56 protein-coding genes and 1 pseudogene (1 of these 57 cut by a window edge) are annotated in these 55,831 nt (G+C 68.3%); 16 read left to right on the top strand and 41 right to left on the bottom strand.

Going from position 1 to position 55,831, the window contains the following annotated elements; genetic code table 11:
• Positions 1 to 796: the 3' portion of a fumarylacetoacetase gene (gene fahA / locus ACH4TV_RS25105; protein WP_398401751.1), read on the top strand. The gene continues 419 nt to the left of window position 1, outside the view; the window shows 796 of its 1,215 coding nt (coding positions 420-1,215); its start codon lies off the left edge, out of view; it ends in the stop codon at positions 794 to 796.
• 120 nt (positions 797 to 916) lie between these two features.
• Here fahA and recQ read toward each other — a convergent pair whose 3' ends face one another.
• Entirely contained in the window at positions 917 to 2,989 is a 2,073-nt protein-coding gene (gene recQ / locus ACH4TV_RS25100) for a DNA helicase RecQ (protein WP_398402324.1), read from the bottom strand.
• Positions 2,990 to 3,303: 314 nt separating this feature from the next.
• Here recQ and ACH4TV_RS25095 point away from each other — a divergent pair, with 314 nt between their 5' ends.
• The gene (locus ACH4TV_RS25095; protein ID WP_398401749.1) at positions 3,304 to 3,765 is read left to right on the top strand and encodes a hypothetical protein; all 462 of its coding nucleotides are present in this window, start codon (positions 3,304 to 3,306) and stop codon (positions 3,763 to 3,765) included.
• Positions 3,744 to 3,935, top strand: coding sequence for a hypothetical protein (locus tag ACH4TV_RS25090; RefSeq protein ID WP_398401747.1), 192 nt, complete (start codon positions 3,744 to 3,746; stop codon positions 3,933 to 3,935). The genes ACH4TV_RS25095 and ACH4TV_RS25090 overlap by 22 nt, the downstream gene beginning before the upstream one ends.
• An 88-nt stretch (positions 3,936 to 4,023) precedes the next feature.
• Here the strand turns inward: ACH4TV_RS25090 and nuoN are convergent, their stop codons facing one another.
• From nuoN to ACH4TV_RS25020, 14 genes are read right to left on the bottom strand one after another with little or no spacing between them, the layout of a single operon-like run.
• A complete protein-coding gene (gene nuoN, locus ACH4TV_RS25085) occupies positions 4,024 to 5,673 on the bottom strand; it encodes an NADH-quinone oxidoreductase subunit NuoN (RefSeq protein WP_398401745.1) in 1,650 nt (549 codons plus the stop codon).
• Entirely contained in the window at positions 5,670 to 7,241 is a 1,572-nt protein-coding gene (locus ACH4TV_RS25080; RefSeq protein ID WP_398401743.1) for an NADH-quinone oxidoreductase subunit M, read from the bottom strand. The genes nuoN and ACH4TV_RS25080 overlap by 4 nt, the downstream gene beginning before the upstream one ends.
• Before the next feature lies 1 nt (position 7,242).
• Positions 7,243 to 9,144: an NADH-quinone oxidoreductase subunit L gene (gene nuoL, locus ACH4TV_RS25075; RefSeq protein ID WP_398401740.1), complete on the bottom strand. Its 1,902-nt coding sequence runs from the start codon at positions 9,142 to 9,144 to the stop codon at positions 7,243 to 7,245.
• Between the two features lie 14 nt (positions 9,145 to 9,158).
• Positions 9,159 to 9,458 (bottom strand): NADH-quinone oxidoreductase subunit NuoK, encoded by a 300-nt coding sequence (gene nuoK, locus ACH4TV_RS25070; protein WP_398401738.1) that lies wholly within the window; start codon positions 9,456 to 9,458, stop codon positions 9,159 to 9,161.
• The gene (locus ACH4TV_RS25065; protein ID WP_398401736.1) at positions 9,455 to 10,288 is read right to left on the bottom strand and encodes an NADH-quinone oxidoreductase subunit J; all 834 of its coding nucleotides are present in this window, start codon (positions 10,286 to 10,288) and stop codon (positions 9,455 to 9,457) included. The genes nuoK and ACH4TV_RS25065 overlap by 4 nt, the downstream gene beginning before the upstream one ends.
• Positions 10,285 to 10,896: an NADH-quinone oxidoreductase subunit NuoI gene (gene nuoI / locus ACH4TV_RS25060; RefSeq protein ID WP_398401734.1), complete on the bottom strand. Its 612-nt coding sequence runs from the start codon at positions 10,894 to 10,896 to the stop codon at positions 10,285 to 10,287. The genes ACH4TV_RS25065 and nuoI overlap by 4 nt, the downstream gene beginning before the upstream one ends.
• Positions 10,889 to 12,253: an NADH-quinone oxidoreductase subunit NuoH gene (gene nuoH, locus ACH4TV_RS25055; protein WP_398401732.1), complete on the bottom strand. Its 1,365-nt coding sequence runs from the start codon at positions 12,251 to 12,253 to the stop codon at positions 10,889 to 10,891. Before nuoH ends, nuoI begins: the two co-directional genes overlap by 8 nt.
• Positions 12,250 to 14,757 carry an NADH-quinone oxidoreductase subunit G gene (locus ACH4TV_RS25050; protein WP_398401730.1) on the bottom strand — a complete coding sequence of 836 codons (2,508 nt, stop codon included), beginning with the start codon at positions 14,755 to 14,757 and terminating at the stop codon, positions 12,250 to 12,252. Before ACH4TV_RS25050 ends, nuoH begins: the two co-directional genes overlap by 4 nt.
• On the bottom strand, positions 14,754 to 16,103 hold the full coding sequence (gene nuoF / locus ACH4TV_RS25045) for an NADH-quinone oxidoreductase subunit NuoF (protein ID WP_398401728.1): 1,350 nt from the start codon (positions 16,101 to 16,103) through the stop codon (positions 14,754 to 14,756). Before nuoF ends, ACH4TV_RS25050 begins: the two co-directional genes overlap by 4 nt.
• On the bottom strand, positions 16,100 to 16,918 hold the full coding sequence (nuoE, locus tag ACH4TV_RS25040; protein WP_398402322.1) for an NADH-quinone oxidoreductase subunit NuoE: 819 nt from the start codon (positions 16,916 to 16,918) through the stop codon (positions 16,100 to 16,102). Before nuoE ends, nuoF begins: the two co-directional genes overlap by 4 nt.
• Before the next feature lie 29 nt (positions 16,919 to 16,947).
• A complete protein-coding gene (locus ACH4TV_RS25035) occupies positions 16,948 to 18,270 on the bottom strand; it encodes an NADH-quinone oxidoreductase subunit D (RefSeq protein WP_398401726.1) in 1,323 nt (440 codons plus the stop codon).
• Positions 18,267 to 19,001 (bottom strand): NADH-quinone oxidoreductase subunit C, encoded by a 735-nt coding sequence (locus ACH4TV_RS25030; RefSeq protein ID WP_398401724.1) that lies wholly within the window; start codon positions 18,999 to 19,001, stop codon positions 18,267 to 18,269. The genes ACH4TV_RS25035 and ACH4TV_RS25030 overlap by 4 nt, the downstream gene beginning before the upstream one ends.
• A complete protein-coding gene (locus ACH4TV_RS25025) occupies positions 18,998 to 19,552 on the bottom strand; it encodes a NuoB/complex I 20 kDa subunit family protein (protein ID WP_398401722.1) in 555 nt (184 codons plus the stop codon). Before ACH4TV_RS25025 ends, ACH4TV_RS25030 begins: the two co-directional genes overlap by 4 nt.
• A gap of 14 nt (positions 19,553 to 19,566) precedes the next feature.
• Complete coding sequence (locus tag ACH4TV_RS25020; protein ID WP_005476348.1) at positions 19,567 to 19,926, bottom strand: NADH-quinone oxidoreductase subunit A; 360 nt, start codon at positions 19,924 to 19,926, stop codon at positions 19,567 to 19,569.
• A 693-nt stretch (positions 19,927 to 20,619) separates the two neighbouring features.
• On the opposite strand from ACH4TV_RS25020, the gene ACH4TV_RS25015 reads away from it, so the two are divergent.
• Together ACH4TV_RS25015 and def are read left to right on the top strand one after the other, a co-directional pair.
• Positions 20,620 to 21,492, top strand: coding sequence for a C40 family peptidase (locus ACH4TV_RS25015; RefSeq protein ID WP_398401720.1), 873 nt, complete (start codon positions 20,620 to 20,622; stop codon positions 21,490 to 21,492).
• A gap of 152 nt (positions 21,493 to 21,644) precedes the next feature.
• Positions 21,645 to 22,271 (top strand): peptide deformylase, encoded by a 627-nt coding sequence (def, locus tag ACH4TV_RS25010; protein ID WP_398401718.1) that lies wholly within the window; start codon positions 21,645 to 21,647, stop codon positions 22,269 to 22,271.
• Between the two features lie 15 nt (positions 22,272 to 22,286).
• Here def and ACH4TV_RS25005 read toward each other — a convergent pair whose 3' ends face one another.
• Positions 22,287 to 23,570 (bottom strand): geranylgeranyl reductase family protein, encoded by a 1,284-nt coding sequence (locus ACH4TV_RS25005; RefSeq protein WP_334594255.1) that lies wholly within the window; start codon positions 23,568 to 23,570, stop codon positions 22,287 to 22,289.
• A gap of 99 nt (positions 23,571 to 23,669) precedes the next feature.
• Here ACH4TV_RS25005 and ACH4TV_RS25000 point away from each other — a divergent pair, with 99 nt between their 5' ends.
• Both ACH4TV_RS25000 and ACH4TV_RS24995 read left to right on the top strand, forming a co-directional pair.
• Complete coding sequence (locus ACH4TV_RS25000; RefSeq protein ID WP_398401716.1) at positions 23,670 to 24,197, top strand: GNAT family N-acetyltransferase; 528 nt, start codon at positions 23,670 to 23,672, stop codon at positions 24,195 to 24,197.
• A 139-nt stretch (positions 24,198 to 24,336) separates the two neighbouring features.
• Positions 24,337 to 24,622 (top strand): annotated as a pseudogene (locus tag ACH4TV_RS24995) (PASTA domain-containing protein).
• Positions 24,623 to 24,626: 4 nt separating this feature from the next.
• On the opposite strand, the gene ACH4TV_RS24990 reads toward ACH4TV_RS24995, so the two are convergent.
• The 4 genes from ACH4TV_RS24990 to ACH4TV_RS24975 form a co-directional block, all read right to left on the bottom strand.
• Entirely contained in the window at positions 24,627 to 25,322 is a 696-nt protein-coding gene (locus ACH4TV_RS24990; protein WP_398401714.1) for a demethylmenaquinone methyltransferase, read from the bottom strand.
• Positions 25,323 to 25,422: 100 nt separating this feature from the next.
• Entirely contained in the window at positions 25,423 to 26,706 is a 1,284-nt protein-coding gene (locus ACH4TV_RS24985; protein ID WP_398401712.1) for an acyltransferase, read from the bottom strand.
• The gene (locus ACH4TV_RS24980) at positions 26,706 to 29,129 is read right to left on the bottom strand and encodes a bifunctional polysaccharide deacetylase/glycosyltransferase family 2 protein (protein WP_398401711.1); all 2,424 of its coding nucleotides are present in this window, start codon (positions 29,127 to 29,129) and stop codon (positions 26,706 to 26,708) included. Before ACH4TV_RS24980 ends, ACH4TV_RS24985 begins: the two co-directional genes overlap by 1 nt.
• Positions 29,130 to 29,147: 18 nt before the next feature.
• Entirely contained in the window at positions 29,148 to 29,594 is a 447-nt protein-coding gene (locus tag ACH4TV_RS24975; protein WP_398401709.1) for a hypothetical protein, read from the bottom strand.
• 319 nt (positions 29,595 to 29,913) lie between these two features.
• On the opposite strand from ACH4TV_RS24975, the gene ACH4TV_RS24970 reads away from it, so the two are divergent.
• Positions 29,914 to 30,963 carry a chitinase gene (locus ACH4TV_RS24970; RefSeq protein WP_398401707.1) on the top strand — a complete coding sequence of 350 codons (1,050 nt, stop codon included), beginning with the start codon at positions 29,914 to 29,916 and terminating at the stop codon, positions 30,961 to 30,963.
• A gap of 105 nt (positions 30,964 to 31,068) precedes the next feature.
• On the opposite strand, the gene ACH4TV_RS24965 is transcribed toward ACH4TV_RS24970, so the two are convergent.
• The 4 genes from ACH4TV_RS24965 to ACH4TV_RS24950 form a co-directional block, all read right to left on the bottom strand.
• The gene (locus ACH4TV_RS24965) at positions 31,069 to 31,515 is read right to left on the bottom strand and encodes an imidazolonepropionase-like domain-containing protein (RefSeq protein WP_398401705.1); all 447 of its coding nucleotides are present in this window, start codon (positions 31,513 to 31,515) and stop codon (positions 31,069 to 31,071) included.
• Between the two features lie 7 nt (positions 31,516 to 31,522).
• Positions 31,523 to 32,722 carry a cyclic dehypoxanthinyl futalosine synthase gene (gene mqnC / locus ACH4TV_RS24960; RefSeq protein WP_398401703.1) on the bottom strand — a complete coding sequence of 400 codons (1,200 nt, stop codon included), beginning with the start codon at positions 32,720 to 32,722 and terminating at the stop codon, positions 31,523 to 31,525.
• 79 nt (positions 32,723 to 32,801) lie between these two features.
• Positions 32,802 to 33,608, bottom strand: coding sequence for a prepilin peptidase (locus ACH4TV_RS24955; RefSeq protein WP_398401701.1), 807 nt, complete (start codon positions 33,606 to 33,608; stop codon positions 32,802 to 32,804).
• The gene (locus ACH4TV_RS24950; protein ID WP_398401699.1) at positions 33,605 to 36,661 is read right to left on the bottom strand and encodes a BTAD domain-containing putative transcriptional regulator; all 3,057 of its coding nucleotides are present in this window, start codon (positions 36,659 to 36,661) and stop codon (positions 33,605 to 33,607) included. The genes ACH4TV_RS24955 and ACH4TV_RS24950 overlap by 4 nt, the downstream gene beginning before the upstream one ends.
• Before the next feature lie 370 nt (positions 36,662 to 37,031).
• On the opposite strand from ACH4TV_RS24950, the gene ACH4TV_RS24945 reads away from it, so the two are divergent.
• Complete coding sequence (locus tag ACH4TV_RS24945) at positions 37,032 to 37,688, top strand: hypothetical protein (protein WP_398401697.1); 657 nt, start codon at positions 37,032 to 37,034, stop codon at positions 37,686 to 37,688.
• Positions 37,689 to 38,142: 454 nt separating this feature from the next.
• On the opposite strand, the gene ACH4TV_RS24940 is transcribed toward ACH4TV_RS24945, so the two are convergent.
• A complete protein-coding gene (locus ACH4TV_RS24940) occupies positions 38,143 to 39,027 on the bottom strand; it encodes a hypothetical protein (RefSeq protein ID WP_398401695.1) in 885 nt (294 codons plus the stop codon).
• A gap of 40 nt (positions 39,028 to 39,067) precedes the next feature.
• The gene (locus ACH4TV_RS24935; protein ID WP_398401693.1) at positions 39,068 to 39,508 is read right to left on the bottom strand and encodes an ATP-binding protein; all 441 of its coding nucleotides are present in this window, start codon (positions 39,506 to 39,508) and stop codon (positions 39,068 to 39,070) included.
• A gap of 236 nt (positions 39,509 to 39,744) precedes the next feature.
• On the opposite strand from ACH4TV_RS24935, the gene ACH4TV_RS24930 reads away from it, so the two are divergent.
• Both ACH4TV_RS24930 and ACH4TV_RS24925 read left to right on the top strand, forming a co-directional pair.
• Entirely contained in the window at positions 39,745 to 40,596 is an 852-nt protein-coding gene (locus ACH4TV_RS24930) for a helix-turn-helix domain-containing protein (protein ID WP_398401691.1), read from the top strand.
• A 10-nt stretch (positions 40,597 to 40,606) separates the two neighbouring features.
• Positions 40,607 to 40,810, top strand: a complete 204-nt coding sequence (locus tag ACH4TV_RS24925; RefSeq protein WP_398401689.1) for a DUF397 domain-containing protein — start codon at positions 40,607 to 40,609, stop codon at positions 40,808 to 40,810.
• 124 nt (positions 40,811 to 40,934) lie between these two features.
• Here the strand turns inward: ACH4TV_RS24925 and ACH4TV_RS24920 are convergent, their stop codons facing one another.
• The 10 genes from ACH4TV_RS24920 to ACH4TV_RS24875 all read right to left on the bottom strand — a co-directional run bounded on the left by ACH4TV_RS24920 (position 40,935) and on the right by ACH4TV_RS24875 (position 48,098).
• A complete protein-coding gene (locus ACH4TV_RS24920; protein WP_398401688.1) occupies positions 40,935 to 41,321 on the bottom strand; it encodes a hypothetical protein in 387 nt (128 codons plus the stop codon).
• Between the two features lie 98 nt (positions 41,322 to 41,419).
• On the bottom strand, positions 41,420 to 41,881 hold the full coding sequence (locus ACH4TV_RS24915; RefSeq protein ID WP_398402320.1) for a pilus assembly protein TadG-related protein: 462 nt from the start codon (positions 41,879 to 41,881) through the stop codon (positions 41,420 to 41,422).
• 14 nt (positions 41,882 to 41,895) lie between these two features.
• On the bottom strand, positions 41,896 to 42,330 hold the full coding sequence (locus ACH4TV_RS24910) for a TadE/TadG family type IV pilus assembly protein (RefSeq protein WP_398401686.1): 435 nt from the start codon (positions 42,328 to 42,330) through the stop codon (positions 41,896 to 41,898).
• Positions 42,330 to 42,803 (bottom strand): TadE family protein, encoded by a 474-nt coding sequence (locus tag ACH4TV_RS24905; protein ID WP_398401684.1) that lies wholly within the window; start codon positions 42,801 to 42,803, stop codon positions 42,330 to 42,332. The genes ACH4TV_RS24910 and ACH4TV_RS24905 overlap by 1 nt, the downstream gene beginning before the upstream one ends.
• 49 nt (positions 42,804 to 42,852) lie before the next feature.
• The gene (locus ACH4TV_RS24900) at positions 42,853 to 43,104 is read right to left on the bottom strand and encodes a hypothetical protein (RefSeq protein ID WP_398401682.1); all 252 of its coding nucleotides are present in this window, start codon (positions 43,102 to 43,104) and stop codon (positions 42,853 to 42,855) included.
• A gap of 64 nt (positions 43,105 to 43,168) precedes the next feature.
• Entirely contained in the window at positions 43,169 to 44,092 is a 924-nt protein-coding gene (locus ACH4TV_RS24895) for a type II secretion system F family protein (RefSeq protein ID WP_398401680.1), read from the bottom strand.
• Positions 44,089 to 45,129 (bottom strand): type II secretion system F family protein, encoded by a 1,041-nt coding sequence (locus tag ACH4TV_RS24890; RefSeq protein ID WP_398402318.1) that lies wholly within the window; start codon positions 45,127 to 45,129, stop codon positions 44,089 to 44,091. Before ACH4TV_RS24890 ends, ACH4TV_RS24895 begins: the two co-directional genes overlap by 4 nt.
• Positions 45,130 to 45,131: 2 nt before the next feature.
• On the bottom strand, positions 45,132 to 46,442 hold the full coding sequence (locus ACH4TV_RS24885) for a CpaF family protein (RefSeq protein WP_398401678.1): 1,311 nt from the start codon (positions 46,440 to 46,442) through the stop codon (positions 45,132 to 45,134).
• The gene (locus ACH4TV_RS24880) at positions 46,439 to 47,353 is read right to left on the bottom strand and encodes a hypothetical protein (RefSeq protein WP_398401677.1); all 915 of its coding nucleotides are present in this window, start codon (positions 47,351 to 47,353) and stop codon (positions 46,439 to 46,441) included. The genes ACH4TV_RS24885 and ACH4TV_RS24880 overlap by 4 nt, the downstream gene beginning before the upstream one ends.
• 16 nt (positions 47,354 to 47,369) lie before the next feature.
• The gene (locus ACH4TV_RS24875) at positions 47,370 to 48,098 is read right to left on the bottom strand and encodes a hypothetical protein (RefSeq protein ID WP_398401675.1); all 729 of its coding nucleotides are present in this window, start codon (positions 48,096 to 48,098) and stop codon (positions 47,370 to 47,372) included.
• 544 nt (positions 48,099 to 48,642) lie between these two features.
• Here ACH4TV_RS24875 and ACH4TV_RS24870 point away from each other — a divergent pair.
• Positions 48,643 to 49,362, top strand: coding sequence for a hypothetical protein (locus ACH4TV_RS24870; RefSeq protein WP_398401673.1), 720 nt, complete (start codon positions 48,643 to 48,645; stop codon positions 49,360 to 49,362).
• 52 nt (positions 49,363 to 49,414) lie between these two features.
• Here ACH4TV_RS24870 and ACH4TV_RS24865 read toward each other — a convergent pair whose 3' ends face one another.
• From ACH4TV_RS24865 to ACH4TV_RS24845, 5 genes are all read right to left on the bottom strand, one after another.
• Positions 49,415 to 49,906 (bottom strand): hypothetical protein, encoded by a 492-nt coding sequence (locus tag ACH4TV_RS24865; protein ID WP_398401671.1) that lies wholly within the window; start codon positions 49,904 to 49,906, stop codon positions 49,415 to 49,417.
• Between the two features lie 148 nt (positions 49,907 to 50,054).
• Positions 50,055 to 51,314: a mucin-2 gene (locus tag ACH4TV_RS24860; protein WP_398401669.1), complete on the bottom strand. Its 1,260-nt coding sequence runs from the start codon at positions 51,312 to 51,314 to the stop codon at positions 50,055 to 50,057.
• A 100-nt stretch (positions 51,315 to 51,414) separates the two neighbouring features.
• Positions 51,415 to 52,164 carry a hypothetical protein gene (locus ACH4TV_RS24855; protein WP_398401667.1) on the bottom strand — a complete coding sequence of 250 codons (750 nt, stop codon included), beginning with the start codon at positions 52,162 to 52,164 and terminating at the stop codon, positions 51,415 to 51,417.
• Between the two features lie 107 nt (positions 52,165 to 52,271).
• The gene (locus ACH4TV_RS24850) at positions 52,272 to 52,850 is read right to left on the bottom strand and encodes a hypothetical protein (RefSeq protein WP_398401665.1); all 579 of its coding nucleotides are present in this window, start codon (positions 52,848 to 52,850) and stop codon (positions 52,272 to 52,274) included.
• A gap of 191 nt (positions 52,851 to 53,041) precedes the next feature.
• Complete coding sequence (locus tag ACH4TV_RS24845; protein WP_398401663.1) at positions 53,042 to 53,686, bottom strand: hypothetical protein; 645 nt, start codon at positions 53,684 to 53,686, stop codon at positions 53,042 to 53,044.
• 124 nt (positions 53,687 to 53,810) lie between these two features.
• Between ACH4TV_RS24845 and ACH4TV_RS24840 the strand changes: the two genes are divergently transcribed.
• From ACH4TV_RS24840 to ACH4TV_RS24825, 4 genes are all read left to right on the top strand, one after another.
• Positions 53,811 to 54,200: a hypothetical protein gene (locus ACH4TV_RS24840; protein ID WP_398401661.1), complete on the top strand. Its 390-nt coding sequence runs from the start codon at positions 53,811 to 53,813 to the stop codon at positions 54,198 to 54,200.
• Between the two features lie 195 nt (positions 54,201 to 54,395).
• Entirely contained in the window at positions 54,396 to 54,728 is a 333-nt protein-coding gene (locus ACH4TV_RS24835) for a hypothetical protein (protein WP_398401659.1), read from the top strand.
• A gap of 113 nt (positions 54,729 to 54,841) precedes the next feature.
• Complete coding sequence (locus ACH4TV_RS24830) at positions 54,842 to 55,051, top strand: hypothetical protein (protein ID WP_398401657.1); 210 nt, start codon at positions 54,842 to 54,844, stop codon at positions 55,049 to 55,051.
• Between the two features lie 65 nt (positions 55,052 to 55,116).
• Positions 55,117 to 55,761 (top strand): hypothetical protein, encoded by a 645-nt coding sequence (locus tag ACH4TV_RS24825; RefSeq protein ID WP_398401655.1) that lies wholly within the window; start codon positions 55,117 to 55,119, stop codon positions 55,759 to 55,761.
• Positions 55,762 to 55,831: the final 70 nt, after the last annotated feature.

Here is a 55,831-nt window from a genome sequence, read left to right as displayed (position 1 = left end):
GACCCCCAACTGGAAGCACCTGCCGATCGGTTACCACGGTCGCTCGGGCACGGTCGTGGTCTCCGGCACGGAGGTCGTCCGCCCGTCCGGCCAGCGCAAGGCCCCCACCGACCCGGCCCCGCTCTTCGGCCCGTCGGTCCGCCTGGACATCGAGGCGGAGGTCGGCTTCGTGGTGGGCGCGCCGTCCCCGATGGGCAGCCCCGTGGCCCTGTCCGCCTTCCGGGACCACGTCTTCGGCGTCTGCCTCCTGAACGACTGGTCCGCCCGCGACATCCAGGCCTGGGAGTACGTCCCGCTGGGCCCGTTCCTGGGCAAGTCGTTCGCCACGTCCGTCTCGGCGTGGATCACCCCACTGGACGCCCTGGAAGAGGCCCGGGTCCCACCGCCCGCCCGCACCCACCCGCTGCTTCCCTACCTCGACGACGCCGAGGAAGAGCCGGGCGGCTACGACCTGCGTATCTCCGTCGCCGTGAACGGCCACACCATCTCCGAGCCCCCCTTCTCCACCATGTACTGGACGGCCGCCCAGCAACTCGCCCAGATGACCGCCAACGGCGCGTCCCTGCGCACCGGCGACCTCTACGGCTCAGGCACGGTGAGCGGCCCCACCGAACGAGAACGCGGTTCCCTCCTCGAACTCACCTGGAACGGCACGACCCCCCTGGACCTCCCCACCGGCAAACGAACCTTCCTGGAGGACAACGACGAGGTGACCCTCACCGCCTGGGCCCCCGGCCCCGACGGCACCCGCGTGGGTCTGGGCGAGGTGACGGGCAGAATCGCCCCGCAGAGCTGAGCGCAGCGCCCGAGGAACAGCGGGCCGGGCCACGCGCCCGGCCGCCGGCCCCGGCGGAGAGGAAGCCGACGCGCCGCAGCCCTGCCCGCCCGCTCCACGCCCTCTCCTATATCCAGTCCTCTATATCCAGTCCTCCGGCTCGGGCTCCATCTCCATCTCGGGCCAGTCGTCCGGCCCCATCGGGTCCGTGCTCATCGGGTCCGGCCCCCGCCCGGACGCGGCGCCCTCGCCGCCCGCGGAGCCGGTGCCGGTCCCGGACGCTGACCCGGGCCCCGAAGCCGGCGCCTCGCCCAGCGTCGCAAGCGCCGCCAGCACACCTTCGCCGTACGTCGCCAGCTTCTTCTCGCCCACCCCGCTGATCCCGCCCAGCTCGGCCACCGATCCGGGGCGGATGCTGACGATCTCCCGGAGTGTGGCGTCGTGGAAGATGACGTACGCCGGAACTCCCTGCTCACGGGCCTGTTCGGCGCGCCAGGCCCGCAGGGCCTCGAACGCCGGCAGCAGCTCCGGAGGCAACTCGACCGCCGGCGCCTTCGCCTTCCGCTCACCTCGGCCGCCGCCTGCCGACTTCGAGGTCGCCGCCTTCTTCGGTTCCTTCCGCATCGGCACGTCCCGCTCGCGCCGCAGCACCGACCCGCTCGTCTCGGTCAGCACCAGCGTCCCGTACTCCCCCTCGACCGTGAGGAGTCCCTGCGCCAGCATCTGCCGTACGACACCGCGCCATTCGCCCTCGGTCAGCTCCTCTCCGATGCCGAACACCGAGAGCTGGTCGTGGTCGAACTGGATCACCTTGGCCGTCCGCCGCCCCAGCAGAATGTCCACGATCTGCACGGCACCGAACTTCTGCCGCCGCTCACGCTCCAGCCGCCACACCGTGGACAGCACCTTCTGTGCGGCGACCGTGCCGTCCCAGGTGTCCGGCGGCACCAGGCAGGTGTCGCAGTTGCCGCAGCCGCCCGGCTCCGGGTCCTGCCCGAAGTAGGCGAGGAGCTGACTGCGTCGGCACTGGACCGTCTCGCACAGTGCCAGCATCGCGTCCAGGTGCGCGGCGGACCGGCGCCGGTGCGCCTCGTCGCCCTCCCCGCCCTGAATCAGTTTCCGCTGCTGTATGACGTCGTTCAGCCCGTACGCCATCCAGGCCGTGGACGGCAGTCCGTCGCGCCCCGCGCGGCCCGTCTCCTGGTAGTAGCCCTCAACCGACTTGGGCAGGTCGAAGTGGGCGACGAACCGGACGTCGGGCTTGTCGATGCCCATCCCGAAGGCGATGGTCGCCACGACCACGAGACCGTCCTCCCGCAGGAAGCGCGACTGGTGCGCCGCACGTGTGCCTGCGTCCAGCCCCGCATGGTAGGGCACCGCCTCCACTCCGTTCGCGGACAGGAACTCCGCCGTGCGCTCCACGGAGTTGCGCGACAGGCAGTAGACGATGCCGGCGTCGCCCGCGTGCTCCTCCTTCAGGAAGGACAGCAGCTGCTTCTTGGGGTCGGCCTTGGGCACGATCCGGTACTGGATGTTGGGCCGGTCGAAGCTCGCCACGAAGTGGCGGGCGTCCGGCATGCCCAGCCGCTGGGTGATCTCCTGGTGCGTCGCATGCGTGGCCGTCGCCGTGAGCGCGATCCGCGGGACGTCCGGCCAGCGCTCGCCCAGCAGCGACAGCGCCAGGTAGTCGGGGCGGAAGTCGTGCCCCCACGACGAGACGCAGTGCGCTTCGTCGATGGCGAAGACAGCGATCTTCCCCCGGGAGAGGAACTCCAGGGTCGATTCCAGACGCAGCCGCTCGGGGGCGAGGTAGAGGAGGTCCAGCTCACCTGCCAGGTACTCGGCCTCCACCACCCGCCGCTCGTCGAAGTCCTGCGTGGAGTTCATGAACCCGGCCCGCACACCGAGCGCCCGCAGGGCGTCCACCTGGTCCTGCATCAGGGCGATGAGCGGCGAGACCACGATCCCCGTACCAGGTCTGACCAGGGACGGAATCTGGTAGCAGAGCGATTTTCCACCGCCGGTCGGCATCAGGACGACGGCGTCACCGCCCGCCACCACATGCTCGATGACCGACGCCTGTTCCCCGCGGAAGGAGTCGTACCCGAAGACCCGGTGCAGCGTGGCCAGCGCCTCACTGTCCTCCGCCCCGGCCCATCCGGCCACCGCGCCCGGCCCCGCGCCCGCTTCCGTCATCACTCCTGACCCGCCCATCACGCTCATCGCGCTCATCGTCGTGTCCCCCGTACGTCGCGCCTCGACCACTGCGTCCACCATAGGGGCCCGCACCGACAGCCCCGGAGTTATCCACAGGCCGCCGTCACCGCACCGCCGAACCCCACCGGCGGACCCCCCACTGCCGGTCGGGGGCGTTCAACCCAATGGCCCCTTCACGTGGCGCCCCCGAATGCCCCGGGACATGCTGCTCGGGCGGGACGAGGGGAGGCCCGCCAACGGACCGGCGCCCCCCGCGTGCCTCTCGGCCGGCGTCCCTTCCCGCGCGCCTCTCCCGCTCAAGGAGTTCCCCCATGCCCCGCCACCAGCTCAAGGTCACCGTCGCCCTCGCCACGGCTGGCGCCGCGTCCCTCTCCCTGGCCGTCGCCCCCGCGCGCTCCGCCGCGAGCGACCCCGTGGACCCCAAGGTCTGGACAGAGCTGGCCAAGACACTCGAAGGCACGGCGAAGTACCAGTACGCCCCGTTCGCCGTCACGGACGGCTACCAGCCCGCCTGGTGCTCGGCCGACGCGACACTCGGCGGGACGGACCACCACTACGTCAACAAGAAGCTCTACGGTTCACTCGATCCGGCGAAACCGGCCGCTCTGCTGTACGAGGACCGGGCCCACGAGGACTGGATGGACGAGGTCTCCGATGCGAGCTGGGTCGACGATCTGGACGCGCTCGACGGGGACGCCCCGCCTGTCGCTCCTCCGCGTCACGCAGACTCGTCGCCGCGCAGTGGATCGTGGTGGACAAGGACCAGGACCTGACTACCGACGACGACCGCCCCAGCCTGTTCGGTGTCCCCTTCGAGGGCCCGATGGCCGGCCACGAACCCGGCATGCCGATCCACTACGACCTGCACGCCTGGGTCTGGAAGAAGAACCCCAGCGGCATGTTCTCCGGCGGGAACCCCGCGGTGAAGTGCCCGGCGACCTGACCTTCCCGAACATCCGAAACACGCACCGGGCCCCGGTCTCGCAAGGAGACCGGGGCCCAGCGCAGTCCACGAATACCGATCCTGCCGCTCAGCGCACGAAGACGCCCGCCTGGTTCGCCAGATCGAGGAAGTACTGCGGCGCCACACCCAGCACCACGGTGACGGCCACCCCCACCCCGATCGCCGTCATGGTGAACGGCGACGGCACGGCGACGGTGGGTCCGTCGGGCCGGGGCTCGCTGAAGAACATCAGCACGATCACTCGGATGTAGAAGAACGCGGCGATCGCCGACGAGATCACACCGACCACGACCAGCGACTCCGCACCGCCCTCCGCCGCCGCCTTGAACACGGCGAACTTCCCGGCGAACCCCGAGGTCAGCGGAATGCCGGCGAAGGCCAGCAGGAACACCGCGAACACGGCGGCCACCAGCGGTGAACGGCGCCCCAGTCCCGCCCACTTGGACAGATGGGTCGCCTCGCCGCCGGCGTCCCGCACGAGAGTGACCACGGCGAATGCCCCGATCGTCACGAACGAGTACGCGGCCAGATAGAAGAGGACGGACGAGATCCCGTCCGGTGTCATCGCGATGACACCCGCGAGGATGAACCCGGCGTGCGCGATGGACGAGTACGCCAGCAGTCGCTTGATGTCGGTCTGGGTGATCGCGACGATCGCGCCGCCCAGCATGGTGACGACCGCGACGCCCATCATGACCGGCCGCCAGTCCCAGCGCAGGCCCGGCAGCACGACGTACAGCAGCCGCAGCAGCGCGCCGAACGCCGCCACCTTCGTCGCCGCCGCCATGAAGCCCGTCACCGGAGTGGGCGCGCCCTGGTACACGTCGGGCGTCCACATGTGGAACGGCACGGCGCCCACCTTGAACAGCAGGCCCATGACGATCATCGCGGCGCCGATGAGCAGCAGTACGTCGTTGCCCATGGTCTCGGCGAGCGCCGGGCTGACGTCCTGGATGGTGCCGTCGACGACCTGGGCGATCGTCCCGTACGACATCGAGCCCGCGTAGCCGTACAGCAGTGCGATGCCGAACAGGGTGAACGCGGAGGCGAAGGCGCCGAGCAGGAAGTACTTGACCGCGGCTTCCTGCGAGATGAGCCGCTTGCGGCGGGCCAGGGCACACAGCAGGTACAGCGGCAGCGAGAAGACTTCCAGGGCCACGAAAAGGGTCAGCAGATCGTTGGCCGACGGGAAGATCAGCATGCCGCCGATCGCGAACAGCAGCAGCGGGAACACCTCGGTGGTGGTGAACCCGGCCTTCACCGCGGCTTTTTCGCTGTCACTGCCCGGCACGGACGCGGCCTGCGCCGCGAACGAGTCGACGCGGTTGCCGTGGGCCTCCGGGTCGAGCCGCCGTTCGGCGAAGGTGAACAGTCCAACCAGTCCCGCGAGCAGGATCGTGCCCTGGAGGAACAGTGCGGGCCCGTCGACGGCGATCGCGCCCATCGCCGCGATGCCGGCCTTGGTCGTGCCGTATCCGCTCGCCGCGAGCCCGACGACCGCGGCGAAGGCCGCGATGAGGGCGACGACGGAAACGAACAGCTGTACGTAGTAACGGGACTTGCGCGGTACGAACGCCTCGACCAGGATCCCGATGATCGCCGCGCCGATGATGATGAGGGTGGGCGACAGCTGCCCGTATTCGATCTTCGGCGCGTCGATCTTCGCGATCGGGTCGGCCGCCGTTGTCCACAGGCTGTGGACGGCTACTGCGCTCACTTGGCCGCCTCCACCTCGGGCTGGGGGTCCTTCTTCTGGACGTCGGACATGGTCTGCTTGACTGCCGGGTTGACGATGTCCGTCAGGGGCTTCGGGTAGACGCCCAGGAAGATCAGCAGCACGATCAGGGGCGTCACGACCACGAGTTCACGCACCCTGAGGTCCGGCATCTCGGCGACCTCCGCCTTCACCGGGCCCGTCATCGTCCTCTGATAGAGGACGAGGGTGTAGAGCGCGGCCAGGACGATGCCGAAGGTGGCGATGATGCCGATCACCGGATAGCGCGCGAACGTGCCCACCAGGACCAGGAACTCACTCACGAACGGCGCGAGGCCCGGCAGCGACAGCGTCGCGAGCCCACCGATCAGGAACGTGCCGGCGAGCACCGGGGCGACCTTCTGGACGCCTCCGTAGTCGGCGATGAGCCGCGAGCCGCGCCGCGAGATCAGGAACCCGGCCACCAGCATCAGGGCGGCCGTCGAGATCCCGTGGTTGACCATGTACAGCGTCGCGCCCGACTGGCCCTGGCTCGTCATCGCGAAGATGCCCATGATGATGAACCCGAAGTGCGAGATCGACGCGTACGCGACCAGCCGCTTGATGTCCCGCTGCCCGACCGCGAGCAAGGCCCCGTAGATGATGCTGATCAGCGCCAGTACGAGGATGACGGGCGTCGCCCACTTCGACGCCTCCGGGAACAGCTGGAGGCAGAAGCGGAGCATCGCGAAGGTGCCCACCTTGTCGACGACCGCCGTGATCAGCACGGCGACCGGCGTGGTGGCCTCCCCCATCGCGTTGGGCAGCCAGGTGTGCAGCGGCCACAGGGGCGCCTTCACCGCGAAGGCGAAGAAGAAGCCCAGGAACAGCCAGCGTTCGGTGTTCGTCGCCATGTCCAGCGAACCGTTGGCCCGCGCGGCGGCGATCTCCGTGAGCGAGAAGTTCCCGGCCACCACATAGAGGCCGATCACGGCCGCCAGCATGATCAGGCCGCCGACGAGGTTGTAGAGGAGGAACTTCACTGCCGCGTACGAGCGTTGCGTGGACGCCGTTTCCTCGCCGTGCTCGTGGGCACGGTCGCCGAAGCCGCCGATGAGGAAGTACATCGGGATGAGCATGGCTTCGAAGAAGATGTAGAAGAGGAAGACGTCGGTGGCCTCGAAGGAGATGATCACCATCGCCTCGACGGCCAGGATCAGCGCGAAGAAACCCTGAGTGGGCCGCCAGCGCGTGTTGCCGGTCTCCAGGGGGTCGGCGTCGTGCCAGCCGGCCAGGATCACGAACGGGATCAGCAGCGCGGTCAGCGCGATGAGCGCCACGGCGATGCCGTCCACGCCCAGCTCGTACCGCACCCCGAAGTCCTCGATCCAGGCGCGGGACTCGGTGAGCTGGTAGCGGTCGCCGCCGGGATCGAAGCGCACCAGGACGATCGCGGCGAGCACGAGCGTGGCGAGCGAGACGAGCAGCGCCAGCCACTTGGCGGCGGTGCGCCGCGTGGCCGGTACGGCGGCCGTGGCGATCGCCCCGAGGGCCGGGAGCACCGCCGTCGCCGTGAGTAGGGGAAAGGACATGTCAGACCGCCCTCATCAGCAGGGTCGCGGCGATGAGGATCGCCGCACCGCCGAACATCGAGACCGCGTACGAGCGCGCATAGCCGTTCTGGAGCTTGCGGAGCCGTCCGGAGAGGCCGCCCATCGAGGCCGCCGTTCCGTTGACCACCCCGTCGACCAGGGTGTGGTCGACGTACACCAGGGAGCGCGTGAGGTGCTCTCCGCCGCGTACGAGGACGACGTGGTTGAAGTCGTCCTGGAGCAGGTCGCGCCGGGCCGCCCGGGTGAGCAGCGATCCGCGCGGGGCGACGACCGGGACCGGACGGCGCCCGTACTGGACGTACGCGGTGCCCACGCCGATGACGAGTACGACCATGGTGGCCAGCGTGACCGTGAGGGCGCTGACCGGCGGGTGTCCGTGCGAGTGCCCGGTGACGGGCTCCAGCCAGTGCAGGAAGCGATCGCCGATGCTGAAGAACCCGCCCGCGAAGACCGACCCGAAGGCGAGCACGATCATGGGGATCGTCATCGACCTGGGCGACTCGTGCGGGTGCGGCTCGTTGCCGTTCCCGTCGGGCTGCCAGCGCTTCTCACCGAAGAACGTCATCAGCATCACGCGCGTCATGTAGAAGGCGGTGATGGCCGCGCCGAGCAGGGCCACGCCGCCGAGGATCCAACCCTCGGTGCCGCCCTTGGCGAACGCCGCCTCGATGATCTTGTCCTTGGAGAAGAAGCCGGACAGACCGGGGAAGCCGATGATGGCCAGGTACCCGAGGCCGAAGGTCACGAAGGTGACCGGCATGTACTTCCTGAGGCCGCCGTACTTCCTCATGTCGACCTCGTCGTTCATGCCGTGCATGACCGAGCCGGCGCCGAGGAACAGTCCGGCCTTGAAGAAGCCGTGCGTCACCAGGTGCATGATCGCGAAGACGTAGCCGATGGGGCCGAGGCCGGCCGCGAGGATCATGTAGCCGATCTGCGACATGGTCGAGCCGGCCAGCGCCTTCTTGATGTCGTCCTTCGCGCAACCGACGATCGCACCGAAGAGGAGCGTGACCGCGCCGACCACGGTGACCACCAACTGGGCGTCGGGCGCCCCGTTGAAGATCTCCGCGGAGCGGACGATCAGATATACGCCCGCGGTCACCATCGTCGCCGCGTGGATGAGGGCCGAGACCGGGGTCGGGCCCTCCATCGCGTCCCCGAGCCAGGACTGCAGCGGCACCTGGGCGGACTTGCCGCAGGCCGCGAGCAGCAGCATCAGGGCGATGGCGGTGAGTTTGCCCTCACTCGTCTCACCGGTGGCTTCGAGGACCGGCCCGAAGGCGAAGGTCCCGAAGGTGGTGAACATCAGCATGATGGCGATCGCCAGGCCCATGTCGCCGACGCGGTTGACCAGGAAGGCCTTCTTCGCGGCGGTCGCGGCACTGGGCTTGTGCTGCCAGAAGCCGATCAGGAGGTACGAGGCGAGGCCGACGCCCTCCCAGCCGACGTACAGCAGGAAGTAGTTGTCGGCGAGGACGAGCAGCAGCATCGCCGCGAGGAACAGGTTCAGATAGCCGAAGAAGCGGCGGCGCCGCTCGTCGTGCTCCATGTACCCGATCGAGTACACGTGGATCAGCGTGCCGACGCCGGAGATCAGCAGGACGAACGTCATCGACAGCTGGTCGAGCTGGAAGGCGACGTCGGCCTGGAAGCCCTCGACGGGGACCCAGCTGTACAGGTGCTGCATCAGAGCGCGGTGCTCGGCGTCCTTGCCCAGCATGTCGACGAAGAGGACCACGCCGATCACGAAGGAGCAGGCGGCGAGGGCCGTGCCGATCCAGTGGCCGACGGCGTCCAGCCGTCGTCCGCCGCACAGCAGTACGGCCGCTCCGAGCAGTGGCGCCGCCACCAGCAGCGCAATCAGGTTCTCAGCGTTCACGGTTCAGCGACCCCTTACAGCTTCATCAGGCTGGCGTCGTCGACCGAGGCCGAATGGCGGGAACGGAACAGCGACACGATGATCGCGAGCCCGACGACGACCTCCGCGGCGGCGACGACCATCGTGAAGAAGGCCATGACCTGGCCGTCGAGGTTGCCGTGCATCCGGGAGAAGGCGACGAACGCGAGGTTGCAGGCGTTGAGCATCAGCTCGACGCACATGAAGACCACGATCGCGTTGCGCCTGATCAGGACGCCGGTGGCACCGATCGTGAACAACAGGGCGGCGAGATAGAGGTAGTTGACCGGGTTCACTTCGACGCCTCCCCGCTGTTGGTGCGCTCCAGGCGGTCCTCGGCGCGCTGCTCCAGGGCCTTGAGGTCGCTGATGGCCTCGGTGGACACATCACGGATCTGGCCGCGCTGACGCAGCGTCTGCATGACCGAGAGCTCGGCGGGGGTGCCGTCGGGCAGCAGGCCCGCGATGTCCACCGCGTTGTGCCGGGCGTACACACCGGGGGCCGGGAGCGGCGGCAGGTGCTTGCCGTCCCGTACGCGCTGCTCGGCCAGCTCGCGCTGGGTCTTGGCGCGCTCGGTGCGCTCGCGGTGCGTGAGCACCATGGCGCCGACGGCGGCCGTGATCAGCAGGGCGCCGGTGATCTCGAAGGCGAACACGTACTTCGTGAAGATGAGGGCGGCGAGGCCCTCCACGTTGCCGTTCGCGTTGGCCTGGCCGAGGCCGGTGAACTCCGACAGGGAGGCGTTTCCGACGCCCGCGACCAGGAGGATGCCGAAGCCCAGCCCGCACACCAGGGCCAGCCAGCGCTGGCCCTTGATGGTCTCCTTCAGCGAGTCCGCGGCGGTGACACCGACGAGCATGACCACGAAGAGGAACAGCATCATGATCGCGCCGGTGTAGACGACGATCTGGACGACGCCCAGGAAGTAGGCGCCGTTGGCCAGGTAGAACACCGCCAGGATGATCATGGTTCCGGCGAGACACAGCGCGCTGTGTACGGCCCTCTTCATGAAGACGGTGCACAGGGCTCCGGCCACGGCGACGGTTCCGAGCACCCAGAACTGGAACGCCTCACCCGTGGAGGTGGCGGCGGAAAGAGTGGCTGTGGCGGCGAGCTGCGCGCTCATGCCCCCACCCCCTCTTCTTCGGGCTTCTCGCCCTTGGAGACGGCGACCTGGCGGACCGTGCCGGGCGCGGCCTCGGTGACCAGTCCCCGGTAGTAGTCCTGTTCGTCGGTGCCCGGGAAGATCGAGTGGGGCGAGTCGACCATGCCCTCGTCGAGTCCGGCGAGGAGCTGTTCCTTGGTGTAGATGAGGCTGGCGCGGCTGCTGTCGGCCAGCTCGAACTCGTTCGTCATCGTCAACGCGCGCGTGGGGCATGCCTCGATGCACAGTCCGCACAGGATGCAGCGGGCGTAGTTGATCTGATAAACGGCGCCGTACCGCTCGCCCGGGGAGTAGCGCTCCTCTTCGGTGTTTTCGGCGCCCTCCACATAGATGGCGTCCGCGGGGCAGGCCCAGGCGCACAGTTCGCAGCCGATGCACTTCTCCAGGCCGTCCGGATGGCGGTTGAGCTGGTGCCGTCCGTGGAACCGGGGAGCGGTGGTCTTCTGCTGTTCGGGGTACTGCTCGGTCAGCCGCTTCTTGAACATGGCCTTGAAGGTCACGCCGAAGCCGGCCACGGGGTTCTGGAAGCCAGGCGTCGTCTGCCCGGCCTCCTTGGGCTCCTCAGCCATCGGACGCCTCCTTTCCATCCAGAGATCCGTCACTGCCAGTATCCGGTCCACCACTGACAATCAACTCGCGCTCACGGCGCGGGCGCCTGCGCGGCACCGTCGGCGCCTCCTGTCCCGGCAATGGCGGTACGGGGAATCCGCCCGCCATCGGGTCGAAGGCGACGGGTTCGGCGGTGGCCGTCTGCTGCGCCCTGCCCCGGTCGCGGAAGATGTCGACCACGAAGGAGAGCAGGAGCAGGGCGAGAACACCGCCGCCGATGTAGAGGGCGATGTCGGCGAAGTCGTAGTTCTCGTTGCGCAGGGTCCGTACGGTCGCGACGAGCATCAGCCAGACCAGCGAGACCGGGATGAGGACCTTCCAGCCGAGCTTCATCAACTGGTCGTAACGGACGCGCGGAAGCGTGCCGCGCAGCCAGATGAAGAAGAACAGCAGCAACTGCACCTTGATGACGAACCAGAGCATCGGCCACCAGCCGTGGTTGGCGCCCTCCCAGAAGGTGCTGATGGGGTAGGGAGCCCGCCAGCCGCCCAGGAAGAGCGTCACCGACACGGCCGAGACGGTCACCATGTTGACGTACTCGGCGAGCATGAACAGCGCGAACTTGATCGACGAGTACTCGGTGTTGAAGCCGCCGACCAGGTCGCCCTCGGACTCCGGCATGTCGAAGGGGGCGCGGTTGGTCTCACCGATCATCGTCACGATGTAGATGAGGAAGGAGACCGGCAGCAGGACGATGTACCAGCGGTCGTGCTGCTGTTCGACGATGGTCGAGGTCGACATGGACCCGGAGTAGAGGAACACCGAGGCGAAGGCGGCGCCCATGGCGATCTCGTACGAGATCATCTGGGCGCAGGACCGCAGACCGCCCAGCAGGGGGTAGGTGGATCCGGAGCTCCAGCCCGCGAGCACGATGCCGTAGATGCCGACCGAGGCGACCGCGAGGATGTAGAGCATCGCGATCGGCAGGTCGGTGAGCTGCATCGTCGTACGGTGGCCGAAGATCGACACCTCGTTGCCGGCCGGCCCGAAGGGGATCACCGCGATCGCCATGAAGGCCGGGATGGCCGCGATGACCGGCGCGAGGACGTAGACCACCTTGTCCGCGCGCTTGACGATCAGATCTTCCTTGAGCATCAGTTTCACGCCGTCGGCGAGCGACTGGAGCATGCCCCAGGGGCCGTGCCGGTTGGGGCCGACACGCAACTGCATCCAGGCGACGACCTTGCGCTCCCACACGATGGAGAAGAGCACGGTGATCATCAGGAAGGCGAAGCAGAAGACCGCCTTGACGACGACCAGCCACCACGGGTCGGTGCCGAACATGGAGAGGTCTTCAGCGGCGAGGTACGGGCTCATGCCTCCACCTCCTTGGGTGCGTCGGAGGCGAGGGTCGCCGGGCCGATGCGGACGAGTGCGCCGGGCAGCGCCCCGGTGTCGGAGGCGACGCCGCCTCCGGTGGAGTTGAGCGGCAGCCAGACCACGCGGTCGGGCATCTCGGTGACCTGCAACGGCAGTCGCACCACCCCTGAGGGGCCGGTCACGGCGAGCAGGTCGCCTTCCTTGACGCCCGCCTCTGCGGCCGTGGCGGCCGACACGCGCGCGTGTGCGGCGTGCCGCGTCCCGGCGAGCGCGTCGTCGCCCTCCTGGAGACGCCCCTGGTCGAGCAGCAGCCGGTGTCCGGCGAGCACGGCTTCCCCGGCGGCCGGACGCGGCAACTGGGTGGCGATCTCCAGGGGGTTGGTGGCCCGCGCCCCGTCCCAGGCCCCGAGCCGGTCCAGTTCCAGGCGCGCGGTCCGCAGATCCGGCAGGCCCAGGTGTACGTCCATGGCGTCGGCGAGCATCTGCAGTACGCGGGCGTCGGCCGGCGCGAGGCGGCGGGTCATCTGGTCGGGCTTGAGCGCGGCCTCGAAGAGACGGGCCCGGCCTTCCCAGTTGAGGAAGGTGCCCGCCTTCTCGGCGACCGCAGCGACGGGGAGCACGACATCGGCGTGTTCGGTGACCTCGCTGGGCCGCAGTTCCAGCGACACCAGGAAGCCCACTTCGTGGAGGGCCTCACGCGCGCGTGCCGGGTCCGGCAGGTCGGCGACCTCGACGCCGGCGACCACCAGGGCCCGCAACTCGCCCGCGATGGCGGCCTCGACGATCTGGCCGGTGTCGCGGCCGAAGCGGTGCGGAAGCTCGGCCACACCCCAGGCGACGGCGACCTCGTCCCGCGCGCGCGGGTCGGTCGCCGGACGTCCGCCCGGCAGCAGCGAGGGCAGCGCACCCGCCTCGACCGCGCCGCGCTCCCCGGCCCGGCGCGGAATCCACACCAGCTGGGCACCGGTCGTGGCCGCGGCCCGCACGGCTGCGGTGAGTCCGCCCGCCACGGCGGCCAGCCGCTCTCCTACGACGATCACGGCACCCTCGGTGCGCAGCGCCTCGGCGGCCTTCGTCGCACCGCCCTCCTCCAGACCGAACCCGCTGCCGAGCGCGTCCAGCCACTCGGTCTCGGTGCCGGGGGCGGCGGGCAGCAGCGTGCCGCCGGCCTTCTCCAGGCCGCGGGTGGCGTGCGTGGCCAGCGAGTAGACCTTCTGCCCATGTCCCCGCCAGGCCTTGCGCAGCCGCAGGAAGACGCCGGGCGCCTCCTCCTCGGACTCGAACCCGACCAGCAGGACCGCGGGCGCCTTCTCCAACGAGGTGTACGTGACACCCGTACCGTCGAGGTCACGTCCGCGTCCGGCGACCCGGGCGGCCAGGAAGTCGGCCTCCTCGGCGCTGTGCACGCGCGCGCGGAAGTCGATGTCGTTGGTGTCGAGGGCCACGCGCGCGAACTTGCTGTACGCGTAGGCGTCCTCGACGGTAAGCCGACCGCCGGTGAGAACGCCCGTACGACTGCGCGCCGCGAGGAGTCCCTGCGCCGCCGCCTCCAGCGCCTCGGGCCAGGAGGCGGGCTCCAGGACACCGTCGGCGTTGCGAACCAGGGGCGTCCGGAGCCGGTCCGGCTTCTGCGCGTACCGGAAGCCGAAGCGCCCCTTGTCGCAGAGCCACTCCTCGTTGACCTCGACGTCGGGGGCGGCCAGGCGCCGCATGACCTTGCCGCGCCGGTGGTCGGTGCGCGTGGCGCAGCCGCCGGAGCAGTGCTCGCACACCGAGGGCGAGGAGACGAGGTCGAAGGGGCGGGAGCGGAAGCGATACGCCGCCGAGGTCAGCGCGCCGACCGGGCAGATCTGGATCGTGTTCCCGGAGAAGTACGACTCGAAGGGGTCGCCCTCACCGGTACCGACCTGCTGGAGGGCGCCCCGCTCGATCAGCTCGATCATCGGGTCGCCCGCGACCTGGTTGGAGAAGCGGGTGCAGCGGGCGCACAGCACGCACCGTTCGCGGTCGAGCAGCACCTGCGTGGAGATCGGCACGGGCTTCTCGTAGGTCCGCTTCTTGCCCTCGAAGCGGGACTCCGACTGACCGTGCGACATGGCCTGGTTCTGCAGCGGGCACTCGCCGCCCTTGTCGCAGACCGGGCAGTCGAGCGGGTGGTTGATGAGCAGCAGTTCCATCACACCGTGCTGGGCCTTCTCGGCCACGGGCGAGGTGAGGTGAGTCTTCACCACCATCCCGTCCGTACAGCTGATCGTGCAGGACGCCATGGGCTTGCGCTGGCCCTCGACCTCGACGATGCACTGACGGCAGGCGCCGGCCGGGTCGAGGAGGGGGTGGTCGCAGAAGCGCGGGATCTCGATGCCGAGCTGTTCGGCGGCGCGGATCACCAGGGTGCCCTTGGGCACGCTGATCTCGATGCCGTCGATCGTCAGCGAGACGAGATCTTCCGGCGGGACCGCCGCCTCGCCCCCTCCGGAGGGAGCGCTCGTGGTCACCGTCATGCGTTCACCTCCGTGCGGTCGGCCCAGGCCGTGGACTTGGCCGGGTCGAAAGGACAGCCCCGGCCCGTGATGTGCTCCTCGTACTCCTCGCGGAAGTACTTGAGGGAGGAGAAGATCGGCGAGGCGGCGCCGTCGCCGAGGGCGCAGAAGGACTTGCCGTTGATGTTGTCGGCGATGTCGTTCAGCTTGTCGAGGTCGGACATGGCGCCCTTGCCGGCCTCGATGTCGCGCAGCAACTGCACGAGCCAGTACGTCCCTTCGCGGCAGGGTGTGCACTTGCCGCAGGACTCGTGGGCGTAGAACTCGGTCCAGCGGGTGACGGCCCGGACGACGCAGGTGGTCTCGTCGAAGCACTGGAGTGCTTTTGTGCCGAGCATGGAACCCGCGGCGCCCACTCCTTCGTAGTCAAGAGGGACGTCGAGGTGCTCTTCGGTGAACATCGGCGTCGAGGAGCCGCCCGGTGTCCAGAACTTCAGCCGGTGGCCGGCACGCATCCCGCCGCTCATGTCGAGGAGTTGGCGGAGCGTGATGCCGAGCGGGGCCTCGTACTGGCCCGGATTGGTGACATGGCCGCTGAGTGAGTAGAGCGTGAAGCCCGGGGACTTCTCGCTGCCCATCGACCGGAACCATTCTTTGCCCTTTTGCAGAATCGCGGGAACTGACGCGATCGACTCGACGTTATTTACAACAGTTGGGCACGCATAGAGCCCTGCGACGGCAGGAAAGGGGGGACGGAGCCGCGGTTGACCCCGGCGGCCTTCGAGGGAGTCGAGCAGTGCGGTCTCTTCACCACAGATGTACGCGCCCGCGCCCGCGTGCACGGTGAGTTCGAGGTCGAGTCCGCTGCCCAGGACGTCCTTGCCGAGGTAGCCCGCCGCGTAGGCCTCACGTACGGCCTCGTGCAACCGCCGCAGCACTGGCACGACTTCACCACGCAGATAGATGAAGGCATGCGAAGACCTGATGGCATAACACGCGATCACAATGCCCTCGATGAGGCTGTGCGGGTTCGCGAAGAGGAGCGGGATGTCCTTGCAGGTTCCCGGCTCCGATTCGTCGGCGTTGACAACTAGATAGTGTGGTTTTCCATCACCCTGAGGAATGAACTGCCATTTCATTCCCGTGGGGAATCCCGCACCGCCGCGGCCACGCAGACCGGACTCCTTGACGTACGCGATCAAGTCGTCCGGTGTCATCGCGAGGGCCTTGCGGAGTCCCTCGTACCCTTCGTGCCTCCGGTAGACGTCCAGGCTCCAGGACCGGTCCTCGTCCCAGAAGGCCGACAGCACGGGTGCGAGCAGCTTCTCGGGGCTCGTCTCGTTGATCTCGGGTGCCAATGTCATCACTCCCCCTCCTCGGTGACGGGCCCCGCCGGGTGGGAGGGGTCGGAAGCGGCCGTCTCCTGCGGCGCGTCGTGCGAACTGAGGTGCTCGGCGGGCGACGGGTCATGCACCGTCGCGGTCCTGGGGGCGGTCCCCCTGGGGTGCACCACGCGCGCGGGGCTCTCGCCCTTGGCCAGCCGGAGCCCGATCAGCGAGGCGGGGCCGGCGCTGCCGCTCGCCTCGACGGCCCCGTCCCGGGTGTCGGGGAAGCCCGCCAGGATGCGGGCGGTGTCCTTGAACGTGCACAAGGGGGCACCGCGCGTGGGTTCGACCTGCGTGCCCGCGCGCAGGTCGTCGACAAGGCGCTTGGCACTGGCCGGGGTCTGGTTGTCGAAGAACTCCCAGTTGACCATCACCACGGGTGCGAAGTCGCAGGCCGCGTTGCACTCGATGTGCTCCAGCGTGACCTTGCCGTCCTCGGTGGTCCCGCCGTTGGCGACGCCGAGGTGCTCCTGGAGGGTCTCGAAGATGGCGTCGCCGCCCAGTACCGCGCACAGGGTGTTGGTACAGACGCCCACCTGGTAGTCGCCGGAAGGGCCCCGGCGGTACATGGAGTAGAAGGTGGCGACCGCGGTGACCTCGGCCGTGGTCAGGCCCAGCATGTCCGCGCAGAACCGCATCCCGGTGCGCGTGACGTGCCCCTCCTCCGACTGCACGAGATGCAGCAACGGCAGGAGGGCGGACCGGGAGTCCGGGTAGCGGGCGATGACCTCGCGGGAGTCCGCTTCGAGCCGGGCTCGAACGTCGTCCGGGTATGCGGGCGCGGGCAGTTGGGGCATGCCCAGGCTGACGCCCTCGGGGGTGGTGGTCACCGGTCGACGCCTCCCATCACGGGGTCGATGGACGCGACGGCGACGATGACGTCGGCGACCTGGCCGCCCTCGCACATCGCCGCCATGGCCTGCAGGTTGGTGAAGGACGGGTCGCGGAAGTGGACCCGGTAGGGGCGGGTGCCTCCGTCGGAGACGGCGTGCACCCCGAGTTCGCCCTTGGGTGACTCGACAGCCACGTACGCCTGTCCCGGCGGCACGCGGAAACCCTCGGTCACCAGCTTGAAGTGGTGGATCAGGGCCTCCATGGAGGTGCCCATGATCTTCTTGATGTGGTCCAGGGAGTTGCCCAGGCCGTCCGGCCCCAGGGCGAGCTGCGCGGGCCAGGCGATCTTCTTGTCGGTGACCATGACCGGGCCGGGCTGCAACCGGTCCAGGCACTGCTCGACGATCCTGAGGGACTGCCGCATCTCCTCCAGCCGGATCAGGAAGCGGCCGTAGGAGTCGCAGGAGTCGGCGGTGGGGACGTCGAAGTCGAACGTCTCGTATCCGCAGTACGGCTGGCTCTTGCGCAGGTCGTGCGGGAGGCCGGTGGAGCGCAGGACCGGGCCGGTGGCGCCGAGGGCCATGCAGCCGGCCAGGTCGAGGTAACCGACGTCCTGCATACGGGCCTTGAAGATGGGGTTCCCGGTGGCGAGCTTGTCGTACTCGGGAAGGTTCTTCCTCATCTTCTTCACGAACTCGCGGATGTGGTCCACCGCGCCGGGCGGCAGGTCCTGGGCGAGTCCGCCGGGGCGGATGTACGCGTGGTTCATCCGCAGGCCCGTGATGAGCTCGTAGATGTCGAGAATCATTTCACGATCACGGAATCCGTAGATCATGATCGTGGTGGCGCCGAGTTCCATACCGCCGGTGGCGATGCACACCAGGTGCGAGGAGAGCCGGTTGAGCTCCATCAGGAGCACGCGGATGAGGGTGGTCCGGTCGGAGATCTGGTCCTCGATGCCGAGGAGCTTCTCGACGGCGAGACAGTAGGCGGTCTCGTTGAAGAAGGACGTCAGGTAGTCCATGCGCGTGACGAAGGTGGTGCCCTGCGTCCACGTGCGGAACTCGAGGTTCTTCTCGATGCCGGTGTGCAGATAGCCGATGCCGCAGCGGGCCTCGGTGACCGTCTCGCCGTCGATCTCCAGGATGAGGCGGAGCACACCGTGGGTGGAGGGGTGCTGCGGGCCCATGTTGACGACGATGCGCTCGTCGTCGGCACGGGCCGCGGACTGGACGACCTCGTCCCAGTCGCCACCGGTGACCGTGTACACGGTCCCTTCGGTGGTCTCGCGCGGAGTTGCGTGCTGCGTGCTCATGAGTACGACCTCCGCTGGTCCGGAGCCGGGATCTGGGCGCCCTTGTACTCGACGGGGATGCCGCCGAGGGGATAGTCCTTGCGCTGCGGGTGGCCCGGCCAGTCGTCCGGCATCATGATCCGCGTCAGGGCCGGGTGACCGTCGAAGACGATCCCGAAGAAGTCGTACGTCTCGCGCTCGTGCCAGTCGTTCGTCGGATAGACGGAGACCAGGGACGGGACGTGCGGGTCACTGTCGGGGGCGCTGACTTCGACGCGGATCAGCCGGTTGTGGGTGATCGAGCGCAGGTGGTAGACGGCGTGCAGCTCGCGGCCCTTGTCCTGCGGGTAGTGGACTCCGCTGACGCCCGTGCAGAGTTCGAAGCGCAGGGCGGGGTCGTCGCGCAGGGTCTGGGCGACGCCGAGCAGGTACGCGCGTTCGACGTGGAACGTCAGCTCGTCGCGGTCGACGACCGTCTTCTCGATCACGTTCTCGGGGACGAGTCCCTGTTCCTCCAGGGCGCCTTCGAGTTCGTCCGCGACCTCGTCGAACCAGCCGCCGTACGGCCTCGCCGAGGCGCCCGGGAGCCGGATGGAGCGGACCAGGCCGCCGTAGCCGGAGGTGTCGCCGCCGTTGGCGGCGCCGAACATGCCGCGCTGGACGCGGATCTCCTCGCCGCCGTCGCCGCGCTGGCCGGGGAGGTTGGAGGCGGCGAGGTCCTTCTCGGGGTTGACCCCGTTCGCGTCGCTCATCGCAGCAGCCCCTTCATCTCGATCGTGGGGAGTGCCTTGAGCGCGGCCTCCTCCGCCTCGCGGGCGGCTTCCTCGGCGTTCACGCCGAGCTTGGAGGTCTGGATCTTCTCGTGGAGCTTGAGAATCGCGTCGATCAGCATCTCGGGCCGCGGCGGGCAGCCGGGCAGATAGATGTCGACCGGGACGATGTGGTCGACGCCCTGCACGATGGCGTAGTTGTTGAACATCCCGCCCGACGATGCGCAGACCCCCATGGAGATCACCCACTTGGGGTTGGGCATCTGGTCGTAGACCTGCCGCAGCACCGGCGCCATCTTCTGGCTGACCCGGCCGGCCACGATCATCAGGTCCGCCTGGCGGGGTGAACCGCGGAAGACCTCCATGCCGAAGCGCGCGAGGTCGTAGCGGCCCGCACCGGTGGTCATCATCTCGATGGCGCAGCAGGCGAGTCCGAACGTGGCGGGGAAGACGGACGCCTTGCGCACCCATCCCGCGGCCTGCTCGACGGTGGTCAGCAGGAATCCGCTCGGCAGTTTTTCTTCGAGTCCCATGTCTTAGAGGCCCCTCAGTCCCATTCCAGGCCGCCGCGCCGCCATACGTACGCGTACGCGACAAAGACGGTGAGCACGAAGAGCAACATCTCCACGAGCCCGAAAACACCCAGGGCGTCGAAGGTGACGGCCCAGGGGTAGAGGAAGACGATCTCGATGTCGAAGACGATGAAGAGCATCGCCGTCAGGTAGTACTTGATGGGGAATCGCCCACCGCCGGCCGGCGTGGGTGTCGGCTCGATCCCGCACTCATAAGCTTCGAGTTTGGCCCGGTTGTACCGCTTCGGGCCGATCAACGAAGCCATGATCACGGAGAAGATCGCAAAGCCTGCCCCGAGGGCTCCCAGTACGAGGATGGGCGCATACGCGTTCACCGCTCCTCGCTCCTCTCAGTCGGCACTGACTGCTGGCGATTGCACTGGGCCGGCACCCCCGCCCCGTCCGCCCCGCGAACCCCGCCCGTCCTGGCGAAGATCGAGAACATGTGAAGCAGGTCACAAGCCCAACTGCCCCGCATCTTATGCCCGGCGGTCTGTGATCTGCGACACGGGGTATTGCACAAGCTTTGTGATCTCCACCACCTGGCCAAGGATCATGAAGTCGGATGAGCGGTGATCTTCACACTCGAAGCGGCCACGCGATCACCAGAGGTGACCTTTTCTCCGGTTACCGCTGGTCACAAGCGGAGTCTCCATATCAAGAGACTTCCTCTGCATGCAAATTGGAGATGGACGGGGTCGCTTGATAGTGGAACGCGTTCACACATCAGAGGGAGACGAGTGGGAGATGTGGACGCCTGCATGCACGTGCACGCGTTCACGAGCGCCAGCGGGGCGACCGTTCCGTGACCTGCGCCACACTCGCAAGGCCCCCAAAGATCGGGGGTTGGCCACCGACAGCAACCGATGGTAAGCAGCGGGCAATTCGGGCGTACCGATGAAAGCGCATGATCACAGGCATGATCGACCGTGTCCGCAATGCCCGTTACGGCGTCAATAAAGAGTGACGCTTCGGGAATTTGGGGGCTCGATTGAACAACTGTGGCGCACCACACGTTTCTTGAAGGTATGGAGGAGTCGCTGGTACCGCTTGTACCCATGTCCCACACCGCTACCGCTCATATACGAAGCCACCGGAAGCCCCGGCGTGCCGGCAACTCGTCGCTGGCGATGCGCGCCGGAGTCGCCGGTGGCGTTCTCAGCACCCTGGCAGTGGCCGGTGCGTCCAGTGCGGCGAACGCCGCCGAGTCGACGACGCAGACGCTCAGCCTGCCCGCCCTCACGGCCGACCTGGCCGCTCAGATCGCCGAGTCCGCGGACGCCACGCAGCAGGCGGCCGCGAACTACGAGCTCCAGGCCGAGCGTGACGCCGCAGCCGCCAAGGCGGCCCAGGAGGCCAGGAAGGACCTCGCGGAGGCGAAGCAGAAGGCGGAGGCCAAGGAGAAGGCCGAGGCCGCCCGCAAGGCCGCTGCGGAGGCCGCTGTCTCCCGCTCCGTCGAGCGCGCCACGCTGAGCGCCTCCGACTCGGGCTCGGACTCGGACTCCGGCTCCTCGTCGGCGTCGTCACAGGTGACCGCACCGGCGAGCGGCAGCGTCGCGACTGTCATCGACTTCCTCAAGGCTCAGCTGGGCGATGCCTACGTCATGGGTGCCACGGGCCCCAACGCGTGGGACTGCTCCGCGCTGGTCCAGGCCGCGTTCAAGGAGGTCGGCGTAGATCTCCCCCGGGTCTCGCAGGACCAGTCGACGGTCGGCACGGAGGTCTCGCTCTCCAACCTGGAGGTCGGGGACATCCTGTACTGGGGTGCGAAGGGGTCGGCTTACCACACTGGGGTGTACATCGGGGACGGCCAGTACCTGGACGCGGCCAACCCGTCCAAGGGCGTCGTCATCCAGGACCTGTCCGGGTACCCGGCGACGGGTGCGGTGCGCGTTCTCTGAACCAGCCCGACGTCATGTCGTGTGAAGGGTCGCTGCCGCTCGGGGGCAGCGACCCTTCACACGTATCGGTGCTTTCCGACCGATGCCTTCTGCCGGAACGGCCGTGTGAGGCTGAAACCTCAGCACACCCGACAGCAGAAGGAGAGACAGCGATGCCTCGTGTCTTCGTACAGGGCAGGCCCGTCGACTCGTATCCGCGGCTCACGCCCGGGGCTCGGCGTGGAGCCGTGCGGCGCATCACCGAGGTCGGTGAAGAAGTCCTGCACAAACCGTGCCGGGACGTCACGGAGTTCGGGCCCGAACTCGCCGCGCTCATCGACGACATGTTCCTGACGATGTATGTGGCCGACGGAGCCGGACTCGCGGCCAATCAAGTCAGCGTCGATCTGCGGCTGTTCGTGTACGACTGCCCGGACGACGACGGGATCCGGCACGTCGGACACATCGTCAACCCGGTGCTGGAGCCGCTCGATGCCGCCGACCGGCGTCTCCTCGACGAGGACGAGGGCTGCCTGTCCGTGCCGGGGGCCGTGATGGACGTACCCCGCCCGGACCGTGCCGTCGTGCGCGGGCTCGATCAGGACGGGAACGCTCTTGTCGTCGAGGGGACGGGGTACTTCGCCCGGTGTCTGGCGCACGAGACCGACCACGTGAACGGGCACGTGTATCTGGACCGGCTCTCCACGCGGGAGCGGAAGGAAGCGCTGCGGCAGGTGGCGGACCGTCGCGAGGCGGTGTTCACGCGACGGGCCGCCAAGCAGCAGGGCCTCACCTCCTGAGGGAGCCTGCGCCGGTCACGCCTTCGGGGCCACCTTGCTCAGGCCGTTGATGATCCGGTCCATCGCGTCGCCGCCCGTCGGGTCGGTCAGGTTGGCCAGCATCTTGAGGGTGAACTTCATCAGCAGGGGGTGGGTCAGGCCGCGTTCGGCCGCGATCTTCATGACCTTCGGGTTGCCGATGAGCTTCACGAAGGCGCGGCCCAGCGTGTAGTAGCCGCCGTAGGTGTCCTTGAGCACGCGCGGGTAGCGCTGGAGCGCGATCTCCCGCTGGGCCGGTGTGGCCCGCGCGTGGGCCTGGACGATGACGTCGGCGGCGATCTGGCCGGACTCCATGGCGTAGGCGATGCCCTCGCCGTTGAAGGGGTTCACCAGGCCGCCGGCGTCGCCGACGAGCAGCAGGCCCTTCGTGTAGTGGGGCTGGCGGTTGAAGGCCATGGGGAGGGCGGCGCCGCGGATCGGGCCGGTCATGTTGTCGGGGGTGTAGCCCCAGTCCTCCGGCATGGAGGCGCACCAGGCCTTGAGCACCTCGCGCCAGTCCAGTTCCTTGAAGGAGTCCGAGGTGTTGAGGACACCGAGGCCGACGTTGGACGTGCCGTCGCCCATGCCGAAGATCCAGCCATAGCCGGGGAGCAGCCGGTCCTCGGCCCCTCGCCGGTCCCAGAGTTCCAGCCAGGACTCCAGATAGTCGTCCTCGTGGCGGGGCGAGGTGAAGTACGTACGGACCGCGACGCCCATCGGGCGGTCCTCGCGGCGGTGCAGGCCCATCGCCAGGGACAGCCGGGTCGAGTTGCCGTCGGCCGCGACCACCAGCGGGGCGTGGAAGGTGACCTCGCGCTTGTCCTCACCGAGTTTCGCGTGCACGCCGGTGATGCGGCCGGTGCGGTCGTCGGTGATGGGGGCGCCGACGTTGCAGCGCTCGTACAGGCGCGCGCCCGCCTTCTGGGCCTGGTGGGCGAGCTGTTCGTCGAAGTCGTCGCGCTTGCGGACGAGGCCGTAGTCCGGGAAGGAGGCGAGTTCCGGCCAGTCGAGCTGGAGGCGGACGCCGCCGCCGATGATGCGGAGGCCTTTGTTCCGCAGCCAGCCGGCCTCCTCGGAGATGTCGATGCCCATCGCGACGAGCTGCTTGGTCGCACGGGGCGTCAGGCCGTCGCCGCACACCTTTTCGCGCGGGAAGCTGGTCTTCTCCAGCAGCAGTACGTCGAGTCCGGCCTTCGCCAGGTAGTAGGCGGTGGTGGAACCGGCTGGCCCGGCGCCGACGACGATCACATCGGCGGTGTTTTCGGAGAGGGGCTCGGTCACGGCGGGTTCTCCCCAAGACTCTCAAATCTGCGTGCCGACCGGCACTGGACATGGGCAGTCTATTCAGCAGCACTGATCACCCTGCCGAAGGGCTGCCCTGTGAACCGAGTTCTGCCCGTAGTACGCCTCCGAGTTCCCACCGACGAGGACGCCTTCGCCTGGCACCGGATCTTCGACGACCCCGATGTGATGGAGTTCCACGGAGGCAGATCGGCGGAACTGTCCGTGTACGAGGAACTCACCGCGCGCCAGCGCCGGCACGACGCCGAGTACGGGTTCTGCTTCTGGACCATGCTCGACGAGTCGGACCAGGTCATCGGCTTCACGGGCGCCCAGCCGTGGCCGCAGGACTGGGGCCCCAAGGGGGAGATCGAGATCGGCTGGCGTCTCGGCCGGGCCTACTGGGGCCAGGGTTACGCCACCGCGGCGGCCGAGTTGACCCTGGAACGGGTGCGCGCGGCGGGCGTGTCCAGCGTGGTCGCCATGGTGCTCGCCCAGAACGAGCGGTCCATCGCGGTCACCCGGCGGCTGGGCATGCGGCTCACCGAGGTCTTCACGACGCCCACGTCCGACAAGGAGGGGCACTGCTACCGGCTCGATCTCAACGAGGTGAGTGACGCGGGGTAACCGCTGGGCCGGAACGACCACTGAACGCTTCCGGGCGGTACCCGGCCGGGGTTACTCTGCCCGGTACCGCTGGGGGGTGACGTCTGTGGGTAGGACACCCAGAACACCCGAAGTGCGCGTGCCGGAACTCGTCGGCCTGATGGCCATGGACGCGCGCGAGACGGCCACGGCACACGGAGTACGGCTCGCCGCGCCCGACCCGACCCGAGTTCTCTCTCGCCGTCGTCGACTACGTCGTACGGCAATATCCCCCGCCTGGTGCCGGGATACCGCGCGGTGCCGTCGTCACCGTGTGGTTCGACTTCGGGGAGGGGGAAGGCGGCGGAGGCGCGGGGGTGCGTGAGCCTCGGGTGCCGAAGCCGCCCAGGGGCGGGCTGGAGCGCGAACTCGACCGGCCCGGGGACGCGTTCGAGATGACCAGGTGATCAGTTACGGCTGTTTGAAGCCTCGGTGCAGGGCCACGACGCCGCCTGTCAGGTTGCGCCAGGCGACCTTCGACCAGCCCGCGCCGCGCAGGAGTTCGGCCAGGGCCGGCTGGTCGGGCCAGGCGCGGATGGACTCCGCGAGGTAGACGTACGCGTCGGGGTTCGAGGAGACCGCGCGGGCGACCGGGGGCAGGGCGCGCATCAGGTACTCCGTGTACACCGTGCGGAAGGGCGCCCAGGCCGGGTGCGAGAACTCGCAGATCACAACCCGTCCGCCCGGGCGTGTCACCCGGTAAAGCTCGCGCAGCGCCGCGTCCGTGTCCTGGACGTTGCGCAGCCCGAAGGAGATCGTCACCGCGTCGAAGGTGTCGTCCTTGAAGGGCAGCCGGGTGGCGTCGCCCGCCGTGAAGGGCAGCCAGGGGTGGTTCCGCTTGCCGACCCTGAGCATCCCCAGGGAGAAGTCGCACGGGACGACGTACGCGCCCGTGCGGGCGAACGGGAGGGAGGACGTGGCCGTGCCGGCGGCCAGGTCGAGGATCTTCTGCGCCGGGCGGGCGTCGACCGCCTTCGCGACCTCCTTGCGCCACACGCGGTCCTGGCCGAGCGACAGCACGTCGTTCGTGAGGTCGTACCGTTCCGCCACGTCGTCGAACATCGAGGCGACTTCGTGCGGCTGCTTGTTCAGGGATGCGCGGGTCACGTGCCCATTGTGGCAGTACGGACCTCCACGCCTCCGGGCGGCACGGGCACCGACCGGGCGTACCTGAAGCGCCCGGCCCGTCACCACCACGCTCGGCCACCTACGGCAGCATCCTCGGTTTCTTCTTGCCGGCCACGTCCTCCACCCAGCCGCAGAGCAGGAGGAACACGGCGATCAGGATCCAGCCGACGCCGAACATGAACCACTGGCTCTCCAGCGGCAGGTACGTCTCGAAGGCCGGGATGTTCCAGAACTGGTCGATCAGCGGGACGGCCAGGATCAGCGCGATCTCGTGCCAGAGGTAGAGGGTGACGGCGCGCGCGTTGAAGATCGTCACCATCCGGTCCAGCCGCTTGTAGCGGGTGAGGCCGGCGAAGTCGATCGCGAAGTGCGCCTTGGCGTACATCAGCAGCGTCACGAAGCCCGCCGACCAGAACGCCTGCGCGAGCGGAATGTCGTCGAGGTCGTAGGAGCCCGTCTCGGCCTGGTGGGTGAAGGCGTACCAGCCGCCGAACCCGATGGCGGCGAGGGAGAGCAGGACGACCAGGGCCGGCTTGAGCCGTTGCAGGACTCCGTCACGGTGGGCGAAGCCGAGGATCCAGCAGAAGAGGAAGGTGGCCAGGTCGGTGAGGCCGGTGCCGAAGCGGTTGTCCGGGGGCTCCCAGAGGTAGTGGAGCACCACGATCGGAGCCAGCGAGAGGAGCAGTACGGCCACCGGGGCCAGACGGAACGTCCTCAGCAGGAGTGGGGACAGCAGGACGAACCAGAGGTACGTGCGCAGGTACCAGAGGATCTCCCAGGCCTGCCGGCCCCAGGCGTTGCCCGGCGGGTCGCCGAGCGGCACGATCCAGAAGACGATCTGCCAGCCCGGCATCCAGTCGTGGACCATCATCGCGACGATCACGAAGAAGCCCCAGAACCAGAAGGGGGGCAGGAGCCGGCGGACCCGGCTCCTGATCACCTTGAGGGCCGGGCGTTCCAGGGACTTCGCCATCAGCGTGCCGGCCAGGGCGAACATGACCCCCATGGACGGGAAAACCATGCCGGCCCAGGCCCAGCCGAAGGTGTGGTAGCTGACGACGCGCACGAGAGCGACGGCGCGCAGCGTGTCGAAGTAACGGTCCCGGCCACCACCACCGGTTCTCGGCTTCGGCGCGATCTCGGGCTCTGGCTCTGGCTCTGGGTCGGGCTGGGACGGGGCGTCGGGCGCCACGTACTCCGGTTGGCCGTAGCCGACCTGGCCGTGGTCGGCGTACTGCTGGGGGAACGGCTCCTGCGGATACGGATACGGCTGTTGTCCGTACTCGTAGCCATAGTTGGTGCCGTCGCCGTCGCCGTAGCCGTGGTTGTGGCCGTAGCCCTGCTGGCCCGTCCCCCAGCTCATCAGCTCGCCCCCGCTGGGGTGCCTACCTCGCCCGTGCGCTTCAGTTTCTGCCAGCGCAGGCGGCCGCCGGTGAGGGCGGTGATGCAGGAGTGGATCAGGACGAGGTACATCATCTGGCGGTACGCCAGTTGCTGGAGCGGCATCATCAGCAGGTAGCGGTACTTCTCGCGGTCCAGGCGGAACGCGTAGGCGGCGCAGACGAGTTGGACGCAGAGCACCGCGAGCCAGGCCAGCAGGGCCGCCTGGAAGTCGATGAAGATCATCGAGTAGACGGTGAACACGTCGATGAGCGGCGCGAAGACGGGCGTGATGACCTGGAAGATGACCACCAACGGCATGCCCACGCGGCCGAAGCGGCCCGAAGGGCCCTTGTCCGTGAGGGACTTGCGGTGCTTCCAGAGGGCCTGCATCGTGCCGTACGACCAGCGGTAGCGCTGCGACCACAGCTGCTTGAGCGAGGCGGGCGCCTCCGTCCAGGCCCTGGCGTGCTCCTGGTAGACGACCCGCCAGCCCGCGCGGTGCATCGCGATGGTGATGTCGGTGTCCTCGGCGAGCGTGTCCTCGCTCATACCGCCGACCTCCAGGACCGCGTCGCGGCGGAACGCGCCGATCGCGCCGGGGATGGTGGGCATGCAGCGCAGCAGGTCGTACATGCGGCGGTCGAGGTTGAAGCCCATCACGTACTCGATGTGCTGCCAGGCGCCGATGACCGTGTTGCGGTTGCCGACCTTGGCGTTGCCCGCGACCGCGCCGACCTCGGGGTCCGCGAAGGGCTGCACGAGCTGGTGGACGGCGTCCGGTTCGAAGACGGTGTCGCCGTCCATCATGACGACGATGTCGTAACTGGCGCTGCGGACACCGTTGTTGAGGGCGGCCGGCTTGCCCGCGTTCTCCTGGCGGATGACCCGGACGTTCGTCATGCCGAAGGCGATGGCCGCGTCGCGGGCGATCTGGGACGTGTTGTCGTCCGAGCCGTCGTCGACGACGATGATCTCGATCGGGTGGGTGCTCTTCGCCAGCGACTCAAGGGTGTTGGCGATGCACTCCTTCTCGTTGTACGCGGGCACGATCACGGTCACCGGCCGGGTGACCGTCGGCCCCCAGCTGAACTTTCCGCCCTTGCCGCGTTTCCGGTTGCGTTGGCGGTAGTGGCGGCGGGCGAGGATCAGCATCATCCCGAACCGGCCCATGACGGCGAAGCCGACGACCGCCAGTCCGACTGCCAGCCCCGGTACCGCCCACTCGGCGACCGCGACGGCCGCGATGAGGGTCTTGCCCTGGTAGAGGGTCGCGCCGGTGGCGGTGCGGTGGGCCGCCTGGAGGCTCGAAGTCCCCCCGCCTCCGGGGCCGTTGCCCGCCTGGCCGCCGGTGTCGAACTGGCCGTTCGGTGCGCCGCCGGGCTGCCGGCCCGCTGCGGTGCCCGGGGCGCCCGTGGCCGTACCGGTACCCGTCCCCGCGGTGGCGTCCGAGCTCGCGCCCGTACCCGTACTCGTACCCGCCGTCCCCGTACCCGTGCCGGTGGCGGCCTGCTGGGCGCTCGTCTCGTCCTGCTGGATCGCGCCGCTGATGGTGGTGAAGGTGTAGCCCGCCGCCTTCATCTTCTTGATGTACGTCGGCAGCGCCTTGATCGTCTGCGAGCGCTCGCCACCGGCGTCGTGGAAGAGCACCGAGGCACCCTTGCCGTCCTCGGGCGTGGCCCACTTGATGATGTTCGCGACGCCCGGCCGCTTCCAGTCGTCGCTGTCGGTGTCGACGAAGACGCTGGTGTAGCCCTCCTCGCCGAGCTTCTGGTAGACGGGCCAGCTGTAGTTGTCGATGGCGTCCGCCTCCGAGGAGTACGGCGCGCGGAACAACGTCGTCGTGATGCCGGCCGCGCCCGCCAGCGCGAGCTGGGTCTGCTCCATCTCGCGGTTGACGCGGGCGTCGCTCTGGTAGGAGAGGTCGACGTGCGTGAAGGTGTGGATGCCGATCTCGTTGCCCTGATCGACCATCGTGTTCACGATGCTCGGGTAGCGCGACACCATCGAGCCGACCACGAAGAACGTGGCGGGGACGTCGTACTCCTCCAGGATCGCCAGGACCTGGGGCGTCCAGGTGGGGTTCGGACCGTCGTCGAAGGTGAGCGCGATGGTCTTCTCCGGCACCGACCGGGTCACGGCCTGCCCGTTGCGGAAGGAGAGGATCGGGCCGCCGTCGATGATCTTGTCGGGGACTTCGCCGGCGCTGGCCCCGGTGCGTACGCGCTGGTCACCGCCGACCTCCGCGCGCAGATAGCCGTCGAGCAGCATCACGCTGGTCAGCGCGAGCAGGAGCAGCATCGCGAGGATGACGCGCGGTTTCTGGAGCGCCGCGGCCTTGCCGGCGGCTCGCTGCACCTTCGAGGGGGCGCGCCTGCGGCCGCGCGAGGTGGTCGTCGTAGTCATGTGGTGGCTGCGTTCCGGTCAGTTGGCGGCCGCGGAGGCGGACGCGGTGGCGGTCGGTGCCGAAGCGGGCGGCTCGCCCGTGGCAACGCCCGTCGGCGGGGTGCCGGAGGGCTTGGCGGGCGGGACGGCGGCTCCGGTGGGAGCGCCCGACGGGGCCGCCCCGATGCCGCCCTGCGGCTGCTGGCCGCCCGGGCCCTGGATGCCGCCGGGGCCGTTGCCCCCGAAGGGCAGCAGCGAGGACGGGGTGAGCGAGGTGCCCCAGCCCATGAAGGCCATGCCGAGCACGGCGGCATACCCAAGACAGACGACACCGAGGAAGGTGCCGAACCGGCGGAGCAGTTTCGCCCGGCGGCCGGAGTTGTCAACGAACACGGGACCGTCTGCGGCCCCGTTGGACCCGTTGCCGCTCTTACGGCGACGGCCGCGGCCGGCGGTTCGGTTTTCGATGGCAGGCTCGGAATGCATTCCCCGGACATTAGGAGGCGTTTATGTGACGGAAACTCTGGTTCCCATGTGAGACGCCCATGAGAAACTCCTTAATCTGTGCATTCCCTGAGAGATTCCCCGGAAGCCTGCGCAACCGGCCCTCCATGGAAAGGAGTTGAATGTCCCGCTTACTTGCCCCCTCACTTGCCCCATTCGCACCCTTCGCGGTGCGTGGTCCATGAGCTTTCTGTGTGTGCACTGTCCTCATGAAGGACAGCCTTGTGTGAGAGGTTTCCACTCGGCAAACACACTTTGTTTCCATCCTGAGACGGAAATCACGAGAGCGGGTGCATACGCGATGAGGCGTTTCCTGAGGCCGGCCGCCGGATTGACATGCCTGGTGGCACTGGCCTGCGCCGGGTGCTCATCGGACTCGGAAAGCGGCGCGGACAACGGGTCCGACGCAGCCTCCGAGTCCCCCTCCAAACAGGCCCGGCCGAGCGCCTCCGCCTCGGCGAGTACGGCTTCCGTCACCACGTTCGCCCCGTACGTCAGTGCCACCGACGCGTCCGGCAACGACAGCGCCGGCTCACCGGGGACGTACAACCTCGCGTTCGTGATCTCGGACGGTACGACCTGTACGCCGAAGTGGAACGGTACGACGGCCATCGGCGACTCGGCCGTCAAGTCCCGCATAGCGAAGCTCACCACGACCGGCGCATCGGTCCGTGTCTCCTTCGGCGGCGCCGACGGGAAGGAGCTGGCCGAGGTCTGCGACAGCGCGTCCTCGCTGGCCAAGGCCTATGGCGCCGCCTTGGACGCCGCGGGTTCGACCCAGGCCGACTTCGACGTCGAGGGCGACGCGCTCACCGACTCGGCCTCGATCGAGCTGCGTTCGGAGGCGATCGCCCTGCTCCAGGAGAAGCGCACCGACCTGAGCGTCACCTTCACCCTGCCCGTCATGCCGACCGGCCTCGACGACGACAGCGTGGCCCTGCTCGACTCGGCCAACAACAACTCCGTACAGGTGTCCACCGTCAACATCATGACGATGAACTACAGCAGCGAGCATGCCGGTGACATGGGGGACTACGCACTGGCCGCCGCCGCTGCCACGCACGATCAGCTCGCCGACGTCTTCGGCCTGTCGGACGAGGGTGCGTGGCGGGGAATGGCGTTGACGTCGATGATCGGTGTGAATGACGTCGACAACGAGACGTTCTCTTTGACGGACGCGGCGGAGGTGCGGGCGTTCGCGGAGGAGAAGGGGGTTGCGTGGGTGTCGATGTGGTCGACGTTTCGGGATCAGGAGTGCGAGGAGGGGGTTGCTGCGGCTGATGATGCGGCTACTAATTGCAGTGGGGTTTCTCAAGAAGCGGGGGCGTTTGGGGTGGCGTTTTCGGGGTAACATTCGTTGTTTGTCGGCTGCGGGCAGGTGGGGGCTAGTCGCGCAGTTCCCCGCGCCCCTAAAGGCCGGTCCGTTTCGCCCTGACCCGGTACAGAAGCCAGACCCCTATTTACGTCTATGCACCAGGCGTCCCGCGCATACCGTCGCCATGCACAGCCCATCCCCGTCGAAGACCGCAAGGTCGGCTCGCTCGCCGTCCGCAATGACCGGAGTTCGTGTGTGCCGGAGTACGAGGACCTCGTTGCGGGCGGCCGCCGACCGGAGTTCGGGCGAGTCGGCGTATGCCTCCAGCACCGCCACCGCACCCCCCTTGAGCACGGCGTGGACGCGTTCGCGCGGACTCGGGGCGTCCGGGAGTGGGCCCTCGTGGACGAGGCCGGGGCCCAGGACACCGGGCCAGCGCCGCACCCGCGCCCCCGGGAACCGCTCCGCCACCTCGGCGAGCGGGCCCACGGCGGCGACCCGGTTGCCGTCGACCGCGACGGCACCGTCCTTCAGGGGTTCCGCGTCCCAGTCGGTCCGGAGTTCGTCGGCGGCGTGAATCGTCAGCACGGGCAGGCTAGTTGGAAGCCAGGAGCTTGAGCTCGGGGTGGGCCGTGCCGCCCTCGATCGCGGTGGACGAGATGTGGGACATGACGCGCTCGTCGACCGGGTCGTTCGCCGGGTCGTCGTGGACGACGATGTGCTCGTACGTCGTGGTCCGCTGGGCGGGGACGCGGCCCGCCCTGCGGATCAGGTCGATGATCTCCATACGGTTGGAGCGGTGCTTGGCACCCGCGGCGGAGACGACGTTCTCCTCCAGCATGATCGAGCCGAGGTCGTCCGCGCCGTAGTGCAGGGAGAGTTGGCCGGCCTCCTTGCCCGTGGTCAGCCATGAGCCCTGGATGTGGGCGATGTTGTCCATGAAGAGCCGGGCGATGGCGATCATGCGCAGGTACTCGAAGATCGTGGCGTGCGTACGGCCCTTGAGGTGGTTGTTCTCGGGCTGGTAGGTGTACGGGATGAAGGCGCGGAAGCCGCCCGTCCGGTCCTGTACGTCACGGATCATCCGCAGGTGCTCGATGCGCTCGGCGTTGGTCTCGCCGGTGCCCATGAGCATGGTGGACGTCGACTCGACGCCCAGCCCGTGCGAGGTCTCCATGATCTCCAGCCAGCGCTCGCCGGACTCCTTGAGGGGCGCGATGGCCTTGCGGGGACGGGCGGGGAGCAGCTCGGCGCCGGCGCCGGCGAAGGAGTCGAGACCGGCCGCGTGGATGCGGGTGATCGCCTCCTCGACCGACACCTTCGAGATCCGGGCCATGTGCTCGACCTCGCTCGCCCCCAGGCTGTGGATGACCAGCTGGGGGTAGGCGGCCTTGATCGCGGCGAAGTGCGTCTCGTAGTACTCGACGCCGTAGTCCGGGTGGTGGCCGCCCTGGAACATGATCTGCGTACCGCCGAGTTCGACGGTCTCCGCGCAGCGCCGCAGGATGTCTTCCAGGTCCCGGGTCCAGCCCTTGGCCTTGTCCTTGGGGGCGGCGTAGAAGGCGCAGAACTTGCACGCCGTGACGCACACGTTCGTGTAGTTGATGTTGCGCTCGATGATGTACGTCGCGATGTGCTCCGTACCCGCGTACCTGCGCCGGCGAACGGCGTCGGCGGCCGAGCCGAGCGCGTGCAGCGGGGCGTCGCGGTAGAGGTCGAGGGCCTCTTCGGGGGTGATCCGCCCACCGGCGGCGGCACGGTCGAGCACAGACTGGAGGTCGGCCTTCTCGGTCACCGGACGGTCCCTTTCGGGTTGCAATGCCTATGGGCGGCGGACCGCTCCAGCCTACGTCAGACGGGTACACGGACCGACGTCAGGCCGCGTACGCCCCCATCAGCAGTCCCACGAAGGCGCCCGCGACAAGGAACGGTCCGAACGGGATCGACGTACGGCGGCCGGCCCGCCGCAGGACGACGAGCGCGAGCCCGTACAGCCCCCCGAACAGGAACCCGGCGAAGGTGCCGAGCACGACACTCCCCCAGCCGTACCAGCCCAGGACGGCCCCCAGCCCGAGGGCGAGTTTCACATCGCCGAAGCCCATGCCGTTGGGGCTGATGAGGAACAGCACGAAGTACGCGCCGCCGAGCGCCAGGGCGCCCAGCAGGGAGGTGAGCCAGTCGCCCGCGTGTTCGGGCAGCAGCGCGGCCACGCCCAGGAGGACGAGGGCGGCGGCGGCCAGCGGGAAGGTCAGCAGGTCGGGCAGCCGCTGCACCCGGAAGTCCACGACCGCGAGCAGCACCCCGACGGGCGCGAGCAGCAGCCAGGCCCCGAGCTCGGGCCGGGTACCGGTCGCGACGGCGAGGGCGGCACAGACGAGCGCGGTGGCGAGGGCGAGGAGGGGAGTGCTGGGCCCGTACGACGACGTGCTTTCGCTGTACGAGGGGGCTGCCGCGCCCGGTGCGAGGTGCCCGCCAACCGACTGGTCCCTGGCACCCGTACCGGCGCAGGCCGCGCACCGCGCCCAGCCCACCCAGCCGCCGAGCGCATGCCCTCGCGGGCACCGGTCCCGCCAGGTCTCCTCGGGCGGGACGGAGAAGCGGTAGGCGGCGCGGGGCAGCAGCGTCCCGGCCGCCGCGCCCCACAGCGCGGCGACGGCGACGATCAGCTGGTCGATGCTCATCCCACGGCCGCGGCGCCGTCGCGCCACGTGGGCAGCAGCTCGTCGAGCAGCGCCTCGGTACGCGGCGGCAGGCCGCGCGCGCCGCTGCGGCGGATCAGGTCGGCGGCGAGCTGCTGGAGCTTGTCGGTGTCGCCGGTCGTGTGCGTGGCGCGCAGGAGTTCGTGCCACAGCCGCTCGTCGCCAGGGGCGGAGTTGAGCGCGGCGGTGAGCGCCTCGATGGCCCGCTCGGCGCGGTTCTTCACCAGGTGGAACTCGGAGAGGGCGAGCCCGATGTCCGCGACCAGCAACGGGAGTTGGGCATCGATGATCTCGTGCGTGAGCCAGCCGTAACGGCCCTCGGCACGGTCGGCGAGCAGCGGCCCGCGCACCAGCGCGAGCGCGTCGGTGAGCAGCCGCCCGCGTACGACCCGGCTGTCGACGCCCCTGCCCTGCGTGGCCTCGTGGTAGAGCGAGCGCAGCACATCCAGGTCGGACACGACTGACTTGGCGAGCGTGAGCCGCCCGTTGGCGTCGGTGGCGAGGCGCGGGGTGCCGTCGGGGTCGGTCCCGAGCCAGACACGCAGCCGGTCGAGCAGCGCCTCACGTACGTCGTCGGTGACACCGCGCGGCCAGAGCGCGGAGGCCAGTACCCGCGGGTGCACACCTTCGCGGTGCAGCAACAGCAGTGCGAGCGCCTCGTGTTGGAGCGGGCTGCGCTCGCCGTCCGGGGTGTCGAGGCCGATGATCTCGTACGGGCCCACGAGCCGGGCGTACACCGCCGGCCGTCCCTGCTCGCTGATGTCGACGAGGAAGGGGGGCGCGGTCGCCGGTCCGTCGGGAGTGCGCTCGGGGTCGGCGGCGGTGAACAGCTCGACGACCGCCCGCTGCTGGGCCAACGGCAGTACCTGGGCGTCGAGTTCGAGCCCGAGCAGGGGCGCGAGAAGTTTGCCCTCGCCGGTGATCTCCAACTCCCAGGCGGCGCCCGGCAGATCACCGCTCTCCGTGCCGACGAGATATCCGATGCCCAACCGGCTTGCGTCGGCGGCGAGTTCGGCGAGCTTGACGGCGTCCTCGCCGCTGGGTTCGGCGGCGAGGAGAACGAGGTGCGGCGCCCAACGGGTGTGCTGGGCAGGCCCGGTACGACCGGTGAGCACGGAGTCGTGCCCGGCGGCACCGAGCGCGCCGCGCCGCTGCCGTGTCTCGGCCTCCATGGTCTCCACGAGGGCCTCGATGTCGTCGAGGTGGCGCAGCCGGCTGGGGGCGAGGGGGGTGAGGTCCTGGCCGAACCCGACGAGGGTGATGGTCATGCGGTCGGACCACCCGTTGGTGGCCAACTCGGCGGCGACGGAGGCGAACACGGCGGCGCGGTCGGACTCGCTGCCGGTCAGGGAGACGATGCCGGGCACCGATTCCAGGTTGAGCAGCAGCCGCGAGTCGTCCATGGTCCCGAGGCTGACGAGCCCCGGGTAGGGAGCGGCGGTGTCGACATCCCCGTACCGCTCGGCGTCGGTCCGGGCCAGCAGCCAGAAGGTCTGGTCCTGCCCTAGCTGCCACGGGGCCGGCGGCCTCCCGGCGGGCTGCGCGAGCTGGAGGTGCAGATCACCGTTGCTGAGCCAGGCGGCGTAGACGGTGGGGAGGGGCCGGGACTCCTCGGCGAGAGAGGCTGCGAGACCGCGGAGCGAGAGGTCCAGCAGGCGTACGCCTTCGGGGTCGGCGCCGATGAGGAGGGCGTCCTGGGCGTCGGCGGCGGCACCGGTCGGCGTGGGCGGCTCCATACCGCGCCGCCCGCCGACCGCACCGAGCGCCGACTGCCACAGGGCCTGACGGCGTCGGCGTCCGAGAGCGAGGAGGAGACCGGCGGCGAGGAGGGGGGCGCCGACGAGGGCTTCGGGGAGCCCGAACGAGAACCCGGCGTCGGATTCGGCGGACACCTCACCGGACGCGGTGGCGTGCTGCTCGTGCTGTACGGCGGGGGTGGCGTGGGAGCCGCCGGGACCCTGCTGGGGGAGGCTGATGCGCGTGGTGCGGTTGTCGAGGGAGGCGGAACCCTGCTCTGCGCCGCCGCCCTGGGCATGGTCGCCGCCGGCCTTGGCGTACGCGTTGATCTGCTGCTGGACCTGCGAGGAGACGGCGGGCCCGGCATCGGGAGTGGCGGCGCCGGTCATCTCGACGAGGTCGCCGCCGCGGGCGTCGCCGGGCATCTGCATGATCCAGCCGGGCCGGATCAGACTGGCCTCGGACAGCCGCGAACCGTCGGGCTGCACCCGGTCCTTGTTGAGCTGGTAGATCTCGCTGTACCGGCGGCCGTCGCCGAGGTGCCGTTCCGCTATCTCCCAGAGGGAGTCGTGGTGACGGCCCTCAGGGGGCTGAATCCGGTAGTACTTGGTGTCCTCGGCCTTGACCGAAGGACCCCCGACCTCCGCGTGGCTCGCGGCATCGGCGGCCTGCTGGCCGAGCGCGGCGGCGGTGGCGGCCGCCTGTTCCTGCTGCTGCGCGAACATCCCGCTCAGCGAACCGCCGGGCGTGGCCTGCGCGGAGGCGACGGTGCCCTTCTGGTTGTCGTCGTAGCTGTTCCCGAGCTGCGAGAGCCCCGGTGTGAGCGAGGCGGCCGTGGCACCCACGAGCAGGAGCGCGGCGACGAGCTGGCGTGCGAGCAGCTGACTCGGCCCGGCGCCCGGCACCCGCCCCGGCATCCCGACCCCGGACAGCGCGGCCTTGATCTCGACGAGCACACACGCCGTGAACTGGGCCCAGGCGATCCACACGATGACCCCGAGCACCCCGAGGAACGTGTTGACCGTGATCTCTTCCTGCAACCAGTCCAGGGACGGCGACCCACCCGGGAACGGCCAGCCGACCGTCACGGCGAGCGCGTAGGGCACACCGGCGAGCAGGACGACGAGGGCGACGAACGCGAGGAACGCCTTGACGAAGTCACCGAAACTGCGCCGCCGCCTCGGCAGAGGCTGCGGAGTCCGGTTCCTCGGCGTCGGCGAGTTCCCCGGCCCCGGCGAGCCTCCGGTCCGGCTGCCCGACGGGCTTCCCGTCCGGTTTGAAGTGCTGCGTCGCGGCATGGCGGGTGTCCTGGGTTCGTGTCGTGTGGGGTGGGAGGGAGATAGGGGGTGCGGTGTGTGATGTGGGGTGCGGTGTGGGGGTGTGCTGAGCCTATCGGGATCTTATTTCGGGCGTGGAGGCCTGTGGAGGGCCGGGTTGGGGAGGCGGTGTCCGGGGGTACGGAACTCGCCCGTTATCGCCCACCGAGTCCGAGTTGAGGGTGAGTGGAGAAGGCCGACACCCCTCGGCACACGTACCGTTCGCAACCGCGACGACACACTCCTCACGGTCCCCACACAATCCCCCGGCGGCACGCGAATGCCCTCTACGTGCCCCTGATAGCTTCGTTCCCTGCCGTATACACACGTCCAACTCCGGGGGAGATCAACCGTGGCCCGCCGCGCCCTGTCCATCACCGTCACCACGCTCACTGCAACAGCGGCCCTGCTGCTCAGCGCCTGCGGCGGTGGCGACGACTCCTCGCCGGATGACATCAAGGGGGCGGATTCGGGGGCGGGGAGTGCTTCGGCTTCTGCTTCGGCGTCGGCATCCGCGCCATCCGGGGTGAAGCGTCCGGCGATCACGCTCCCGGCCGACTTCCAGCTGACGTTCGAGAACTGGACGAGCAGCGACCCCGCCGAGCAGGCCGTCCTCACCGACGCCAAGGAACAGCTCCGGGCCGGATACGCGGCGATCATCGCGAACGAGCCCGACGGCGGCGAAGCCCTTGCCTTCTACGACACCGAATCCGGTCTTTCCCAGGACCGGCAGTGGATCAAGTCGTACACGGGCAAGGACCTCACGGTGTTCGGCAAGCTGCCCGCGTTCGATCCCAAGGTCACCATCGGCGGCAACAAGACCTCGGCGTCCCTCTCCTACTGCACCGACGAGAGCAAGGCCTACTCGAAGAACCGCAAGACCGGCCAGGTCGAGGGAAACCCTGCTGGGACGGACCCCGAGATCTTCTACATCGCCAGCCTGGCCAAGAGCGAACAGGGCGTCTGGCAGAACGTGTCCGTCCGTTCGGAGAGGGGCGCCTGCTCGTGACGAGGCATCCTCGCGGATGGCCGTCTCTGGCAACCGCGTCGCTCGTCACGATCGTTCTCACGTCGACGTCGACTCACGCCGTCGGAAGCGGTGGGGTCGGTCGGCCAACCGGTGATGCGTCAAACTTCCCGACGACCGGATCAGGGCCGGTCGTCGGCAAACAGGCCCTCCTGGTCGTTCACTTCATACGCGCGGTCACGCCAGATTCATTCTTGGCCCAGTTCTGTGCCGACGCGGACCTTCTGACGGACGGGTTCCGGCACCTCGATCCCCCGCCAGTAGAAGAGGCGCAGGATCACTCTCTGCGTGAGGCCCGCCCGGAAACCCTCCTCGAAGCCCTCGCTGAATGCCTGCTCTGCGGCCTCCAGCCACGCTCGGCTCCGCGGACTCGTGCCAGATGTGGAGAAGCGGCTTTCACGGGGTCCGGTCGTCCACGATACTCCCGGCGGCCTCGTCAGGTTCGATCGTCCTCGCCAACGAACAAGTCCTCTGCGGCAGTCGCATGGACCGCCCGCTGGGCCCAGGTCTTGAGCTGCTCCAGGTCCGTGCAGGCCTGCACCCGCTCCCGAACCGCATCGGGCACCGGGATGCCGCGCCACTCCAGAATGCCGAGGGTCATTCTGGCCCCCTCCTCGACCCGGCCCTCTTCGCGCACCTGTTCCGCCAGCGGGTGCCGCCAGAAGTAGTTGATCGCCGTCATCAGGTCCCTCCAGATCTGTTTCGCCCGGGGGTCAGCCAGGCATGAATCGACGAACTGCACGAAAACAGCCGCGCTCTCGGAATCAATGGTCCGCAGAGCGACAGCCAGGGATTCCAGTATGGCGGCGGACTGCGGGCCCCTGCCATGTGTCATGGCCGAGAGCACCGCGAGCGGTACGTCCCGTTCCGCCTCCCGCTCGTTCGCGATGACCGGCACGTTCTCCGGGCCCAGCACGAGCGGCCGTACCGTGAGCGAGTGCCAGCCGGGCAGGCCGAGCCGGATGGGCTCCGCCGCCCACCGAGCCGTTGCCGCGCTCTGGGTGATGACGATCAGCACCGGCTCACAGCGGTACTTCGCATACAGGAACGACAGGTAGTACGCCCAACTGCCGCGCTTGTCCTCGTCCTTCTTCCCCTGCGACTCCACGACCAGGAGATAGGCGCCGTCGTCCGTCTCCACCCGCAAAAGCGTGTCCACGCGTCGCTCGATGGGCTCGACCTCCGTCAGGTCCGCGTTCAGCACCGCAAAGTCGCGCGGCTCCGGAAACGGGACATGCAGCACGCCCTGTAAGGCACGCGTCAGCAATGCCGGATCCTTCTGGAAGATCCGGTGCAACGCCTCATGCGACGAGCCGACCATCCGCTCTCCTTTCCATCTTCTGTTCGGTGCGATCAACGAGCTATGCCGCAACGAGGTCACCCCACACGTATTTGCCTCGCCGGCCATGCCTGGTCAGCGGCTGCCAGCCCCAGTGGTCGGAACAGGAACTGACCAGGGCGAGTCCGCGCCCTTCTTCCGTGTGCGTGAGCTGCGTCAACGCCTCCGATGAGGGCGGCGGTGTAGGCGGTTCGGGATCGGCGTCCCACGCCCCGACCCGCAGGAAGCCGTCGCGCATCCGCAGGCGCAGGGCCACCGGGCCCTTGGTGTGGCGTACGGCGTTGCTGACCAGTTCGGCCGCGAGGAGCTCGGCGACGTCGGTGAGGCGGATCAGGCCGTGCATCGTGAGGATGAGGCGGACGGTACGGCGGCAGACGGTGACGGCGCGGAAGTCGTGGGGGATGTGGAGGACGTACTCCCACGGTTCGTTCGCGGTGGGGGCGTTTCCTTCGGTTTCGGGCATGCGTTGACTCCGTTGGTGGGGAGGGGAGTTGGCTTGCCGCTGAGGGCGCCGGGGGTGGCAGTGCCGCAGCCGTCATGGCAGGACGGGGCGGTGCGCTTCCGGGGTTCCGGTGATTCCGCAGCGTGTGCGTCGCGATACCGACGGTATTTCCTAACTTTAGGAATGTGCAACCCGTTCCCGTACGCTGACACCCGAACGGGGCATACAAGCGAGGCAGTTGGATCGAGGAGGAATCGGTGCCGCCGAAGAGACATCTCACGGCTCGCAGAGTGCGTCTGGGCACCGAACTGCGCAAACTGCGCGAGGCAACGGGTATGAAGGCCCGCGAGGCCGCAGCACTACTCGGAGCCGACTCGGTCCAGATGAGCCAGATCGAGTCCGGCGTCGCGGGCGTGAGCGCCGAACGCGTACGCCGCCTCTCAGCGCACTACGCCTGCACGGACGAGGCGTTGGTCGAGGCGCTGGCGGCGATGGCGACCGATCGCACACGCGGTTGGTGGGAGGACTACCGGGGAGTCCTGCCCCCGGTGAACCTGGATGTGGCAGAGACCGAGCACCACGCGACCTTCCTGCGCGAAGTCGTCATCACCCACGTTCCCGGGCTCCTCCAGACCCCGGACTACGCCCGCGCCGTCTTCGGGTACATGCGCCCGGAGCTACCGGAGAGCGAGTTGGCACCCCGGGTGGAGCACCGCATGAGGCGGCGCACGGTTATCGAGGGCAACGCCCCCACCCCGTACGAGACGATCGTCCACGAGTTCGCCCTACGCATCCGCGTGGCCGACCGCCAGGTCTCCCGTGCTCAACTCCGGCAGATCCTGGACCAGATCGAGCAGGGGCACGTCGCCCTGCGCGTCATTCCCACCGATCAGGACGGCTTCGGTGGTGCGGGCGCCTCAATGATGTACATGGGTGGCCCCGTGCCCCAACTCGACACCGGGTTCCGGGACGGCGCATCCGACACCGCGTTCATCGACGTAGAACCTCAACTGAGCACGCTTCGAACGCTTTTCCGTAAGGTGGAGGAGGCGACGCTGGACCCCACAGCGTCCCGGGATTTCATCCACCGGCTGTCGAAGGAACTGTGAGGCACGCCCCATGACCCAGTCCCTGAACTGGCGGAAGTCCACCTTCTCCAGCGGCGCCGAGGGCAACACCTGCGTGGAGATAGCCGACTTGCGCGCCCGCATCGCCATACGCGACTCCAAAGACCCAAACCACGGCTCGCTCACCTTCCCACCCCGAGCCTTCACCGCGTTCGTCGAGACACTCAAGGCCGACACTTCACACACGGCCGTCTGACCTCACGTCGGCCCAGGAACGGTCTCGGACCACGAATAACCGCGCGGTGACGAGGGTTGGCCCTCCGTGTCACCACAGCGGCACGGTCGTCGCCCGCCCCTTGGGGGCCATCGCCTTGGCCGGCTCACTCCTCGTTGAACTCCTTCTTGACGCAGACCTCGCCGGGACCGTTCCAGCACAGCTTCATCAGATACGCGGCCGCATAAGGGACAACGTTGTAGTCGAAGTAGTCGCAGCCGGCATCGCCGCCGTCCGCCTTCGTCTCCTTCAACTGCCACCCGGCCTGGTACATGTAGAGCTTGCCGGTGACACCGTGTCCGTCGGCTCGTGTGTCGCATACGCGGAAGGTGTCGGGGTCGGGGTCGAGGTGGGTCATGGTGCCGATGGTGTGCCCGCCGCGCTTCAGTTTCAGCTTGGTATCAGCCGCGCCGGCGGGGGCCGTCGCACCGACGACAAGGGCAAGGGCTCCGGCCACCGCGACGGCGCCATGAGCCACTCGATACTTCCGCATCGCATCTCCTGGGTGATGTGTTTCACGTACTCGACGACGACGTCGCCCAGCAGGTCAACGACAAGGTGGAGACCCAGGAAACGAAGGGCAACGGCCCTTCACCCCACCTCGTTCTCCGCCACAGCCTCACCCCGCACCGTCACGTCCCCGCCGTAGAACAGCCCCGTGAACACCGGCGAGTACGTCAACTGCACCTCGACCTGCACCTGGTCGGCGTCTGCCGCCACGCAGTGGGACGCTGCCGTGTCCGCCACGGACATGTCCATCTCCTGGGCGAAGGCCCTCACCCGGGCGTCGCAGTTCTGGAAGTTGATCGGGGCGCCGCCGGCAGCGTTGCCGTAGAGGGCTTCCAGGTCTATGTCCTGGGCGGCGTAACGCGCCGCCTGTTCCGCGATGTCCGCAGCTCGTTCACGCTTGGAGATGGACAGGCCGCCGTCGATCACGAAGGCGGAGAGGGAGAGGAACAGAAGGGCGAAGATGATCACCGCACCGGCGCCCGAGCCTCGGTCGTCCAAGCGGGCCCACCGACGCTCGGACCAGTCACGTACGGCAGAGGGCACCCTCAGTGGCAGCGTCACACCGTCCTCCGGAACGGGTCCAGCGGTGAGCTGAAGCTCGCCGTCAGCGTCGTGGGGATGTCCAGGCCGAGCATCGCCAGGCCCCGCACCTCACAGCTCACCTCGACCGTGAAGATGGTGTCGGCCACGAAGCCGGCGCTGGTCTGGGTCACCGTGACGGGGCCCGCGCAGATGTCCGTGAGGTCGGCCTCCGCCGCCTTGTTGGCCTCCGCCATCGCCGTCGCGTGATCCTTCTGGATCGATCCGGCCCGGGCCGCGTCCCGCGCCGCCCCCTCGATCGCCCCGCGCCCGTCGACCAGTTGCCCGAAGGCCACCAACACCAGGATGAACATGATCATCACCGGGGCGAGGATGACCACCTCGATGGTGGACAGACCCCGGTCGCCCAGGTCACGCCTGAACCGGTCACCCCGGAGAGGGAACGGGCTCATCAGTTCCCCCCCTCCTGTACAAACCGCTCCACAGGCCCCATCGACTGCGCGTGCACCGTCAGATCGAACCCCGGGAACACCATGGGCACCCGTGCCGTGATCTCCACGCCCACCGTGTTCTGCTCCGGCTGGAGCATCTCCACGTTCGGCGACAGGACCAGCGTCGGGCCCAGCTGCTGGATGTAGCTGTCCACCACGTCCTGCGCCTCGCCCCGCCACGCGCCCGGCTGGTCGTGCGCCATGGCCCGAGCCTTGCGGGCACCGGCCTGGGCCGCCGCCTGGGCCACGTGGTCGGCGAAGGAGTACAGCGCGAACTGCACCGTCGCGAAGATCATGAAGAAGAGTACGGGCGTGAGCAGCACGAACTCGATCGCGGTCATGCCCGAGTCGGACGTGCCGGAGTCACCGCGGGCGGACGCCGACTTCCGTGCGGCCTCCACCCTGCGGCGTACCCATCTGCCTGCGCCACCCACGAGCAACCCCGTCAACTCGACCCCGTACACCCCGTTTTCGTACGTGCGATCAGCAGGTGCCGGTCGCCTTGGCGCCCGCGATGCAGTCGCCGACCTTGTTGGCGCCGTCGCTCAGCGCGGTGTTGATGATCGCGGCGACGACGCCGACGATCGCCACGACGACCGCGGAGATGATGACCCACTCGACCGCGGACGCACCGCGGTCCAGTTCGCCGGAGCGGGCGCGCTGCACCCGGCCCTGCAGGAAGGTGACCAGGAAGTCCATTGCCGGGATCCCGGTGCTGAAGTTCCGTCCGTTCATGGTGGGTTGTCCTTTCGAAACGAATTTTGGGGAGTGGCAGTACTGGAATCAGTGCTGGAAACGGCTAGACCTGGAACACGCGCATCGCCGCCGGATAGATCAGGAACACCAGGAACCCGGCGCACAGCAGCAGCTGGGCCACGAGCATCGACTGGGACTTCTCGCCCGCGCTGCCCTCGATCTCCGCCAGCTCGCGGTGCCGCATGGTCTCCGCGCGTGAGGCGAGCGAGTCGCGAACCTTCGCGCCGTCGTCCGCGACCAGCGCCAACGAGGTGGAAAGGTCCTTGAGTTCCTCGACGCCCAGTTCCTCGCCCAGCGCACCGAGCGCCTGCCACTGGCTGGTACCGGTGATACGGGCGTCGTTCAGCGCGTTGCGGATGCGCTGTGTCGCCCAGCCGTCAGAGATGTCCGCCGCCGCCATCAGCGCCTCCGGCAGACCCCGGCCACCGGCCAGGCTCATCGACACCAGGTCGAGGTACGCCCCGATCACGCGCCGCAGGTCGCGCCGCTTTTCGGCCGCGTCCCGCCGTACCTCCAGGTCGGGGAGGAAGAAGAAGATCAGCGCGAAGAGCAGGGCCATCCAGACCGGGATGGCCGGGCTCTTGCCGATGCCCAGCGTCCAGACGATGGCGAAGAGGAACGGGCCGAAGAACAGACCGGCCGCCCCCAGCAGCACCTTCGTCGCCAGGAAGTTCTCCCAACTCCGGTCCAGGACGGCCAGATCGGCCCGCAACGAGCGCTGCTCCCAGCCCTGCTGGAAGTAGACGTCCGAGACGCGAGCGCCCACTTGGGCACGGAACGAGCCGATCCGGCCGGCGTCCTTCGTGCGATGCGCCGACTCGTACGCCGCTCCCCTCGCCCGCATCGCGTCGACCCGCGCGACCTGCGAGACCGCACTCCGCTTCGACGGCATCAACGCCCGTACGAGCACGTAGATGCCGAGGCCGAGTACCGCACCGACCACTACCGGCATGGTCAGGTCGTTCATCGACGTACCCCCTCTTCAGCCCCGTAGGGCGCCGGGCCCGGGGCTCCTTGGGCGGGTGTCCGGGACGGCCGTACGAACTGCACCGACGGGTCGTCCCGTACCAGGAAGCGTTCGGGTGTCTCGATGGTCGACAGCTTGCGCAGCCACCAGAAGCCGAGCGCGAACAGGCCGCAGACACCGGCGAGTACGACCTGACCGATCGGTGTGCCGTACGGCTCGACGAACTCGCGGTTGAAGATGGCGAGTCCGAGGACGAAGCCGACCGACACCACGACAACGATCTGTACGGACCGCCGAGTTGACGACCGCTGCGCCATGACGCGCTGCCGCATGTCGACCTCCTCGCGCGCCGACTTTGCGAGTGCGCCCAGGACTTGCCGCAGACCCGGCCCGCGCAGCCGCGCGTTGAGGATGAGGGCGGCGACGATGATGTCGGCGGACGCGTCGTTGATCTCGTCGGCGAGCTGCTGGAGCGCGTCGGGGAGAGGGGTGCGCGAGCGGAGCCGGTCGACCATCGCGTCCAGGTGCGGACGCAGTACCGGGGCCGCCGCGCGCGCCGACGCCGGGATCGCCTGCTCCAGACCGACCGCACCGGCGATCGTGTCGCGCAGCGACTCCGTCCAGGAGGCGAGGGCCTCCACGCGCCGCATGCCGGCCCGTTCCTCCGCCGCGCCTCCGAAGAGGCGGTCCCAGAAGAAGACGAGGACACCGGCCGCGATACCGGCCACCGCCCACCGGGTGAGCACCAGCACGGCCAGTCCGACGAGGGCGGCGAGCGAACCGCGCTGCCCCACGAACCGCATGAGTTCGTTGGCGCGCTCGCTGGCCTTCTGCTTCTCGTGCTCCGGCTTGGCCGGCAGCCCGCGGATCGCGATCGCGAGCAGCGCGAGCCCGCCGCCGACAGCGATGCCGGCCACGAGCGAGTACAGGACCTCGGTGGAGAACAGACCGCCCATGGAACCGAGCGAGCCGGCGGCCGCCGAGTACGTGTCCCCGTACGAGTCCCCGTAGGCATGCATATTGCTGTACGTCGTCATGGTCACCCCCAGTTCCCGCCGGGCAACCGGTACCCGTGCGCGACCAGATCGTCGAGGCAGGAAAGGGGCGCGTGCGGCACGATGCGGCCGTCCGGGGTCTCGGCGAAGACCTCGCTGGACAGCACCCGGCCGTCCACGCCGTTGACCTCACGGACCGAGGTCACCATGCGCTGGAGCTTGCCGCCCGTATGGAAGTTGTTGCGCCGCTGGATGAAGACGACGAAGTTCACGGCGCCCGCGACGAGCATCTGGCTGGCCTCGATGGGCAGCCGCTCCTTCGCCTGGAGCGCATACGTGGAAATACGGTTGAAGACCTCGTGCGAGCTGTTGGCGTGGATCGTGGAGAGCGAGCCGTCGTTGCCCTGCGACATCGCGTTGAGCATCGTCACGATCTCGTCGCCGAGCACCTCACCGACGATGACGCGGGAGGGGTTCATACGCAGCGACCGTCGCACCAGCTCGGCCATCGAAATCATGCCCTGGCCCTCGGAGTTGGGCAGCCGCTCCTCGAACGCCACGACGTTGGGGTGGAGTTCGGGAAACTGGTCGAGCCCCAGCTCCAGCGCGCGCTCGACGGTGATGAGCCGCTCGTGCGGCGGGATCTCGTTGGCGAGGGCCCGAAGCAGCGTCGTCTTACCGGCGTTGGTGGCGCCCGCGATCATGATGTTCTTCCGGGCGCGCACGGCACAGGCCATGAAGTGCGCGACTTCCGGAGTCACCGTCCCGTTCCCGACCAGGTCGGAGATAAAAACCTTGCCCATGCGCGCACGACGAATCGAGAGCGCCGGGCGTCGCGTGACATCCATGACGGCCGACAGTCGCGACCCGTCCGGCAGCCGCAGGTCGAGCTGCGGATTGGCGGAGTCGAAGGGCCGGGAGGAGAGCCCGGAGTAGGCGCCGAGCACCTGGATGAGCTCGATGAGCTCCTCGTCGGACTCGGCCACCGGGTCACCGGCGACCTCACGTCCGTCGGAGTAACCCACGAAAACCTGGTCGTACCCGTTGATGTCGATGTTCTCGACGTCGACGTTGTCGAGCAGCGGCTGCAGCCGCCCGACCCCGAACAGCGCGGCGTGCACAGCGGCCGCGTACTGCTCCTCGGTCTCGGCATCCAGCGGCGTACGCCCGGCGTTGATCTCCGTCCGGGCGTAGTCCTCCAGTATCTGGGCTATGACGGCCCGCGCGTACTGCCGCTCGTCCTCGCCCGACATCGGCGTGACGTTCGAGGTCTGATCGAGCCGACGCTGATCGGCGATCCGGTCACCGGCGTCCTGCCGGAACCGCTTGACCAGCGAATGGTCGACTACGGTCATCGGCCGGCTCCGGCATGGCCGGAGTAACCGGTCTGCTGGCCCGGCTGGGCGTGCGTCTGACCGGGCATGTACCCGGCGGCCTGACCCTGACCCTGTACCTGACCGGGTACGGACCATGCGGCGCCGTACTGCTGGTACAGATCCGAAGTCACCTTGCGGGCCGACCTGATGAGCATCGACTTGTCGAGCCGCCCGCGCTTGCGCCCCGCCAACTGCTCGGCCCCGGCCGGGTCTTCGGCGAGCGTGCCGACAACTCGGGCGCCCGTCTGGGCGTGTACGAGCATGTCGTTGACCTGGTTGACCAGCTTGCCCGAGTTGTTCGGGTCGGCGATGAGGACGACCCCGATGAGGGGTGTGGCGAGGCTGGCGGCGCCGCGCGGACCGCCGTGCAGCTTGGTGGAGAGGGCGGCGGCACGGTCGCGCACGCGCGCGATGGCTTCCGGTTCGGTCCGCGAGATGAGCAGCACCAGCGCGGCATGCGGAAACAGCTCGACGACAGGCGTGTCCCCGCTGATCCGTCCGCAGTCGGCGATGACGTCGGCGGGCGCGTTCGGGGAGTCGGCGAGCTGCGCGAAAGCACCGCCGAGGGTGCCCCAGAGGCCGGCGAGCCCGGCGGCCTGCTCGGCGATGCCGAGCCCGACGAGCACTTCGAGCCCCCCGCTCAACGGCTGGACGTGGTCCCAGAGTTGATCGGGAACGAGCCCACGCCGGGCGGTCGCGGCAATCGACAGCATGCCGGTGTTCGGGTTCAGCATCCCGCCGTGCGCGGCGGCACTGCGGTAGATGAGGTCCCCGCCGGCCGGATCGGCCTCGGCGAGCAGCGCCCGCCGGGGCCAGACCGCCGCGAGCGCGACGGCCGCGGTGGTCACGCCGGGGGAACCCTTGTCGGCGGCAAGAACGATGAGCGCCATGGTTCTGGGGCCGCCTTCAGCTGCTGGGGATGAGCACGAGGGCCACCGCGCCGGTGGCAGCGGCCTGCGCGAGTTCGGCGGCCTTGGTGCTGTCGACGGTGAGGGTGACGGGGAGGTTGGTACTGCTTATTACGTCACTGCCATCAGAGGTCTTTACGTCGCTGACCTTCGCCTTGTCCACGATCAGACTCGTGCTGGCGCCGGACGAGGAGGAGTCGCCGGAACCCGTGCTGGAACCGGTACCGGTGGCAGTGGAGTTGACGCGGTAGGCGGCGACCATGTCACCCTGCTTGAGGCCGCTCGGGTACTGGCCCTGCTTGAGGGAGAGCCCGACGATGGCCTGCCCGGCGGCGAGGCCGGTCGCGCCGGTGAACATCTGCCCGACGGGGACGACCCCGTCAGGGATCGCACTGACGGCCTTCAGCTTCATCAGGCCTGTCAGTTGCTCCCACGGGATGTAGTCGATGCTGTCGTCGGCCGCGACCAGGACAGCCTCCGTGTTGGCCTTGGTGACGGACCCTCCGGCCGGGATCGGTTTGGTGATCTTGACGACCTCGATCCGGTCCCCCGCCCGCAGCACGAGCATCGTCGCGCCCAGCGCGCCGACCAGGATCAGAAGCACCGCAAGAGCGGCAAGAGCCGGTTTGCGCTCGCGAGGCGGTGCCGGGAGCCGCTCACCGGTCATGGGCTGAGCCGGTACCGCGGAACGGCCGCCGCCCGCACCCGTACGCTCTTGGATCTTCACGCAACAGCTCCCCGTACACCCAAGAAAAATTCTGCCAATTTAAGTGCTAAATAGGACACTTCACGCGCGATGCATGCGATACGCCCTTGCCGGACGTACCGCCCGACCTGGCCAATTAGCCAGCGCTGGAGTGAGTGTCAAGCCATGGCACCGTATCAGCCGCACATAAGCCCCTCAAGGCGCGTTCTGGATCGTGAACAGCGCGAGACACAACGTTACTCACCTGCAACTACGTCCGCACGCTTCCCCGTTGGGCACAGCGATCTACGGACGGCACCTACTGTGCAACCGCGAATCCATTGCCTTCCCTGCGCCTCATCCACTCCGCACCCGGCACCGACCGCCGCACGAGTCGGTCATGAGGCCTGCACGATTTGCTCACGCGACGGTGGAACCACCGTGCCATGATCTTGCATCAAACTTTGATCGCAGGGATGACCAGGACGACCAGGACGACGCCACGGCAAACACCGTCCGCACCGGTCACACCCCCCGCACTCGCCGAACGCACACTCACCGGCCGAAACCCGAGGAACTCCCCCCGATGCAGCGCGCCGCCCTGACCCTCACCGTCACCGCCCTCTCCCTCGCCGCACTCACCGCCTGCTCCGGCGGCGACGGCAACACGAACACGGCGGACAAGCCCACGGCGCCCGCCTCGGCCTCGCAGGCCAAGCAACTGGGCCCGGCCGAACGGCTCGCGCAGCTCCTGGTCACCAAGGCCGAGGCCGTCGACTACACCGTCAGGGAGCCCGCCGAGGGCGAAGCCCTCGCTCAGTCCCAGGACGACATGAGCGTCGACAAGCCCGACTGTGCCCCGCTGGCATACGCGATGAACGAGCTCCCCGTCGGGGACCCGAAGGCCTCGCTCGTGCGCGTCGCCAACGGGCCCGACTCCATGTTCACCCTCATCACGCTCGCCACCTACGCCGACGGCAAGGCCGAGGCCGCGATGAAGGGGCTCACGGCAGCAGCGGACTCGTGCGGCGGCGGCTACACCGCAAAGTCGACCTCCGGGGCCACCACCACATACGGCTCGGTGACCGTGGAGACCGCTCCCGCCGGTGGCGACGAATCCCTGGCCACCGCCGCGACCTTCCAGCACCAGGGGGTCACGCAGACCCTCCGCACACAGACCTTCCGCTTCGGCGACACGATCGCCAACTACTTCTCGCTGGACAGCGGCAGTCTGGTGCAGGGCCGACAGGGCCAGGCCAAGATCCCGGCCGCCCTCGTCAAGGCACAGAACGCGAAGCTTGCCTGACAGGGCACGCCGGTTGCGGGAGGATCCGGGCGTCGTCGCCCGGATCCCGGCCTCAAGAGAGTGAGGACAACCCGTCCAAGAACCGCCCTGGAGCCGAGATCAGCGCACCGCGAAGCGACAGGTTCCGTGTGTACACGCCCTCGAAGAGGATCGCGAGACTGATGTCCACGGAGTCCACCGCCCCGTGAGCCGTTCCGGAAATGCTCTTCGGGTCTGACGCGCTGGAACGAGCCATGACGATCCGGGACTCCGGGCGTTCCAGCACGTGATGCCGCCGGTTTCCTTCCTCCCGGTATCGGTACTCCCGTCCCACCGCCCAGATCTTCAGAGCCCGGCCTCCCCTGCTCATCCGCAAGGTCTTCCGGCTGAAGGACGCATGCTGCCCCGCCACGCTCAGCTTCCCTTCGGCCAAGCGGGGCCGGCCACCGTACCGAATGCTTTTGAAGGAGGACATGGGAATGTTCTCGCCGGTCACCGCGGCACCAATGATCCCCCTGGGTTCGGACACCTCTACGACTTCCAGGGCAGGCAGGGTCAGTTCCACGAGACCCAGCTGCCCTACAGGGCCACGCCAAAAGGTCACGTGAGCCTGTTCCCGCGAGGTAACGGTGTTCTTGTACCGCTCGAGCTCGAACCTGAATTCAGCCACAGTCATCTCACACTCAGTCATCTCGCGCTCAGTTGAATCACGCCTAGTCGAACCAGCCACCGATGGTCTTGCCGACGCTCTTCGCGCCGTCGGCGAGCTTGCCGGCTCCTTCGCCGATTTTCTCCCCTGCCCAGGCTCCGGCGTCCGCGACCTTTCCAGGGAACTTCTTGACGGTGTCCCAGTTGTCGACAATGGTTGCGACACCATAGACCGCACCGGTGACCACCGCCGCGCCGATCGTGATGGGGTTGGGAGCGATCATCGCCGCCGTGAGGGAGGCGTTGAAGGCCACGCCGGAGACCTTCGCCACGTACCCGGCCTTGTCCCGCTTGAAGGCATCGACAGGGTTTCCTTCCTGCACCAGGTCGACGGCACCGATCACCGTGGACACCGCGCTGCCGCCGACGCCTGCCGCACGCCACCAGCCGGCGGTACGCAGGGCGGTCCCGGCTCCAGACGCGAAGGCCCCGAAGCGGCTCGCTCCGGTAGCCCTGCTCAAGTTGGAGGCGTTCTGGCCGACCTTGAGCAGGTTCGCCTCCCAGGCCCACTGCTTTCCCGAAAGGGCGGCGAGACTGTCCTTTCCGGTCAGTACGTCGAGGATCGGAGCGGGAGTACGTGACCCGATGGTCGCAGCCAGAGAACGGATCTGTGAAGGAATAAGACGGGACGTCGACTGCCCCTTCAGGAGCTGGGCGAGTGTGGTCCCAGGCGCCTTCAGGAATTCGACCCTGCCGGGATTCTTGAGGCTTTTAAAGTACTTGACCAGTTGGAGTGTGCCCGCCGCCGTCATCTTGAACGCGCCCGGAACTGTGGAGGCCATCGCTGTGATATCGATGTAGTCCCCGACCACTTCGCCGAGGTTCTTGTCATTCGTGATCTTGGCGACGCCATCGGACTTGATGCGCTGGATCCAGTCCGAGAGCGTCTCGCCCTTCTGCCGTTCCAGCCACTTGGTATCGAACTTGTCGCCGTTCGCGACGGAGGCGTTCGCGATCAGCATCGCGTCGGGCGGAAGGTTCGCGCCCTTCAGTTCCTCGGCGGTGAAACCCGCGTACAGAGCAGCAGCCTTAGGATCGCCTTTTTCCGCTCGCAGAATAGCCGAACGCCGCCGAAGGTCGACCGCCGTGTCATCGGTCCAGGCACGTATGGGTTTGAGGGCGCTCAGCTTGTCGGTGACGCCGAGCTGGGACGCACGAGTGAATGCCTCGTCCAGTTTGTCCCGCAGTTGGCCTCTGCCGTCGAGCAGTCGGGCCAAGTGTTCCATGTCCTCCGGATTGGCCATGCGCTTGGAACTGTCGCTCATTTTTTCCCCGTGGTGATCAAAGTGATACGCGAAGTGTGGATCTCGCGATCAGCTGGACTCAAAACAGCATGGAACGCCGAAGAACCAACCAACCTCACCCTTATGCAGACTTCGCGGCGAGCTGGCTCCCGTCCGGCAGCAGATCCGTGATCAGCTGCCAGAGTTCCTTGGCCGAGGTGCGCCGCACCTTCAGCTCGCTGCTCGCGTCCACCTGACCGTCGACGACCGGCTCGGCGGGCAACTCGCGCAGCCAGTACCCCTCAAGTCCGCAGTCCCACACGGCCAGCGCGGAGACGGCCGCTCCGCCGGCGTTCAACTTGGGGCCGTCCCCCTGCCAGACCACGGTCATCCGCCACATGCAGTTGAGCTGGGCCAGCACCTCGGCGAGCCGCACCGGCGACCCGACGACCCCGGCCACGGCCTCCGGCTCCTCGAACTCCCCGGCCTCCATACGCGCGATCACCTGATCCAGCGCGCCCATGGTCGAGACGATCTCCTCACCGCTGTCGGTCGCGTCCGTGAAGTCGCGATGCAGATCCACCATCCTGGCGAGAGCCCATACGAGCGTCTCGGGTTCGGCGGGTGTGTACTCCGACTCCTGGTCGCCCGGCCAGCACTCGTGCGTGAAGATGAAGTCGTCGCCGACGACGGCCCCGTTGCTGGACACGCCCTGCGGGCCGGTCATCTCGACCCGGGCGATGACTCTCGGTTCCATCAGCGTGGCGACGAGCGGGTACAGATCGGCCGAGATCTTGTCTTCGGCATCGAGGATCCCCGCCTCCTTCAACTCGGAGTGCGCCTGCGCCAGTTCACCTGGAACCTGCCCCTCCTCCACAAGGAGTCCCAGCACACTGACATGGGAATCGGACAGCCGCAGCCGACGCCGAGCCGTATCAATGGAAGGCATTCTTTCCTGTCCCCCTGCAATCAGACTGCGATCAGAGATCGTTGAGCCGGTTAGAGATCGTTGAATCGGTTGAGGAACCGTCCTGGCAGCGACACCAGCGCACCGGACGCCGAGAGGTTCCGCGTGTACACACCCTCAAGGACGAGCGCGATGCTGATGTCGAGGGCGTCCGCATCGCCCACACAGGTCCCCGAGATGGTGCGCGGATTCGTCCAGCTCGAGCGGCTCATCCGCACGCCCGCACCGGACCGCGTCAGCTGGTGACTGCGCTTACCGCCCAACTGGGCATAGGTGTACGTGCGTTCCTTGACCCGGATCCGGAGAGCTCGCCCCTTCTTTCCGGGCCACCACACGCTCCGGGAGAGTTCCGCGGTGTCCCAGTCGAGGCGCAGTTCGCCCCGGGCCAGCAGCGGACGCCTCAGGAAGCGCAGCCCGAGGTACGTGGTGAGCGGAAAGCCCTCGCCGCTCACCGCCACCTCGCAGTACTCCGGCGGGTGGTCGCCGTGCTCCGTGGGAAGGGCCAGCTGGATCTCGCCGAGCCCGTTCACCTGGCCGACCCACGAGAAGACCTCGCCACGGGCCCCTTCGGCAGATGCCGAACGTTGCAGCTCGAACGAAACCCCACTCATACGCCTGACACCTCCCGCTCCTCCACCGCCCAGGCCGAACCGCGCCGACCGAAACCCGACGCCATAGTAAAGGGAGGGCAATGGGAGCAAACGATCGGCCTCTCACAGCAACTCACCCCCGCTCCGGCGCAGATGGAGACGAGGACGAGGCGGAGCCAGGGGACGAGGCGGAGCCAGGACAGCGACAAACCCTAGGATCGGCGCCTCTGCCCGGCGTAGAAGAGGGCTGAACCGGCCGTCAGGAAGAGTCCAGCCGTAATCCCCAAGCCGAGGACATCAGGAGTTCGGGCACCGGGCCGCGCCTCGATCCAAGGGCCGAGCGCTCCCTGCGGATCTCTGAAGAGGACGACCTCCTGTCCCACCTCGAACTGGCCGTAGCAGTTCTGCTGTTGCGACAGATCGCGCGCCGTCCCGGTCGTGTCGACGACCCGGCAGACGGCCAGCTGAGTGCTCCTCTTCACCCCTCGGCGCTCCCCCGTGTCCGCGACCACGGCGTGCACCCGCTCACCGAGCTGCTTGATGTACGTCTCATAGAACGCGGGCCCGGCGAAGAAGGGGAGCGCCAACGCGGCCACGGACGCGAGCGTCGCCGCGCCCGCGCGATGCCAGACACCGCCCGCGACGACAGCGGCGGTGGCTGCCACGGCCAAGGTGACGACGACTCCGGCCCACATGCCGTAGGAGTACTGGCCCAGGACCCCGGCGGCGACACCCGTCACCGGGATGAGGAGGGCCCACTTCAGCGTGTTGAGTGCGTGACCCGACGCTGAGGCCGCGGTCGTGTGGTCGGCGGGCGACTCGGTCTGCGCGACCAGCGGCATCTCGTACATCTCCATCGTCTCCGTGCGGACCCGCTCCCCGCGAGTCCATCGTTTGCAGACACTAAACGGAAGCCGGGAGACAGGAAATGAGTACCCGTACCCATGCGGGCGCCCTACCGCACCGTGCACCCTCTTGACCATGCAGATGAACACGCAGCCGCCCAGCCTGCTTCCGCGCCGACGCCCCGGCAAACCTGGCGCGATCATGCTCGGTGCAGCACTGTGGGGCGCCACTGTGTTCTGCACGCTGTACGTCGTCGCCCCATGGGCGTTCGGGATGCTGCGCTGCGCTTTCAACCTGGTACTCGTGGCCTCGGCGGGGATGTTCGGTGTCAGCCTTCACCGTGAGTTCGGCGTCCCCAACGTCCTGCTGGCACCCATGACTGTCATCATCAGCGGATCACTGTGCGCCATCGCGTGCTGCTTCTCCACCGTACGAGCACTTCCGCGCAGCCACCGTGCGGCAGCCTTGGGTGGCTGCGCACTGCTCGCACCGCTCCTGGCGACCCTCTGGATCGTCTGGTCGTGAGCCACCTCCTCCTGAGCCACCTCTTCGCCGCCGGCCCCGTCCGAACACGATCAGGACACGGAACTGTCGATTCCAACCGGCTAGATCCCCAATTGCCCCCTTCGCTGACGGGTTCGCTCTGGCGAAACCAGGAACCACACCGCTAGCGTCATTGCCCTTGACCTCGACCAACCCTCGCCCCACCGGGAGCCGACCGTGAACCGCCGTTCCTTGCCCGTTGCTGCCGCGCTAGCCGCAACCGCAGCCCTGTTGCTGACGGCGTGTGGCAGCGGGGATGACAAGTCCAGCAACAACGACGAGATCGCCGGAGCCGACGCCGGTGGCTCGACACCCTCGGCATCGCCGAGCCCGAGCACCTCGGACTCCATCGAGCGGCCTGACATCACGCTCTCCGCCGACGCCAAAGACGTCTTCGAGGCCTGGAAGACGGGCGACACAACAGAGGACGCGGTTCTCGCGGATGCCGCACGCGCGCAGACCGCCATGAACAACGCCATCCTCAAGGGAAATCGGACACCGCGGGCCTGACGTTCTATTACCAGGGCGAAGCCCTCACGACGTCCGTCAAGTGGGTACAGAAGTGGCTGGATGCCGGGATCACCTACACCGGGACCACACGCTATTACAGCCCGACCATCAAGATGTTTGATGCAAAGTCCGCCGGCGTCTCCTTCTGCGCTGATGAGAGCAAGGCGTACAACAAGGACCGCAAGACCGGTCAAGTCGATAAGTCACCGGCCGACAACGACTCGTACGTGCTGTACAACACCCGCCTGGAGAAGAGCGAGCAAGGCGTCTGGCAGACGACCAGCGGTACGTCTGTGCGGGGGAGCAAAACATGCGTTCAGTGACTAGGGCTCGCACTCTCACTGCCGCTGGGACGCTCGCCACGGCCTGCGTACTCATCACTCCCACCTTGGCTTTCGCCAAGGACCCGGGAGGGTCGCAGTTCGACGTCGAAGGCAGCAACGAGAAGGACAGCGGGCAGACCCTGGAGTCTCGCATCGTCTTCACCGGCCCCACAGGAGGTTCGGGGAACGGAAGCTCCGGAGGGTTCACACCCGTCGGCGACTGGTCTCCACCCGCCTGCTGGTACGAGCCCAAGTGGACACCTGCCGAGTTCGCCAAGGAGTTCCAGAACGAATGGAACATTCCCCACTCCAGCGGAGTGGGGGAGGCATACGCCCTGGCCCAGGACCATTACAAGAACGGCAACCCGTACAAAGACTTCAACGAGTCGGAGACGGGCAAGGGAATGTGGTGGGACGCGGTCCGGGACACCTCGCGCGAAGAATCGGGTGACCCCGCTGCCTTCGCCTGCGACACGGCCACGTTCTGGGTGGAGAACGGCGAGACACCTGACGTCGAGAACGCTGTGACTCCCGAGATACTCGCTGAAATCGCATACAACAGGATCAAGGTTCCCGACACCAAAGTCACACTCGCCCCCGAAAACATCACCAAGGTCAATCTCCCCACCTGGGCATGGCTCGATCAGGCTGAGTTCAAGGAAGTCTCGGTCACCGCATCACTCAATGAGCCTTTTCCATCCTCAGTCTGAGCTGGCCAGTTGGAGGGTGAGGACAGCTTGGACGAGGCTCGTGATCCGGGTCGTCGAGCATCGGAGCTTG

This window comes from Streptomyces sp. NPDC020898 (genome assembly GCF_044333925.1).
In the GTDB taxonomy this organism is placed as follows: Bacteria; Actinomycetota; Actinomycetes; order Streptomycetales; family Streptomycetaceae; genus Streptomyces.
The sequence above is the reverse complement of the archived record's forward strand: the minus strand, read 5'-3'. Positions and strand labels throughout refer to the sequence as shown.

Bases quoted from the DNA above. Each gene is read 5' to 3' on its own strand.
- recQ (WP_398402324.1), bottom strand. From the start codon at position 2,989: ATGGGCGGGTCAGGAGTGATGACGGAAGCGGGCGCGGGGCCGGGCGCG.
- ACH4TV_RS25095 (WP_398401749.1), top strand. From the start codon at position 3,304: ATGCCCCGCCACCAGCTCAAGGTCACCGTCGCCCTCGCCACGGCTGGC.
- ACH4TV_RS25080 (WP_398401743.1), bottom strand. From the start codon at position 7,241: ATGTCCTTTCCCCTACTCACGGCGACGGCGGTGCTCCCGGCCCTCGGG.
- ACH4TV_RS25065 (WP_398401736.1), bottom strand. From the start codon at position 10,288: ATGAGCGCGCAGCTCGCCGCCACAGCCACTCTTTCCGCCGCCACCTCC.
- nuoI (WP_398401734.1), bottom strand. From the start codon at position 10,896: ATGGCTGAGGAGCCCAAGGAGGCCGGGCAGACGACGCCTGGCTTCCAG.
- nuoH (WP_398401732.1), bottom strand. From the start codon at position 12,253: ATGAGCCCGTACCTCGCCGCTGAAGACCTCTCCATGTTCGGCACCGAC.
- ACH4TV_RS25050 (WP_398401730.1), bottom strand. From the start codon at position 14,757: ATGACGGTGACCACGAGCGCTCCCTCCGGAGGGGGCGAGGCGGCGGTC.
- nuoE (WP_398402322.1), bottom strand. From the start codon at position 16,918: ATGCCCCAACTGCCCGCGCCCGCATACCCGGACGACGTTCGAGCCCGG.
- ACH4TV_RS25035 (WP_398401726.1), bottom strand. From the start codon at position 18,270: ATGAGCACGCAGCACGCAACTCCGCGCGAGACCACCGAAGGGACCGTG.
- ACH4TV_RS25030 (WP_398401724.1), bottom strand. From the start codon at position 19,001: ATGAGCGACGCGAACGGGGTCAACCCCGAGAAGGACCTCGCCGCCTCC.
- ACH4TV_RS25025 (WP_398401722.1), bottom strand. From the start codon at position 19,552: ATGGGACTCGAAGAAAAACTGCCGAGCGGATTCCTGCTGACCACCGTC.
- ACH4TV_RS25015 (WP_398401720.1), top strand. From the start codon at position 20,620: ATGGAGGAGTCGCTGGTACCGCTTGTACCCATGTCCCACACCGCTACC.
- def (WP_398401718.1), top strand. From the start codon at position 21,645: ATGCCTCGTGTCTTCGTACAGGGCAGGCCCGTCGACTCGTATCCGCGG.
- ACH4TV_RS24985 (WP_398401712.1), bottom strand. From the start codon at position 26,706: ATGAGCTGGGGGACGGGCCAGCAGGGCTACGGCCACAACCACGGCTAC.
- ACH4TV_RS24980 (WP_398401711.1), bottom strand. From the start codon at position 29,129: ATGACTACGACGACCACCTCGCGCGGCCGCAGGCGCGCCCCCTCGAAG.
- ACH4TV_RS24975 (WP_398401709.1), bottom strand. From the start codon at position 29,594: ATGCATTCCGAGCCTGCCATCGAAAACCGAACCGCCGGCCGCGGCCGT.
- ACH4TV_RS24970 (WP_398401707.1), top strand. From the start codon at position 29,914: ATGAGGCGTTTCCTGAGGCCGGCCGCCGGATTGACATGCCTGGTGGCA.
- ACH4TV_RS24955 (WP_398401701.1), bottom strand. From the start codon at position 33,608: ATGAGCATCGACCAGCTGATCGTCGCCGTCGCCGCGCTGTGGGGCGCG.
- ACH4TV_RS24950 (WP_398401699.1), bottom strand. From the start codon at position 36,661: ATGCCGCGACGCAGCACTTCAAACCGGACGGGAAGCCCGTCGGGCAGC.
- ACH4TV_RS24940 (WP_398401695.1), bottom strand. From the start codon at position 39,027: ATGGTCGGCTCGTCGCATGAGGCGTTGCACCGGATCTTCCAGAAGGAT.
- ACH4TV_RS24935 (WP_398401693.1), bottom strand. From the start codon at position 39,508: ATGCCCGAAACCGAAGGAAACGCCCCCACCGCGAACGAACCGTGGGAG.
- ACH4TV_RS24925 (WP_398401689.1), top strand. From the start codon at position 40,607: ATGACCCAGTCCCTGAACTGGCGGAAGTCCACCTTCTCCAGCGGCGCC.
- ACH4TV_RS24920 (WP_398401688.1), bottom strand. From the start codon at position 41,321: ATGCGGAAGTATCGAGTGGCTCATGGCGCCGTCGCGGTGGCCGGAGCC.
- ACH4TV_RS24910 (WP_398401686.1), bottom strand. From the start codon at position 42,330: ATGAGCCCGTTCCCTCTCCGGGGTGACCGGTTCAGGCGTGACCTGGGC.
- ACH4TV_RS24900 (WP_398401682.1), bottom strand. From the start codon at position 43,104: ATGAACGGACGGAACTTCAGCACCGGGATCCCGGCAATGGACTTCCTG.
- ACH4TV_RS24895 (WP_398401680.1), bottom strand. From the start codon at position 44,092: ATGAACGACCTGACCATGCCGGTAGTGGTCGGTGCGGTACTCGGCCTC.
- ACH4TV_RS24890 (WP_398402318.1), bottom strand. From the start codon at position 45,129: ATGACGACGTACAGCAATATGCATGCCTACGGGGACTCGTACGGGGAC.
- ACH4TV_RS24885 (WP_398401678.1), bottom strand. From the start codon at position 46,442: ATGACCGTAGTCGACCATTCGCTGGTCAAGCGGTTCCGGCAGGACGCC.
- ACH4TV_RS24880 (WP_398401677.1), bottom strand. From the start codon at position 47,353: ATGGCGCTCATCGTTCTTGCCGCCGACAAGGGTTCCCCCGGCGTGACC.
- ACH4TV_RS24870 (WP_398401673.1), top strand. From the start codon at position 48,643: ATGCAGCGCGCCGCCCTGACCCTCACCGTCACCGCCCTCTCCCTCGCC.
- ACH4TV_RS24860 (WP_398401669.1), bottom strand. From the start codon at position 51,314: ATGAGCGACAGTTCCAAGCGCATGGCCAATCCGGAGGACATGGAACAC.
- ACH4TV_RS24850 (WP_398401665.1), bottom strand. From the start codon at position 52,850: ATGAGTGGGGTTTCGTTCGAGCTGCAACGTTCGGCATCTGCCGAAGGG.
- ACH4TV_RS24845 (WP_398401663.1), bottom strand. From the start codon at position 53,686: ATGGAGATGTACGAGATGCCGCTGGTCGCGCAGACCGAGTCGCCCGCC.
- ACH4TV_RS24840 (WP_398401661.1), top strand. From the start codon at position 53,811: ATGCAGATGAACACGCAGCCGCCCAGCCTGCTTCCGCGCCGACGCCCC.
- ACH4TV_RS24830 (WP_398401657.1), top strand. From the start codon at position 54,842: ATGTTTGATGCAAAGTCCGCCGGCGTCTCCTTCTGCGCTGATGAGAGC.